Genomic DNA, 57671 nt, shown 5'->3' on the forward strand with positions numbered 1-57671 from the left:
GCAGTGCAACCCAAGCACCGGTAATTGAGGCAGTGCGTGTGCCACCGTCTGCTTGTATGACATCGCAATCAACCGTAACTGTAATCTCACCAAGTGTCCGGAGGTTTACTACGGTTCGCAAGCTTCGACCAATAAGACGCTCAATCTCCATTGAGCGACCTTTCCTCGCAGGCGTTTCGCGCTTTGTCCTCCGTGAGGTAGAAGCGGGAAGCATAGCATATTCCGCCGTCACCCATCCCGCATGAGCACCTTTGCGCCACCGAGGAACATCTTCTTCGATCGTTGCGGCGCACAATACACGGGTATCACCAAATTCAGCCAGGCAGGAACCCAACGCATTTTTCATGACATTGCGTGTAAGCGTAACCGGCCGCATTTCATTTTCTGCACGCCCATCTCGACGCTCTCGCGCACAGCTATCAGCCATGCGAGCCTCCTTTCTTTGGTGCACAGTTAAGCGAGATCAGTTATTTTAGGCGCCAGCTCACTCAGCGTGGCAAGATCTATATGCTCAATAGAATCAAGCGCATGTCCAAAAATAAAACGCCCCGCAACAGCAAACGCCGTAATATCATCCGAGGTTGTAGCAAATCGATACATCGGCTCGCCAGCAGCACCTCTGCTACTCTTGTCCGATGCTGCAAGTTCATCTCTGCGCTCAAGAATTTGTCGCACTTCAGAGGCAGTCTCTTCTGCAGAACTTACTACACGCACACCATCCCCAAGGGCCGCGCGAATCTCTGGGGCTAACAAGGGGAAATGGGTGCAGCCTAAAACAACCGTATCTATCTTGTGATTGCGCAGACTTGCAACATCTTCTGCAACAACTTCGCGTATAGCCTCGGTATCAAAGATTTCTTTATTGCGCATCCAGTCTTCATGCAAATGGTTTCCTGAAGCAAGCTCATGTTCAACTATTTGCACAAAACGCGGGGTAGCCTGCTGCACAACCGTAACACCAGCATCCATAGCATGAATAGCACGTTCATATGAGCCCGATGCAACCGTACCTTCCGTGGCCAATACGCCTACACGCCTTGAACGTGTAGCCTGTACAGCCGCTCGGGCACCAGGGGCAATAACGCCTATAACAGGCATTGGAAGTGTTTTTTGCAACATGGGAAGAGCCGCAGCCGTTGCCGTGTTACACGCAATTACGAGCAGCTTCACATCGCGCGCCGCAAGCCAGGTGCCCACCTCAAAGGCAAACTGACACACTTCTTCTTGTTTACGAGGACCATAGGGACAACGCTTTGTGTCTCCTACATAAAAGATGGGTTCTAAGGGCAATTCTGCAGAAATAGCACGCGCCACCGTAAGGCCACCAAGGCCCGAATCAAACACGCCGATGGGCTTGCTGCTTGACATGACGTTCCCTCCTCGCAGCCCACCGCGATGTTTCGCGGCAAAAAAGCCCGACCGGCAGAACCGGCCGGGCTTTGAAATTCCCTGGTGGGCGATGAGGGATTCGAACCCCCGACCTTGTGCGTGTAAAGCACCTGCGCTAGCCACTGCGCCAATCGCCCAATACGAATTGGTAGTCTAACACAGACTGCCACCAAACCTCAAACCCCATCTTTTTATCATTTGTATAACCTTTGATTACCGGACCCGTCAAAACACTTTGAGGCATAAGTGCTATCTGGTCGCCTATACTTAATCCTATGAATACCATTACTTTAGCCCAGCTCGTAAGCACGCTTGAAGAAGAGAATCTTCTTGTCAAAGCTCCTGCAAACGAAATGCTGGCCACCACCATAGCAGGCGCTGCCTGCGATTCTCGCGTTGTTCGCCCTGGCAACCTCTTTATTTGTAAGGGCGTTGCGTTTCGTTCCAGCTTTTTAGTTGCCGCTCAAAAGGCAGGAGCAGTCGCTTATCTCTGTGATGAAGCTCATGCTCAAGAGTTGCACGACATTCTCCCCGACATGCCTGCGCTTGTCGTAAACGATGTTCGTCGAGCTATGGCGCTTGTTTCTGCAGACGCCTGGGGACACCCCGATCTTCACCTTGATGTTCTTGGCGTAACAGGCACAAAGGGTAAGTCGACTGTTGCATACATGGTGCGCTCGATTCTGGAAGGCAACGACCCCTATTCACGCGCAGCCATCATGGGCTCCATCGAAACGTATGACGGCATTGAGCATGAAGAGAGCCATAACACCACGCCTGAAGCACCCGACCTTTGGCGTCACCTTGCCAATGCTGTAAAGTCCGGTCATAACCCTGTGGTTATGGAGGTTTCGAGCCACGGATTGAAATACGACCGCGTACTCGGCCTTCATCTGGCTATTGGCGGATGGCTCAATATTGGGCGTGATCATATTTCTCCAACAGAGCACCCCAACTTTGAGGATTATCTTGAAAGCAAGCTCAAGATTTTCTCGCTTTCTCGCATTGCTGTCATAAACCTTGGAACAGATTATTTAGGTCGCGTTCTTTCTGCTGCCCGTCAGTGTGAGAAGGTTGTTACCGTAAGTGCTCATGGCCCTATTTCTGCTGGCGTTGCTGCTGATTATTGGGCCTCTGATATAACTCCTTCTTTTGGAAGCATTTCTTTTGTCGCCCACACACCTCGCTGGACGGAGCGCATCACCCTTGGTATGGCAGGCCTTTTCAATGTTGAAAATGCGCTTATCGCCATTGCCTTCGCCGATCTTATTGGCGAATCTTTAGATGCCATCTGCGATGGCCTGGCGCTTGCACGGGTCCCAGGCAGAATGGAGATCTCCCCTGCATCCACGCGCCACGTCATTGGTCTGGTGGATTATGCCCACAATAAGCTTTCCTATCAGCGCTTCTTTGAGTCTGTAACCAAGGAATTTCCCAACAGAAAAATATCGGTTGTTCTGGGAGCACCTGGAGGAAAAGCACAAGAACGTCGTCATGAGCTTCCCGAAGAAGCCGCAAAATGGGCCGACCTTCTCGTCTACACCGAAGAAGATCCCGGCAGAGAGCGCGTTGAGGATATCTGTGCCGAAATGGCAGCCAATACACCGGAAGGGCAGGATTTTCGGGTCATTTGCGACCGTACTGAAGCCATTCGCTATGTAACACAATTGGCGCAGGAATCGCAGGATGATTGGCTTGTCTGCCTTCTGGCAAAAGGCGACGAAACCGATCAACATGTAGGGGAAGAATTTGTCCCCATGGTGCCTGATGGTGATGTTTTTGCCCGCGCCATGCGTGAGTTTGCCCAAGAAACCGAAGAGACCGCGTAGCAAGGAGCCCCCATGGAGTACTGCTCGTTCCCCACCGGCAAGCCCCAAGGAGAAATGGCAGAGCGACTCGCCAAAATCTCTTACGTCATTACCGACCTCGATGGAACGATGCTTACAGGTGCAAAAGCCACCGTCGACTCATCAGGACGTCCCTCAACAGAGCTTATCGAAGTGCTTGTGGAACTCGAACGGGCTGGTATTGAAGTTGTTCCTTGCTCCGGGCGTAATCGCTCGATGATTTTTGAAGACGCCCGTATCTTGGGTCTTCATTCTTGGATCGCTGAAATGGGCGGCCTTATTTGCACAAAATCTGGCAGTCAGCCGGAGTGGACTTACTACACCGGCGATATGCCCTACAACCCGGATTCATGGAAAACGCCGCACGATCTTATCTGCGAGACCGGCGTTATTGACGAAATCCTCGAACACTGGCGTGGTCACATGGAGTGCTACCACGACAACTATATTGGCTTTGAATACCGTGAAGTTACCGTAGCCATGCGCGGAGATGCCGATCCTGCCGATGTACAAGTATTCCTTGATCACAGTGGCCTGCCACTTTATATGGCAGACAACGGCTATGTCAGGCGTATCAATGGCTCAACCACTCTTGAAAATGTGGATATGAAACACCCTCAGGGTATACATACGTATCACATTATGCCGAAGGGACTCACTAAAGGAACGGGCATTCGCCGCTATGCGGAACTGCGCAACATCAGCCCCGATGAAATGATTGCTTGCGGTGACTCTCCCGCCGACTGCGAAATGGCAGACTATGTTGGCAGCTTCCTTTTCATGAGAAACGGCCTCGATCATCCTCTTGCTGAAAAAGAGCTTGCCATACACAACAATATTTGGGTTTCAAATCTTCCATCAACTGATGGATGGTGCGACGCAATGCGCACCTTGCTCGCCGCTCACGAATAGCAAACGGCGAGCAAGAACCTTTTTAAGCGAGACGATCTACGCCATCGCGTGAGACGCGAGCAAAGAAGTGCGGAATGGGCGCTGGCTCTTCTTCACGGAGCTCATAGGCTTCGCGAAGAATACGCTCACCCTCATCAAGGCGAGCTTCATCCGCCGCATAAAGCGTGGCCATAAGATCGCCCTTTTTCAGGTATGCGCCAGTTTTTGCTGCAAGCATAATCCCTGCAGCAGGGTCAATAGCATCTTCTTTCGTTGCTCTGCCAGCACCGAGTGCTACAGAAGCAATGCCAGTCCGCTCGGTATCCATAGTAAATACCCAGCCCGATTCGGTTGCGCGCACCTCTCGGGAGACCTTTGGCTGAGCAAACAATGAGTAATCATCGAGCGCACGAGAGTCGCCACCCTGGGCCTCAACCATCTCATGCAGCTTGACAAACGCTTCACCATTGTCAATTTGGCCACGCGCCAAGTCGCGACATTCTTCGAGCGAGGCTTTTCCCGCAAGGAAGAGCATGTTAGCGGCAAGCTCTATGCACGTCTCTGTGAGATCTTCAGGTGCTACGCCCTTGAGTGTGTCACACGCCTCCATGACTTCAAGCGCATTGCCGATAGCATTTCCAAGCGGACGGCCCATGTCAGTGATAAGTGCAACGGTTGTACGTCCAACCTCTTCGCCGATTTCAACCATGGCCTGCGCCAAGCGAATGGCATCTTCTGGCGTCTTCATAAACGCACCGCTGCCACACTTCACATCAAGCAGGATCTTATCTGCCCCGGCGGCAATCTTTTTACTCATGATGCTCGAGGCAATTAAGGGAATGGAATCGACTGTTGCCGTAACGTCACGCAAGGCATAGAGCTTCTTATCAGCAGGAACAAGATTGCCTGTTTGACCAACAACAGCACAGCCTACGGTGTTAACAATCTCAAAGAAGCGATTGAGATCAATATCGATCGAAAGACCAGGGATAGACTCGAGTTTATCGAGCGTACCGCCCGTGTGGCCTAAACCACGTCCACTCATTTTGGCAACCGGCACACCAAGAGAAGCAACGATGGGCGCCAAGACAAGGGTTGTTTTGTCTCCTACACCACCGGTTGAATGCTTATCTACCTTAATGCCTTTAATACCGGAGAGGTCCATCATGTCTCCGGAATGTGCCATATCCATCGTAAGGCGTGCTGTCTCACGTGCATTCATGCCCTTATAAAAGATGGCCATACAAAGCGCAGCGGCTTGATAGTCAGTCACATCGCCTGAAACATAGCCGTTAACGAAGAAATCAATCTCTTCGTTGGTGAGCTCACCGCCATCGCGCTTTTTCTCGATAACGTCGTACATTCTCATAGGTATACGCCTTCATTCTTTTGCTCATCTAAGCTTTTAAAGAAAACCCGACACAACCGCTTCGGCCGTGCCGGGTTCGGTTAAACGCACATCTAACGTTGTTTAATGGGCAGCTTGTGCCGGAGCAGGCTTGTCCAGATCCTCAGGCCCAAATCCCATTGGCAACAGGTCTCGGAGCAGATAAGGCTTCATCTCATCTTCGCTGCGAGCCAAGATGATACGGAACGAATCTGGATCACAAAACTCGCGCATAACCTGGCGACACACGCCACAAGGGGCGCACCATTCAGAAATGGGCTTGCCTTCTGGACCGCCTACCACAGCAATAGCACGAAAATCCCTCACGCCATCAAATACTGCTTTGAAGAAGGCTGTTCGCTCGGCACAATTGCTCGGCGTATAGGCAGCATTTTCAATATTGCAGCCCTGATAAACCGTGCCATCGCCTGTAAGCAGAGCAGCTCCAACAGCAAAGTGCGAATACGGAACATACGCATGCTCTCGAGCCGCTATTGCAAGCTGTACCAGTTCCTTATCGTCCATACGTCGTCACCCGTTCCTACCTACTGCCTTTTATGTACGGCACACCATCGGCCTTAGGTGCAACAGAACCACCAACAAAGAAGACGAGAACTGCGATGGTCATGACGTATGGCAGCATAGCCAGAATCTGCGATGGAATGGGGAATACGCCACCGCCAAGCATAATGACAAGCGCTTGTGTGAAACCAAACAGCATGCATGCGCCATAGGTTCCATGCGGTGTCCACTTGCCAAAGATTACTGCAGCAAGTGCAATGAAGCCCTGGCCAGCAATGGCGGTTTGCGTGAACTGGGAAATAATTGCCAGCGTCATGGACGCACCACCGAAGCCTGCAAGCACACCTGAAATAACAACGCAGATAAAGCGTGTTGCCGACACATTAATACCCAAGGTATCAGCCGCTGCTGGATGCTCGCCCACGGAACGAATACGCAGGCCCCATTTTGTCTTATACAGCACGAACCACAATACTACGCAGCAGATAAGACCGAGCAGCACTGTTACGTCGATATCAAGATTTCCCAATGCCCCTGGAAGAGAACCGGAGCTGATAAGTTTCGGAAGCTTGGGAACAATCGGAGACATGGCCGCACCATCAAAAAGCATACGACATCCGAACAGAGCGAAGCCAGGAGCAAACAGGTTGATAGCCACACCGGAAACAGTCTGATCACCGACAAGGAGAACAGAAGCAATTGCATGAAGCGTAGCCACTAATCCTCCTGCAACACCAGCGGTAAGCAGGCCTACCCAAGGGTTGCCAGAAAGGAAGCTGCCTGCGACACCAGCAAAGGCGCCGATGGTCATCATGCCTTCAATACCAATGTTGGTAACACCCGAGCGTTCTGAAATAACGCCAGCCATTCCGCCAAATACGAACGGCGTTGAATACATGAGTGTGATGCTGATAAGCATTACAAGACTACCGATCATTGTCTGCCTCCTTTCTGCTTACATCATCCTGAGCGTCTGTAGCATCTTCTTCTCCAGGAGGACTTACTCGCGACGCCTTCGCAGCAGCATCCGCGTCTGCGTTTGTCTTGTCAGCGGAGGTGTCTGCAGATCCTGATTGAGATGAAGTTGCGTCTTCTTCATCTACGGCTACAGCATCTGTTGCTTCTGCCATCTGGGCTTCGCCAATAGTGAGTGTGCGCCTATGTTCAATGCGATCGGCAATAGCTGGAACGATTCCACCCAACGCCATGAAGAACACGATGGTGCCGATCATAATGTCAATGACCTCAGAAGGAGCGCCCAAGGTCTGCTGGACAGTTTGTCCGCCAGAGATGAGGCCAGCAAACAAAAGTGATGCAGGAATACACCCAATAGGAGAGCAGCCCGCAATAAAAGCAACTGAAAGGCCGTTAAAACCATTGTTCTCAAAGGCCGCAAGTGTCGAAATGGCATGAGGCTGCGTACCAGTAATTGAAAGGGCACCAGCAAGACCGCACAGGCCACCAGAGATAGCCATGCAGAGCACAATGTTTTTGCTCACACTAATGCCGGCAAACTGAGCTGCATCACGGTTGAGGCCGACGGCACGAATCTCATAACCAACTTTTGTACGCGTAAGCAACCAAGCAACAACAAAAGCAGCAATCACGGCAATGACAATGCCAAAGTTGACATCTGTTCTTACCAGGAAGTCACGCAACCAAGGAATCTGAGAAAGCGTGCTCAGGCCCTCATCGGAAAGCTTCCATTGCGGCAACACCATGGTATAGCTCGACTCATTTACCATGATTGAGCCCGTGGAGTTCGCGCGATGGAACGTATCGGTTGAAACGATAAAGTTGCAAAAATACAAAGCAATCCAGTTGCACATGATGCTGGTAATTACTTCGTGGATGCCAAAGCGCGCTTTAAGCCAACCAACAAAAGAGCCAAGCAAGACGCCGCCAAGAGCGCCTGCCAAGATTACAAGAGGAATCTGCAAAGGAGCAGGAAAGTTGAGTTGGGAGCCCACCATCATGGCAAATACGGTGCCCACAATGTACTGACCCTCAGCACCAATGTTGAAAAGACCCGCTTTATAGGCAAATGAAATACCAATGCCACACAGCAAAAGAGGGGTTGCCTTAATAATGACATTGGAAATGTAATTCGGACGACCGAGTGCGCCTTGGAAAAGCGCCGCGAAAGCCTCAATGGGGTTAAAGCCCGCCACGCCCAACACAATGGCTGCAACAAAGAAGCCGATGATAATAGCGACGATGGCAGAGGTAATAGGCTTCTTGAGAATCTTAGTAAAGACCGTCATTTGCTACCACCTCCAGCCATAAGGAGACCGATTTGCTGCTCATCAACCTCGCCTTGTTTAAACGAGCCTGCAATAGCTCCGTCATAGATAACTTCAATTCTGTCCGACACGCTCATGACCTCGTCAAGCTCAAGTGAAATGAGCAGAATTGCTGCACCGCGGTCACGCTCGCGCACAAGCGCCTTATGTACGAATTCGATAGCGCCAACGTCCAGGCCGCGTGTTGGTTGGATAGCCACCAGAAGATCCGGCTCACGAGAAACTTCACGAGCAATAATGGCCTTCTGCTGGTTACCGCCGGAGAGTCCACCCGCTTCATGATCTTCGCAATCATCGGGACGGATGTCGTATTCCTTAATAAGCTCACGCGTAAATGCACGCATGGCGTCGTAATCGAGCTTAATGCCTTTACCAAAACGCTCTTCATCGTGCGTATCGAGCACCATGTTCTCAGCCACGGTAAAGGGTAAGACCATACCCCAACGCTGACGGTCAGCAGGAATGGTAGCTACTGAGTGATTCAGAACATTTTTAATTGAAGTGTTCTGAATCTCAGTGCCGTTGATAGAAATTGTGCCTGACTCTACCTTAGTAAGGCCATCAAGCGCATTTGCAAGTTCATCCTGACCATTACCGTCAATACCGGCAATGCCTACAATTTCGCCTGCATGAACTTGCAGAGAAAGACCGCGGACCTTCTCAATGCCTCGGTCATCTTTTACATGCAGATCATCAATTGAAAGTACGAGCTTGCCCGGATGAGCTGGTGCTTTTTCAACAACAAACTCAACATGACGACCAACCATCTTGGAGGCAAGCTCCTCTTCGTTGGTCTCAGAGACATTTACCGTACCCATATATACGCCACGACGAATAATGGTGCACACATCAGCCGATGACATAATCTCCTTGAGCTTGTGCGTAATGATAATGATCGTCTTACCCTTACGTACAAGGTCATGCATGATCTCGATAAGCTTCTCGATCTCCTGCGGTGTAAGCACTGCCGTAGGCTCATCGAGAATAAGTGTTTCAGCTCCGCGGTAGAGAACTTTGAGGATTTCTACGCGCTGCTGCATGCCTACTGAAATATCTTCAATCTTGGCATCGGGATCAACTTCGAGACCATATTCCTCGACGATTTTGGTCACTTCTTCGCGTGCACGTTTGGGATCCAAGATTCCCGCTGCACCACAAACCTCATCGCCAAGAACAATGTTCTCGGTTACGGTGAAATTCTCAACAAGCATAAAGTGCTGGTGGACCATACCGATGCCATGTTTAATTGCCTCGGTTGGATTTGAGATATTCACCTTCTCACCATTGAGGTAGATTTCGCCCTCATCGGCCTGATAAAGGCCATAAAGGACGTTCATGAGCGTACTTTTACCCGCTCCGTTCTCCCCCAAGATGGCATGGATTGTTTGCTTCTTTACATCGAGCTGGACCTTATCAAGAGCTTTGAAAGATCCAAATGTCTTGGTAATCCCGTGCATCTGAACTGCATATTCAGAGCTTACTTCCATGTGCCACCTCCCTCTCACTAGTCTTTAGCAATCGGGGGACCCCTATATAAGGTGTCCCCCGACGCCCGAGCTCAATGCCCAACTTTAAATTGTTAACCGCAGCGAGCGTGACGGGACCGTCGCAGCGGCACTACAGCCGTAAAGCTTACAGGGAGGCTACGTACGTGTTGTACTCTTCCTCATTTGCCGGCGGAACGATGTCGCCATTCTTAATCTGCTCTTCGATCTCCATCGCGGCGTTGTAAATTTCATCACCATACAGAGCGTGATCCTCAGGAATGCCAACGCAGTCCTCAGTAAGGCCAAGTGTGACGTTAGGATCTGCAAGCTCGCCGTTAATAATCTGGTTAGAAACATCAACAACAGCTACGTTGACGCGCTTAAGTGCAGAGGTAATGACATTCTCGGGCGCGAGGTGATTCTGGTCCATATCAACGCCAATAGCATATTTACCAGCCTCGGCAGCAGCCTCAATAACGCCAGTGCCGGTGCCACCTGCTGCATGGAAGACAACGTCGCAGCCATTGGAGAACATGGACTGAGCGATAGCCTTGCCACGGGCAGAGTCGGAGAAGGACTCGGCATACTGGGCCTGAACCTGGACGTTCGTGCCGTTTACGGAGTTGGCATAGGCAACACCGGCCTTGTAGCCATACTCGAACTGGTCGATAACGTCAGAGGAAATGCCGCCAACATAGCCAACATTGCCTGTCTTAGAGAACGAAGCACCGATATAACCAACGATAAACGAAGGCTCCTGAGCACGGAACTGAACGCCTACGATGTTTTCTGCATCAGAGGGATTCGCATTGTCGATAATGGCGAACTTAATATCAGGGTTGGTCTGAGCGCAGGTAGCGATAGCGTCTGCCATTGCAAATCCAACGCCCCAGATAAGAGCGCAGCCATCGTCTACGCAACGATCAAGGTTGGGGGCATAGTCTGCTTCCTGAGTGGACTCAAGATAGCCAACCTCCCAGCCGTTCTCCTCGCCAAGCTGCTGAAGGCCTGCCCAAGCAAGCTGGTTGAAGGACTGGTCGTTTACGCCGCCGGTATCGGTAACCATCTCAATTTTGACGCTATCACCAGAAGCGGAACCCGAGTCTCCGCCACTGCAGCCCGCAAGACCAGCCATCGTTGCGGCGGCAGCAGCAACGCCAGCGCCCTTCACGAACCCGCGACGTGACACGTTCTTGAGATATCCCATAACGCACACTCCTTACTCTTTCCGGCATCCGCGTCGTGCGCGGCCACCCTCCTTGAAGACAGGTCGTCCCGTCCTCTCCACACGAGCCAAAAGCTCGCACCATAAACAACTTCTATTATTATTCACTTATTGTTGCAAGCTCGAGAGCAACTTCCATCATCTGGGTGAACGATGTTTGACGCTCTCCAGCTGGTAGTGACTCACCCACAAGGGGAAGGTCAGAAATGGTAAGCAGGCAGAGTGCTTGCTTGTGAGCCTTCATAGCATTCAGATACAGTGCAGCAGACTCCATTTCCACGGCCAATACGCCCATGTTTGCCCATTTGCGTGAGACCTCAGGATCAGCATAAAACACATCTGATGATAGAATATTTCCGACCTTATAAGGCACGTTAATCTTTTCAGCAGCCTGCGTCGCACGACGCAATAAATCCCAGCTTGCGATAGGTGCAATAGTGCCTGGTAGCTCAAACTGAGCGGCATAGTTAGAATCGGTGCAAGCACCCATACCGATAACTACATCGCGCAGCTCTACATCTTCTGCCAGACCACCAGCCGTACCAATACGAATAATCGCATCCACATCGTAGAAGTTATAAAGCTCATACGAATAAATTGCGATTGAAGGAATGCCCATACCGGAGCCCATTACTGAAACGCGCTCACCATGATAGGTGCCGGTGTAGCCAAACATATTGCGCACCGTATTGAAGCACTCGGCATCCTCAAGGTAATTCTCAGCAATAAATTGAGCGCGCAGAGGATCGCCTGGCATAAGTACCGTTTTTGCAATCTGTCCCTCTGTGGCCGCATTGTGCGGAGTGGGTGTAGTTGCCATAAATTACTCCTCCACTATTTCACGTACATGAGACGTACCAACCCCAAGTGCTGGCGCACCAAGATAGTCCAAAATTGTTTCGGCTACATCAGCAAATGTTGGGCGGGTGCCCAAATTCACTCCCGGACGTACGTGCTGACCATATATGAGCCACGGCACATATTCACGAGAATGATCTGTTGAAGGCGTTACCGGGTCACAACCATGGTCGGCGGTAATCATGAGCAGGTCATTCTCTCGCAATCCAGCGCAAATCTCCGGAAGCTTTGAGTCAAAGTATGAAAGCGCCGTTGCATATCCATCAGGATCATTACGATGGCCATACACCATGTCAAAATCTACGAGATTGGTGAAGCACAGGCCATTAAAATCACGATCAAGCCGCTCAATAGTGCGATCAATGCCTTCGGCGTTTCCGGACGTAAACACAAAGTCAGTAATGCCGCGATGGGCAAAAATATCGTAGATCTTGCCTACGGACAAAACGTCATAGCCCACGTCCAAAAGAACATCGAGCATCGTTGTGCCCGTGGGTTCCAACGAGAAATCGTGTCGACGAGAAGTACGCGTAAAATTACCAGGCTCACCCACAAATGGGCGGGCGATAACGCGTGCTACACCATGTTCACCCGTTAGAATGGAACGAGCAATCTTGCAGTATTCATAAAGCTGTTCAACTGGGACAATATCCTCATGAGCAGCAATCTGGAATACGCTATCTGCTGAGGTATATACAATCAGGTCGCCCGTCTTCATATGTTCTTCGCCATAGTCGCAAATCACATCAGTACCGGAATAAGGCTTATTGCAGAGCACGCCACGATCTGTCTCGCGCTCAAATGCCTCAATAACCTCTGCGGGGAAACCATCTGGATACGTTGGGAACTTGCGTGGCGAAATTACACCCGCCATCTCCCAATGGCCGACGGTTGTATCTTTACCCTTTGAAGCTTCCTGCAGACGTGCATATGCCCCCTTGGGGTCCTTGGCAGGAGTGAGATCCACATCATAGGGACTCTCAAGTGCGCCGTCGATATTGAGCAAGCCAAGCTCTGTCATATGAGGAATAACAAGCTTGCCGCTTGTGGCACAAGCGCAAAGTGTATTGCTTCCCTCGTCACCATAATCTGCAGCATCCGGTTCCGCGCCTATACCAAAGCTATCAAGGACGATGAGAAAAACTCGCTTGGGGTTCCCCATTCATCTCACCTCTTCTTTATTTCGCGGCCATCCGATCCTTCGAACTATCACTTGTCTATTCTAAAGAATTGTTTAGCTCTCTGGAGGGAATATTTCGGGCACTCTAAACGTCCAATCGGTTCATTACCACAAGAGAAAGTAATCCAGTTCTCCGAATGGCACCTCTTATTCCGTGAACGGATACTTTATTTGAAACCTCCGAATTGCATTTTTCTCTTTTTTGCTGAACACCTGTTGGCATAGCTTATTTCCTGGTATTTATTTCAGTTTTAAGAAATTCGAAATTGTGCTTTACAGACCTAATTCAATTTCGTAAAATCAGCGCAAGACATAGACAAACATTTACTTTTCTTAATAAATGTTTGCTACAAACAAATGACTACTTTTCGCAACGGAGGTAAAAATGGTCACGGAGCGCGAGCGCCAAATCCTCGAATGGATTCGCGAAAATCCTTCCATTACCCAAAAAGAGATTGCAGACCGCGCGCAAATCTCTCGCTCTTCCGTTGCTGTTCACATCTCTAATCTCATGCGTAAAGGTGCAATTCTTGGGCGCCAGTACGTGCTCTCAGAAAAGCCATATGCGGTTGTTATCGGTGGCGCCAATATGGACATTGCTGGAAAACCACAGCGGCCTTTGGTGGCGCATGACTCCAACCCCGGAACAGTACGCCTTTCCCCTGGCGGTGCTGGACGCAATATAGCTCACAACATGGCACTGCTTGGCTGCGATGTTCATTTCATCTCAGCCTTCGGAGATGACGGTCATGCACGCGAGCTTCAAGAGAGCTGCCGAGCAGTAGGAATCGATGTCACTGATTCCATTACCATTCCCGGAGAGGCCACGAGTACCTATTTGTTCATCATGGATGAAACTGGTGATATGGAACTCGCTATCTCCGATATGGGCATTTATGACAAACTTGTTCCTCAGCTGCTTGAGCGAAAGCTCGATCTCATCGAACGTGCCGCCATTTGTGTTGTAGACACTAATATCCCTGCCGAAACACTTCGTTGGCTCGCTGAGCACGTTACAACACCTTTGTACTGCGATCCGGTTTCCACCGCCAAAGCACCTAAACTACGCGGCGCTCTAGGGCGTTTTCACACGCTTAAGCCCAATAGACTCGAAGCTGAAGTGCTCTCCGGTATTGCCATTCATGACGAAGAGTCTCTCAGGCTTGCTGCAAACAAATTGCTCGATACCGGGCTTCAGCAAGTATTTATCTCCCTCGATACCCGCGGTCTTCTCTGCGCCGATCATGAGCAGCAAATACTGCTTCCCATCATGCCAAGCAACGTTGTCAATGCAACCGGTGCCGGGGATTCCATGATGGCAGCCATCGCATGGTCTGCCCTCGAAGGAGAAGGTCTGAGGGCACAGGGTCTTGCCGGACTTGCCACCTCTTCTCTTGCTGTGGAATCTGCCGCTACGATCAATACTGAGATAACCGCAGATAAGGTGCGTGAGCGCATTGCCCATGCGCATCAGGATTAATGTTGTCAGCAACAGTCTTTTTTAGTAAAGACTGCAGCATAGTATGTGAGTAAACATGGCCGAGTAACGGCCTGACGGAAGGAGTACCAATGCAGAATCTCAACAAGTTCCTCGACATCTCTCCCGAGGTTCAGCAGGCACTTGACGAAGGTAAGCCAGTCGTCGCACTTGAATCCACCATTATTTCTCACGGCATGCCCTATCCGCAGAATAAGGAGACCGCTCTTAAGGTTGAGCAGATTATCCGCGATAATGGCGCAATTCCTGCCACCATTGCTGTTATTGGTGGACGTTTGCGCGTTGGCCTCTCGCCTGAAGAGATCGACTATCTCGGCAAGAAGGGTCATGACGTAACCAAGGCTTCTCGTCGCGATCTGGCAGTTTTGTGCTCCCGCGGCATGGACGGAGCCACCACTGTTACCACAACGATGATCATTGCTCATATGGCAGGCATTGAAGTCTTCGCTACCGGTGGCATAGGCGGCGTTCATCGCGGCGCCGAAACCACCATGGACATCTCTGCTGACCTCGAAGAGCTTGCTAATACTCCTGTAATGGTCATTTGCGCTGGCGCAAAATCCATTCTCGATCTTGGTCTCACCCTTGAGTTCCTCGAGACGCGCGGCGTACCTGTTCTTGGTTATCAGACCGAAGAGCTCCCTGCCTTCTATACGCGTCACTCGGGCTTCTCGGTAGACTATCGCGTCGACACCCCCGAAGAGCTTGCTCAGATCTTCCACACCAAGCGTGAGATGGGTCTCAAGGGCGGCGTACTCGTTGGCAATCCTATTCCTGAAGAGTATTCGATGGACAAAGCCACCATCGATGCTGCTATCGATCAGGCTATTGCTGAAGCCGAAGAGCAGGGCATCCACGGCAAGGAAACCACGCCATTCTTGCTTGCTAAGGTCTCTGAGCTGACTGGTGGCGATTCTCTCGATTCAAACATCCAGCTCGTCTTTAACAATGTTGCCCTTGGCGCAAAGACTGCTGTCGCACTTCGTGCCATTGAGCAGTAAATGATCGCCTCTTTATAGTTGCTCGTTTCACCGGCTGCGCCCCCTGGTGCGGCCGGTTTTTCTTTAAGCTGCTCTTATCAAACTTGTTGGCATACCATTCGCCGATAAAATATTGCCTTTCATCACAAAGTTGAATTTTTATTATTTTTTCAGGACATATGTCCTCGAAAGTCCACTTTCATCTCCTTAAAATGTGGGCAAATCACGTGTTATGGCATGAGATTTGCCCAAAACGGTGTAGACCTTTCGCATACAAGCGTGGTGCAAGCAATATGCTGGAGGACAGCATGGACGTACTTACCTACATCTCAGCATTGGATCCGCAAGTGCGTGATGCTGTGCTGCCTTGGGTGAGCCGCATTCCTGCTGGTGTTCTTTCACGCGCCCATCTTGTTCGTCTCAACCGCGGGGAAATTCTTGTGCACATGCTCGACAGATGCACTCGTGTTTATCTGCTTTGTTCTGGTCGTGTTCGCACGACGACACACGGAGTTTCCGGCTCCACTTTTGCAATTGACGAGTTTGAGGCTCCGGCTGTCTTTGGGGAGATGGAAGTTCTTTCGGAAAGCCCGCTTTTCCACGGCTCGCTCATTGCATTAACCGACTGCGAGTTCATCTCTGCACGTCGTGATGATTATCTTGCTTGGCTCAAGTCCGATCCCGAGGGACTTCTTGCTCGTTCTCGCTCGGTTGTGAAAAGCCTTTTGCGTCAATCGGGAACTGAGCGCGACCTTATGGGATGGACCGGAGTTAAGCGTCTCATGTTTGTGCTGTGCCAGTATTGTCGGCAGCAGAGCAAAACAGGTGATGTAGTTATTAAGGCATCTCGCAGCGAGCTGGCTGAGAAAGCTAATGTAAGCACTAAGACCGTGTCGCGTTCTTTGGACGAGTTAGAGCAGCGACATATGCTCCATCGTGAGGGGCACAAAATCGTTATCGACCAGGAGGCACGTGCGCGCCTGGATAGCGAAATACAGCACGAGTTCGAAACGGGCCTGTCGCAGGGCAAATAGAAGGAGGAGCTATGAGCGTCGATAAAAGCACTGAAAAAGAGTACTTAGACATTATTACGGCAAGCAATCTCACCTATAAGCAGAAGCTGCTTCATCTTGCCCAAGCTGCTGAGAACAACTGCAATCCCATTAAGACAACCAAAGAGTTCGATAAATTCTTCGCCGCTCGCGGCCTCGATGACATGACCGAGGGCAAGGCTCCTTATCGTCCTCGCTACATCTGCCCCAACTATGGCCTGTTTGCCGAGCAGGGTTCTGAATTCCTTCGTCTCGACAAGCCTGAGACACTTGACGACCTGCTTTGGGGCCTTGCCATGCTATATGACAACGTACCTTCTGTCACCAGCCGTCCTGTCTACTGTGGCCAGCTCGATAAGATCATCGATCCGTTTATTACCGACATGGACGACGACGAGGTGCTTCCTCGCCTCCACCGTTTCCTGAACTACATTGATCGTACCGTAGCTTCTGGCTACTGCCACGCCAACATTGGCCCTGAGGATACCCGCGCCGGACGCCTGCTGCTTCAGGCCATGATTGACACACAGAACGCATGCCCCAACCTCACCATGAAGTATGACCCCAACATCACACCTGATGACTTCATGATTCTCTGCATTGAGGCTGCCATGAAGTGCGCTAACCCCGCCTTCGCAAACCATCCCATGCACGTAAACACCTATCCCGGCGACTACACCGTCGTAAGCTGCTACAACGTTTTGCCACTTGGCGGCGGTGCCTACAGCCTCGATCGTCTCCTGCTCCCTGGCCTTGCTCGCATGTCCTCGAGCGTAGACGACTTTATGAACAACATCCTCCCCTCTGCCACCGCTGAGCTCTGCAACTACATGAATGACCGCATTCGTTTTGAGGTTGAGCAGTCTCACTTCTTCGACTCTTCATTCTTGGTGAAGGAAGGCCTGCTGAGCCGCGACCGCTTTACCGCTATGTTCGGCGTAGCTGGTATGAGCGAGTGCATCAAGGAGCTGCTGCACTTCGGTGATGATCGTGCCTATGGCACCGATCCTGAGGGCAATGAGCTCGCCCAGCAGATTTGCCAGAAGATCTATGACCAGGTCAACGAGTTTGATGCTGTTTACTCAGAAGTTGCTGGCGGCCGCTTCACCCTGCATGCACAGGCCGGCTTTGCCGATCAGGTGGGCATCACACCGGGCGTTCGTATCAAGGTTGGCGACGAGCCTGAGGTCTTCTACGATCACATCCGTCAGTGCGCAAGCATGCACAAGTACTTCAACGCAGGCGTTTCTGACATCTTCCCCGTTGAACCCACCGCTGAGAAGAACCCCGAGGCTATTCTCGACGTCATCAAGGGCGCCTTTGCTATCGATGACAAATACCTCTCCTTCTACTCCTCCGATTCCGACCTCGTTCGCATCACTGGCTTCTTGGTCAAGCGTTCCGAGATGGAGAAGTACGCTCGCGGCGAGGCAGTTCTTGCCGACACCTCTCACGACGGTGAGGGCAACTGGCGCGCCAACGACCTTGCCGACCGTAAGGTTCGCTTGTAAGTCTTATGGCTACGTTTAAGTCCCGTTGCGCCTTGCGCGTAGCGGGGCTTTTCTTTACCTCAATGCAGGGGAGGGCATATGTCTGCGCATGTTCCTGTTAACAATATCATTCCATTTTCCCTGGTAGATGGCCCAGGTGCTCGTACATCCATTTTCGTTCAGGGCTGCAATATTCATTGCGCTTATTGTCACAATCCTGAGACGCAACGCCTCTGCGTGGGATGTGGCACATGCGTAAAAGCGTGCCCCACCAATGCGCTTTCCATTGTTGCTGGCGCCGTTGAATGGGATCCTGATAAGTGCGTTAAGTGCGACACCTGCATTAATGTATGTCCCAATCACTCTTCGCCACGTATCAAATATCTCACGGCAGAGGATGTGTTTGAACAGGTCAGCGGGTACGCGCCATTCATTCGTGGCATTACATGCTCGGGTGGCGAATGCATGCTCTACCCCGATTTTATGTATGAGTTGTTCCAAAAGTGCAAAGCCGCAGGCATTGGCACACTCATTGACTCAAACGGAACAATTGATTTTGCCAACTACACAGATCTGCTCAATGTGGCAGACGGTGTCATGCTTGACGTTAAATCGTGGGATGATGATTGGTTCTGCAAGCTTACGGGAACAGATGGAAAAATGGTTCGAAAGAACCTCGCCTACCTCTCCGAACACAACAAGCTTGAGGAAGTTCGCGTTATCGTTACCGAAGGATGGAACGATCCAGAAGATGCTGTACACGGCATAGCCGATACCCTTGGCGAGCGTGTAAGCTCAACCCGTATTCGTCTCATGCGTTTCCGCGTATTTGGCGTTAAGGGCCCCATGGCAACCGCTCCTTCTCCTTCCGATGAGCGAATGGATGCTATTGAGGCTCTTGCGCACGAACTTGGCTTTGGCAAAGTCGTTGTAAGCTAGCTTATTCTCTTAAGACAAAGCTCAAGGGGTGTTGGATTGTCCAACGCCCCTTTTTTAAAAGCTACAAAAGTACTGATTGTTAGATATCTTCCGATAGATACAAAAACGGCCGAGACTCGAAAGTCTCGGCCGTACATCATACTGTTAATTGCAGCAAGAATTAGAAGTCAACATCCACATCGTTGTAGACGCACTCGAGGAGCTTCTCCATCTCTTCCGGCGTCGGCTGGCGGGGGTTGGAGCCAGTGCAGGCGTCACCAATAGCGTCAACAGCAATGCGGCTCTTCTTCTCCTCGAACTCGGCGTAGTCGATGATGGACTCGTCGGCCTTTACGCCGCCCTTGCCGTAGTTCTTGATGCCCTGCGGAATGTCCAGCTTGTCGTTGAGGTCGCGGATCTCCTGTACGAGTGCAGCAACGAGCTCGTCCTCGGTCTCGCCGGGGAGGTGCAGGATTTCCTTGGCGATGTAGGCATAACGGCTCTTAGCGCGAGCATCCTTGGAGTTGAACTGGATGACCTTGCCAAGGTACATAGCGTTGGCGCAACCATGGATAATGTGGTCGCCGGTGAAGGCAGCGCCGGTCTTGTGTGCCATGGAGTGTACGATGCCGAGCAGGCCAGAGGAGAATGCAATACCAGCGATGCACTGAGCGTCGTGCATGTGCTTGCGTGCCTCTTTGTCGCCCTTGTAGGACTTGGGCAGCCACTCGACGATCTCGCGGATGGCATGCAGTGAATTGGCCTCAGTGTACATAGAAGCAGCGGTGGAAACGTAGGACTCAATGGCGTGAGTCAGGGCGTCCATACCGGTGTGTGCGCACAGCTTAGCAGGCATGGTGTAGGTAAGCTCAGGGTCAACAATTGCCACGTCCGGAGTAATCTGGAAGTCGGCGATCGGGAACTTAATGCCCTTAGCATAATCGGTGATGATCGAGAATGCGGTTACCTCAGTAGCGGTGCCGGAGGTGGAGGAAATGGCGCAGAAGTGAGCCTTGGTGCGGAGCTCAGGCAGGCCAAAGACCTTGCACATATCCTCAAACGTAGTGTCGGGATACTCGTACTTAATCCACATGGCCTTAGCAGCGTCGATAGGGGAGCCACCACCAATAGCAACGATCCAGTCAGGCTCGAACTCAGACATGACGGCTGCGCCCTTCATGACTGTCTCTACAGACGGATCGGACTCAACGCCCTCGATAAGCTTGACTTCGAAACCAGCCTCTTTGAGGTCTGCCTCGAGTTCCTGCAGGAAGCCACCACGACGCATGGAGCCGCCGCCGGTAACGATAACGGCCTTGGAACCCTTGAGGTTCTTCACCTCATGACGAGCGCCCTCGCCAAAATACAGGTCACGCGGGTTAGTAAAACGTCCCATTGTTTCCTCCTTCTGACCGCCTGCATAGGCAATCAAACCTTAAGGGCAAGCTGTTGCCTGCCCAAGTTGACGTTTACACGCATTGCGACACAAACTTCGGAATTGGAATCCCGAAACTATATTGTAATCTTCATTATGACGTTTTTATCCAAAACCTCCAGAGACTTTAGCTACCCCAGAGGCTTCGCCCTATTCCTCATGAGTTGATAAATTCGGCCAACAGTGAAAGTTCCGGCAGGGATGGCATCTGCCAAAATCTGCCAAAAATATCATAAGAAATATGAGATATACAAAGAAAACGCGGGCTTCTACCTGCATAAACATAGAAGCCCGCGGAAATGATGGTGGAGGCGCGGAGGATCGAACTCCGGTCCAAAGCAATCCCCTGGCAAGTGTCTCCAGGCTCAGTTATCGATTAGATCTCGAATGCATTATGCTCGATAACTGGCACGCCGCATTCCAGTTGGTTCAGCCTTAGCACACGGCATACCAACCACGTCCATGTGCGCAGCTCCCTAAAGTGACGTCGCCGCAAGAGCAGGAGCAACTCCCGCATTGACGGCCGCTATTCTAATTAAGCAGCAAGAGCCAGCTGAGGCTCATAAGAGTTATTGTCGTCAATTCAATTTGACGGTACCCCTGTTTAACGTGGCGAGGAGACCACGACCTGCTGCCCACCTCAGAACTACCCTGTCGAAACCAGTCGCCCCCAAAAGGAGGTTTGAAACCACCATACAAATATCAACGTACAAATGAGTTGGCAAACAAACTCCTGTCTGGGTAGTATACCCGCATATATCCATGATTTACAGGTCTTTATTGACATCCATTGCATCATGCGAGATCAAAAAGACCTATTCACAATTAAAGTTCTGTCGCACATCCAACGCTTGGGGCACCAAATGACACAGCCAGATAAGAAGACGCAAGAGATCACATCGGAATCATGGGTTGCCTCAAACGCAACCATCCAAGGAGATGTAACACTTAACTCTCAGGCAAACATTTGGTTTGGCGCAGTTCTAAGAGGTGACGAGGCACCTATCACCATTGGCGCCGGCACCAACGTGCAAGACAATGCCGTCATACATGTTTCGAAGGACTTTCCTGTTGTACTCGGCAAACACGTCACGGTGGGGCACGGCGCCATTTTGCATGGGTGCACCATTGATAACAGCACGCTTATTGGCATGGGTGCCATTGTGCTCGATGGCGCTCACATTGGCAGCAACTGTCTCATTGGTGCTGGCGCCCTGATAACTGAAGGAACAGTTATCCCCGATGGATATGTTGCTTTTGGAAACCCAGCGCGCCTTATCAGGAAATTATCACCAGAAGAAGCGGCTAACAATCTTTCAAACGCTATTCATTACATTGAACTTGCTGCTGCATCTTTGTCTCAATGGCAACAATAAAGCAATGGCAACAATAAAGCCTGCCATTTTTTGAATGGCAGGCTTTTACTACATCCGATTACAGAGCAACAGCGCTCGGTCTTCATGTGTTAAGCGCGAGCTCCGAAACCCTTGAGAACAGTCTTAGTCCTCGACGAGCTCAAACAGCTCAGGGCCAACACCGCAGGTTGGGCAAACATAGTCCTCGGGCAGCTCAGGGGTATCTACCGTTACCTCAAAGCCACAAACGGTGCAACGGAATGTATAGGTCTTCTTCTCGTCGCTCATAAGAACTCCTTCCTTCAGCCTCACGCGAGGCAACACTTCCTCTAGGAACAAATCTGGTTGCTATTTTTCATAGCTCTTGCCTGATGATACCCAGCCAACGTATTTCTATCCCTCAGGAATATAAGAAGATGCCTTGGCGGGTGTCTTTCCCTTAAGAACCGTATGGTAGTAGGTGTAGGTCATGGGCGCATCGTCAGAAAGCACTTCCGCGTCCACCACTTCTCCAACAAAGAGCGTATGTGTGCCAACATCAAGCGTTTGGACAACCTTGCATCCCAACATTGCACACGTACACTCGGTGGTATAAGGATCACCCAGTGATGTATGCTCACACGGAATGCCGCCAAACTTGTCGAAATCAACTGAGGAGCGGAATCCAAAACGGCCGATAAACATCATGTCAGCCTTCTCGCTCACAACAGCAAGAGAAAAGCTCCCAGCTTCACGAACAACAGATTCCGTATGGTTTTCTTTGTTGATAACAACCTGCACTTGCAGAGGCTCTGCCGTCAGTTGCATACCGGTGTTGATGAGACAAGCACCAACATCATCACCGTGTGAAGCAGCTACAACATACAGACCGGATGAAAATTTGAAGAGCGCCTTTGGATCCATAACCTGCCTCCCCTGAACCACCCAATACGTACAGCCTCTCTGTACCACCTAGTAGCGGTTCTTCTCCTTGATAGCACGACGAATCTCGCGATCAACATCTCTGCGAGCCATATCCGCTCGCTTGTCATAGAGCTTCTTACCCCTACAGAGCCCAATAAGCAGCTTGACTCGATTTTGTTCGTTGAAATACAACTCAAGCGGGATGAGCGCCATGCCTTTTGCTCTAAGCTTACCGTCAAGATAGTCAATTTGGCGACGGTGCAACAATAGACGGCGCTTTCTATCCGGATCAACGTTCCAAATATTGCCATGCGAGTATGGATGCAGGTGCACGCCATGAAGCCAACATTGTCCTCCGCGAATTAAGCAGAAGGCATCTGTTATCTGGCACGCACGCTCGCGCAGGCTTCTCACTTCTGTGCCACGAAGCTCAATGCCTGCTTCAAAAGTTTCATCAACAAAGTATTCATGACGTGCCGAACGATTTCGGGCAATAAGCTTACGCTCGCGCTTAGGCATGCGTTTCTGCCTCCTCATCAGTCTCATGAATGAGCTGGATAAGTGCGGATGCCGCTGGCGCACCAATAAGATCGCGTGCTCGAACCGTTAAATCGGTGGCAAGGTTCTTATCACCTGCTTCGGCTGCATCGGAAGCGCACATCAGCAAACAGACAGCAACCTCAGCATTTGCCCCTTCAGGTAAACCCTCTTCTGCCAAAATTTGCTGGGCACGTGCATCGTCAAGCGAATCGGGATCAGCGTCAGTTCCTTTTACGGCATCAAGCTCTGCTTCCAGTTGTTCAGAAGGCATCTCGAGTCGACGTGCACAGCGCAGACATGCAGCTCGAAGCTCCGCTTGTCCTGTCCGCTCATAATGGCGCGCAAAATTGAGGTATGCGCGCACAAGATGCTGTGCATTGCTCGCGCGCTCAAATACTGAAAAACTCAGAGCGAGAAACTCGCGCTCATCACCATTCGTGAGATAAAGATCTGCCAAGTTAAGCCTGTAGGCACACTCCATCGGGTTCCAGCGCACGGCCTGCTTGAGCGCTTCGGTGGCACGAGCATAATCGCCCAGACGCACACAAGCCAAACCTAAATCAGCATAAAGCCTATCCAGAGGTTCCCCCACGTCATACAGCTCGCGAGGGTCATTCTCAACACGTCGATAACAAAGGCGTTCAAAAATTGTTGGGAAACTAAACCACTGCACCTTATCCGTAGTATGACAATTTCTATCGACATACTCTTCAGCATCCTCAGCAAGTGAGGAAAGCAGTTTCTCCGCATCTTCATCTCGCCCTGCTACAAGGAGTCCTTCAGCACGGGTAAGATCATCGGCAAGCCCAGAATATGCTTGGTTTGCAACACCAGTACTCATATATGTCCCTTCTGCGCTCGTTTATCTGCGCATGTGTTTGCCTAGTGTAACCCACCCGGCACCCGACCAGTTGCTCCCCCGACCAGAGTGAGAGTGATTTTGCCGTGCGCGGGATCAGCATCCTCAATGCGTACAGCGACGCGTTGGCCAAGTCGCCACGTATGTCCATCGTGATCATTACGCAACAGCATGCGCTTCTCGTCAAACCTTATGCTGCCATAGGACATCAAGCGTATGGGCACAAGACCTTCGGCAAGCGTCTCTTCAAGCTCAACAAAGAGCCCGAATTTCTCAACACCTGAAATAACGCCTCCGCATACCTCTCCTATACGATCCAAATAAAAGCGCGCCAATTTTGCTCGCTGAGAAGCGCGTGCAGCGCTATCAGCTCTTCGCTCAAGTTCAGAGCAGGAGCGGCATAACTGCGGTAGATCTTTCTTTTTACCCTTTATGCCGACGCTTTTATCAACTCCCAGCAACGCTTTTATGCTGCGATGGATAACGAGGTCCGGATAACGCCTAATGGGCGAAGTGAAGTGACAATAGGCACGAGCTCCAAGCGCATAGTGACCCTCGTTATGAGGAGCATACACAGCCCGTGACTGGGCTCGCAAAAGCACCGATGTAACCAAACGCTCAGAAGAGGTATCTCGCACACGTTCGAGCACCGTCTGCACGACATACGGATCTCCAGCAGCGATAAGCTCCGATTCCTCGGAGTTTACAAGCTCAAGCTCATGCAGAATCACAAGAGCGCTCTCGAGCCTTTCTGCTATAGGAGGCTCATGAACGCGATACGCACTTGATATATCAGCCTGAGCCAACCGTTGAGCCACACACTCATTTGCGACAAGCATGGCCTCTTCAACAAGTGAAGTTGCATTTGTACGTTCGCGAATACGAACTCCTTGTGGCTCACCTTTTTTATCGAGCACAACTTTTGCTTCCGCGGTTTCAAAGTCAATCGAACCACGACGCTTGCGAATAATCCTGCGCTTCTCAGCAATTTTATCGAGCGTCATAAGCGCTTGGGCAATTTTTTCGCGATGAGTCGCATCACAGGTCAGATCTGACGATGTGCTCTTACCTTCGAGCAGCTTCTCTACTGAATCGTAATCCAAGCGTGCTTGTGAGCGAATCGCTGAAGGTGTTATTTCAAACGACTGCACTTCTCCGTCTAAGGAGAGGTCTATCAGCACACTCATGCAGAGCCGGTCTTCATTTGGGCGCAATGAACAAATATCATTGCTCAAACGCTCTGGCAGCATAGGTAAAACACGATCGGCTAGATAGACAGAACAACCTCTTGCCCGTGCCTCAATATCCAATGAGGAATCCTGTGGAACATACTGCGAAACATCGGCGATATGTACTCCAAGCGTATAGCCCTGATCAGTTATGTCCACAGACAACGCATCGTCAAAATCACGTGCATCCACAGGGTCTATGGTAAAGCAGCAGCCCTTTCGCAAATCGCGACGATACGGTTGGGCGGCAAGAACACCATCAACATCAAGGGTAAGTGCGTCCGTCTCTTTCAAAACACGCTCAGGAAAAGCGCAGGGTAAATTGTAAGACGCTATAACACTTTCAATATCAATATCTATTTCGTCGGATGCGCCAACACGCCGATCAAGTGTTACAACACCTGCTTCACGCCGCGTTGGATACGTCAAAATTCGCGCAACTACAAGATCTCCCTCTTTGATTCCCAAACGATCTGCGCTCTTATCATCGGGCAATACAAAGAAATCGCGTCGGATGCGTTCATCTAACGGGACAACAACACCAAGTGGAGATGCCACACCATAGGTACCCAAAAATGATTCACAGGCACGAGCCATTACCGACTGAACGTATGCACGCGGCTCTTGTGGCTGAGAGTAACTTGCATGACGAGAAAGCGTTACCCGCACCAGGTCGCCATCCATACCCTCACGGATGCCGCCGCGTGCAACATGGAATGTCCCCTCTTGTGTCTCCACGGTCGCCACGCCAGGGCGCACGATATGTAGAGTTCCCTCAAGGACAAGCGCACGTGACCGACGCTGTGATCCATATGCGCGTGAACGAGAATGTCTTTTTCTGCCCATGCGAGGTCCTCCAAAGATAAGAGGCGGCGCACCTTATGGCTGCACCGCCTCAGAAACTCAAATCCTGTACAAGGTATTAAACCTTGAGGTAGCGCCTCATTGCAATGAATGAACCGAAGGCACCAATGACAACGCCTGCCAAAATAAGCGCCGCATAGATATGCAAAAGCGAGCTCGTATCAACCGTAAGGGTAAGGAACGAGAGACTCTCTTCAAATCTTGGCAACACAAACGAGCAAAGCAGCTGTAAAGCACCAATGGAGAGCAGTGCGCCAAACAAAGCTTCAAGAACACCTTCGGTAAGGAAGGGCCCGCGAATGAAGCTATTTGATGCACCTACCAAACGTTCGATGGCAATCTCACGGCGACGAGCCGTAATGGCCAAGCGAATGGTGTTATTGATAAAGACAAATGCCACAAAGACCAGGAGTGCTACCAACACGATTGCAACAATACGGATATAGGCTGTCACGCTAAAGAGACGCTCAACGGTGCCTTGTCCGTAGAGGACTGAAGCAGACGCATCTTCGTCGTCAGCAACTGCCTGGAAGTCTGAATCAGCAATCAGCTTATCGGCGACGGCTGCCACTTCACGGGAGTCGTCGAGCTGAATAACGAGAGATGCGGGCACAGGATTGACGCCATCAAGTGCCGCAACAGCAGCCTCGGCATTGCGGTTTGACATTGTCTCGCGATACTCCTGAAGAGCCTCATCCTTGCTCTTATAGGTAACCGACTGAACGTTGTCCCACCCAGAAATCTTATCCTGAAGAGCCTCTACCGCACTCTGATCGGCATCATCGGAAAGAAATGCCTGAATAGTTACTTGGTCCTCCACACTTCCAACCATGTTGTTAAGCATGATCGAACCAATAGCAAACAAACCAATAATAAAGAGTGAAAGGAAAATGGTAACTACAGCACCCAAGGCCGTAGAGAGATTCCTCCGAAAGTGATGGCCTGCTTCACGCAGTGAATAACCCAAATTAGATGCCATAGTAGCCGTAACCTCCCCTCTCCTGATCGCGTACTACATGACCAGCCTCAAGAGCAATAACGCGCTTGCGCATAGAGTCAACCATTTCACGATCATGCGTAGCCATAAGAACTGTAGTGCCCGCACGATTAATACGCTCGAGCAGCTTCATGATGCCGAGCGAAATTGCCGGGTCAAGGTTTCCGGTCGGCTCGTCGCAAACAAGCAGTGGCGGACGATTGACCATAGCGCGGGCAACAGATACACGCTGCTGCTCGCCACCTGAGAGCTGATCGGGGTAGTTATCCATCTTCTCGCCTAAACCGACCAAACGAAGCACCTCAGGAACCTGAGCACGAATAACCGAACGCGGTTTGCCAATGCATTCGAGAGCAAACGATACATTTTCGTAGGTGGTCTTATCGGGGAGCAATTTAAAGTCCTGGAACACGCAGCCAATCTGGCGCCTCAAGAACGGCACCTTACGATTGCGCATATTCGTAAGGTCCTGGCCTGCAACGATAACTTGGCCATGAGTAGCCTTAAGCTCGCGTGTAAGCAGGCGAAGGAAGGTAGATTTTCCGGAGCCTGAATGCCCGACGAGGAAGACAAATTCACCCGGATAAATATCCAGGGTTACATCCTCAAGAGCAGGCTTATTAGGCTGCGCGGGATAGATTTTCGTTACATTTCTGAGTGAAATAACCGGATTTGATGAGCGGGGGAGCTCAGCTGAAGCAGCGTCCTGGAGAGGTGAAAATACGCTTGTAAAGCCCTCTTCACTCTCAACGATTTCTTCGGATTCTGATTCGACCTGCTCGTACTGAGCATCAAGAGCGGTTTGCTCGTCATAAACGAAGGGATCGGGAACCGACTGCTCGATGGCAGCAGGATCTGGGATATTTTGGATCGGAGCCACATTGTCAGGCTGTGCTGCTGGCTCTGCCGGATCCGGAATATTGGCCCATTCCCCTCGTTGCTCATCGTTGGCGAAATGATTTGCCACAAGAGCTCCTTTGTTGCGTTTATAGTACGGATACAATATGGATTCTAGCAAAGCATAGATGCTCTGCTCAGCGCAAGATCATCCTTCGCTAAAACAACGCCTCTCCGCAAAAATACGAAGAGGCGTTCACATTTCTTCTTACACAGGACAACTCGTGCCCAAGTTCACAGGACGGCTATTACTTAGCGCCGGTAACCTTTGCCCAGTCGGCAGCAAATCCCTCGAGACCCTTGTCGGTCAGAGGATGATGTACGCACTTCTTAAGAGCAGCAAACGGCACGGTTGCGATGTCGGCGCCCATGAGTGCAGCCTGGGTTACATGGTTAGGCGTGCGGACAGAAGCGGTGATAATCTCCGGGCCGCCCTCCTGCTCCCAGTAGCCATAGTCGTAGTTCTTTACGCACTCAACAACTGTTTGAAGCTGAGCAATGCCATCATCTCCGATGTCATCAAAACGACCAACAAACGGGGAGATGTAACGAGCACCTGCACGAGCGGCAAGAAGTGCCTGAGGAGCGGAGAATACGAGCGTCATGTTAACGCGAATGCCCTCTGCAGCAAGCGTGTGTGTTGCAGGAAGAGAAGCCTCGCAAATAGGAAGCTTTACCACGATATTGGGGGCAAGAGCGGCCAGACGACGGCCTTCTGCAATCATGTCCTCTGTGGTCTCAGCCGTTGACTCGGCAGAAACAGGCAGCCCTTCGCAAATCTCACAGATTTTGACCATGTGCGGCTCAAAATCAGCAAGGTTGCCACCCGTCTTGGAATACAGAGTCGGGTTGGTTGTAACGCCAGAGAGAATACCCCAGCTCGCCGCCTCCTTGATCTCATCAAGGTCTGCGGTATCGATGAAGAACTTCATGCCACTCCCCTTTGTCGTTTTGTTTACGCGAACAAAAGTACCTACTGGTATCTATACGTTAACTATACGCTGAAATCAAATAGAAATTTTAAGAGGTTGCACGCAAACTCAATAAACGGCAAACAACTTCACTGTTCGCCTAACTTACCAAAGCCCTGACCAAATGCTTCATGGACCTCTGAAATCACAACCAGCGCATCTGGATCCACTCTACCTGCAATATCTTTAAGTTGACCAAGTTCCGAACGTGTGAGAACAACAAGGAGAACAGGACGACTGTTACCCGACCAAACACCACGTGCTTGAAGCTCCGTGCAACCACGTCCCATCTCATACATAACTAGCTCAGCTATACGTTCGTGACGGCTTGAAATAACATATGCCATGCGCTCGGTGCTCGGACCATCCACCACCGCATCCAATACTTTAGAGCTCACAAACATGCAGATCATGGCATACAAAGCATTAGAGATTGAGAATACGGGAATCGAAAGAGCAATGACGGCGCCATCTACAACCGCTGCTGCCATGCCTACGCTTATAGCACCACCACGCGCCATAAGTTGGGCCACGATATCCGTTCCGCCCGTATTGCCACCGGTGCGAAAAACCATACCCAATCCAACGCCTGTGATTACACCGCCCCAAATGGCATAGAGCAACATGTCATCGCCCGTGAATACCGGCAGAACTGGAGCGAGAGCATCGACAAAAACATTAGAGAAGAAAATTCCTGCGAGGGTATATGCGAGGTAGCGTCGACTCCCTGTTTTTATCACTGGAATAAGCAGAAGTGCATTGGCAACAAGGCCTTGTAAGCCGATTGGGATGACAATCCCCATGCGCAGACCGACCGCATGAATAATGGTGGCAAGGCCTGTTATTCCGCCGGCAGCAAGCCCATTGGGTACCTGAAAACAGTCAACACCAACTGCAAAAAGCATAGATCCAATTGCAATTAATATTGCGTCGCGAACCTCCGTTACACCAATGGAATGAGCTTTCACGGCACCCGCCTCTCGCAACTACAAAGTCTCGGAACCTCTTACTGGGAGTTATCAGATGCGCGACTCCCAACTGCCCAACGATGATATGCGATAACAAACTGATCGAGATCACCGTCTTCAATCACGCCATCAACATCGCTTGTCTCGACACCAGTGCGCAGATCTTTAACCATTTGATAAGGGTATAAGACGTAGCTTCGTATTTGATTGCCAAAACCAATGTCGTGCTTGGGTCCACGAAGTTCATCTATTTCTGCTGCACGCCGTTCGAGCTCCATCTCATACAAACGGCTGCGTAGAATTTTCATTGCATAGGCTTTGTTTTGCAACTGACTACGCTCGTTTTGGCAAGTAACCACCGTACCGGTCGGCAGGTGTGTAATGCGCACAGCGGAGTCGGTGGTATTAACACCTTGCCCGCCATGACCAGAGGCATGATACACATCAATGCGCAGATCATTGGGATCGATATCTACTTCAACATCGTCAGGAAGGAGCGGAAGCACCTCTACACCCGCAAAGGTAGTCTGGCGACGTTTTTTCTCATCTGTTGGAGAAATACGCACCAGGCGATGTACACCATGCTCAGAGCGCAGCATGCCGTAGGCATTCATGCCTGATACCGTAAACGTAGCGCGATCAATACCGATAACCTCCGCAGGAGGAGCATCGTTAACCGTTACGTTCCAACCACGACGCTCGCAGTAGCGCAAATACATATGGAAGAGCATGTCACACCAGTCTTGTGCCTCAAGACCACCTTGACCTGGTGTAACTGTGACAATCGCATCGCCATGATCGAGCTCATCGGTAAACCAGCTTGCCACCTCAAGTTCTGATAAATCGTGGTCTAAGCGATCAGCCAGACTCTCTGCCTCTGCGAGAAGCTCATCGTCTGCCATCTCTTCACTTAATTGAAGGGCTGCTTCTGCGTCCTCAAGCGTAGCAGCAGCCTCATCAACATCGCGTACGCAGGATCGCATCTGTGCAAGTCGCTCCATAGTGGCACGAGCGGCTTCCGCATCATTCCAAAAATCAGCCTGCGCGCTCTGAGATTCCAGTTCAGCCACTTGTGAGCGGTTTTCTTCAATATGAAGATAGCTAGAAACTTCCTGCAGGCGACCTCGTAAAGCTTGAAGTCGCTCGTCCATCGTCTGCACTGCCATACCTATCTATTCCTGCCGTGGCAATTCTTAAATTTCTTTCCACTTCCACATGGGCATGGATCGTTACGTCCTACCCCTACATATGGGTCGGGATCGTCTGCTTTGCGATAGGTACGTGGCTTTCCAGCAGAAGGAGTTGGAGTCTTACCGGCACTTTCTACTGCTTTGGAAGCCGCTTGTTTCGCTCGAGGAGCGCTGACGCGACGCAGCGTTGAGGCGCCTTGATCCCCATCCACATCTGCCGGACCTGAATATGTCGCCTTAGAGAAGCCCTCATCCCCGGCAGGCTGCTCAGGAGCTATGGCAATTTCGATACGCAGGATAGTACGCAGGAAATCCTCATACATCGTGCTTACAAGCTCGCTAAAAGCTTGGTAGGCTTCGCTCTTATACTCAACGAGCGGATCACGCTGGCCAAAACCTCTGAGACCAATACCAGTCTTGAGATAATCCATCTCCTGCAGATAGCTCATCCAACGGGTATCGATAACACGCAGCATGACTTGCGTAGAGAGTGTTGCCATGATCTCATTGCCAAGACGAGCAGCCTTATCCTCATAGCAACTAAATACAAAGTCATCTACAAGATCGACCAGCTCATCGTGGTCGAGATTCTCATCAATTTCTGGAATGTCCTCACGGCCAGTGAGTTCATGCAGCCACTTCTCAAGACCCTTGTAATCCCAGTCTTCTGGCGAAGCTTCTGCAGGGCAGAAGTTAGCTACCTCACGCGCGACAGTATCGGAAGTGACGTCCGACACATGCTCGGTTAAGTCCTTGCCATCCAGAATCTTATTGCGCTCTTCGTAGATAACCTGACGCTGCTTATTCATAACGTCGTCGTAGTCCAAGACATTCTTACGCATTGAGAAGTTGATTTCCTCAACCTTGCGCTGCGCACTCTCAACTGCCTTGGAAACACGCTTTGATTGAATAGGTTCGTCAGGCGGCATGCCAGCGCGTTCCATCCATTCGGCGATATGATCCATTCGCTCACCGCCGAACAGACGCATAAGATCGTCTTCAAGCGACAGATAGAACTGCGTTTCGCCGGGATCTCCTTGACGGCCCGAACGACCACGCAGCTGGTTATCGATACGGCGACTCTCATGACGTTCGGTACCAATAACGCAAAGACCACCAGCGGCTATAACATGTTCACGTTCAACTTCACAGGTCTTGCGTGCTTCTTCAAGTGCCTGATTGAGCTGTTCTTCAGTAGCCTCTTCTGGATCGATACCCTCTGCACGCAGTAAGTCCTGCGCCAAGAAGTCTGGATTGCCTCCGAGCAAAATATCGGTACCACGGCCAGCCATGTTCGTGGCGATAGTAACCGCTCCCTCTCGGCCCGCCTGTGCGACAATAGCCGCCTCACGCTCATGGAACTTTGCATTCAGCACGCTATGACGGATACCGCGTTTGTCCAGAATTCGCGAGAGTCGCTCGGAATTCTCAATCGAAACAGTACCAACCAGGCAAGGTTGACCTTTAGCATGACGGCGCGCGACATCATCTGCAACCGCCTCAAACTTGTAAGGAATTGATCGATAGACCAGATCGACATGATCCTCACGAATTACTGGCTTATTAGGAGGAATTGCCTGAACTGGCAAGTTATAAATCTCTCTAAATTCCGCGTCTTCGGTCATAGCCGTACCGGTCATACCAGCAAGCTTGTCATACAGACGGAAGTAGTTTTGAAGCGTGATAGTAGCTAAAGTTTGATTTTCCTCACGTACAAGTACGCCCTCTTTAGCCTCAATTGCCTGATGCAAGCCTTCTGAGTAACGGCGACCTTCCATGATACGACCGGTAAACTCATCAACAATCTTTACTTCACCATCGACAACAACATATTGCTGATCGCGATGGAACATATATTGTGCTTTTAATGCCTGCTGCAAATGGTTTACCAGCTGACCAGACATATCGGCATAAATGTCATCAATACCGAGATTTCGCTCGATTTTGCGCAAACCTTCATCAGTGGCCGTAATGGTATGTTTGGCCTCATCCATCTCATAATCTCGGTCAAGCACCAAGCCACGCACAGCCCGAGCAAAGTCTTTATAGGTGCTCGCGGACTTTGTACCTGCGCCTGAAATAATGAGCGGGGTTCGAGCCTCATCGATAAGAATGGAGTCGACCTCATCCACTATTGCATAGTGATGGCCACGCTGAACACGAAGGTTAGCACGCGTCACCATGTTGTCACGCAGGTAGTCAAAGCCAAACTCTGAGTTTGTTCCGTAGGTAACGTCGGCAGCATAAGCCGTGCGCTTCTCTGCTGGCCTCATGCCGTTCTGAATGAGGCCAACCTTCATCCCCATAAAGCGATAGATTTGGCCCATCCACTCACTGTCGCGCTTGGCAAGATAATCGTTCACCGTGACGATATGAACGCCTTTGCCATCAAGGGCATTGAGATAACCTGCGAGGGTCGAAACCAATGTCTTACCTTCGCCTGTTTTCATTTCGGCGATCATGCCCCGATGAAGAGCAATACCGCCGATAATTTGCACGTCAAAGTGGCGCATGCCTGTTGTGCGCGCTGATGCTTCACGCACAGCCGCAAATGCTTCAGGCAGCAGATCATCCAAGCTCTCTCCGTTAGCCAGTCGCTCACGGAAAAGCTCTGTTTGACCCGAAAGCTCCTCATCGCTCATAGCCTCAAAGGTAGGGCCGAGGTCATTGACATGCTGTGTTATCTGTTCAAATTCCCTGAGCTCCTTATCTGAACCAACCGAAAGAAGCCTTGAGAAAAATCCTGCCATAGTAATCCTCTAGTCGCATCCATAGGCCGTATCCCTATATGGCCCAGTGCCGTGCAACCTCTTACTCTAACGATTGCAACGCCGCGCGCACAGTCCACCGTAAGCCATCATGATAATTGCGCAGTTCTCACATCATTTACGTACCCTTTATGGCATAAAAGCTAATCTTTCCTTTTCAGCATTATGAACGATTTGGATGCTTCAGGTGCTCCTCCGTTGCGTTGCTAAGCGGACCTCTTCCGATGTGGTTTTACCATTGATTCGGCTTCTTTCATAAGGTGTCGCATGCTGCTTGAAGGTGGCAGACCAGTTACTTCTATCAAACCTTGTGCATAGCGCTCGTATTCACGATGTGCTTCAACGGTTCTTCCCTGCGCAAATAATGCTTTTAATTCAGCTTCTATCACGTCTTCACGCAGACTATCGGCATGATGCGCATTTCGGGCAAACCACTCTGCTCGGGTTGGAGAACCCTGTCGCAAAGAAGCCTCTGCTCCTTCCACCATCACATCAACAAATCTTCTGCGTTCCTCTTCTCTTCTTGCCTGCATAATGCCCGTTGCATCGCCCATGGCCACGAGATCCCCTGCGTAAAGCTCTCGCACGTTTAAACATTTTTGGATAGTGATGGCATCATTCTCAACATGAGAAAGGGCATGATCGCATGACTTTTCAAATTCATCTATATCGCACGTTACGTTAGCCATATTGAGCCAAAGCCTGCCATCAGAACCCTCTATATATCCACCTGGCGCTGAGGATTGGCCCAATGCTTTTCTTAACGCACCAAGCGTTACATAGAGGCGGTCTCTCCCAACAAGATAATCGCAGTTAGGCCATAGTGCTGACACAGCCTCTGCCCTTGTCATTGCATGTCCTTCAACCACAGCAAGTAAGGCCAACAAGACCTTTGCACCTTTGCGCTTCCATGCCGATTCTGGAATAGGCGTATCACCCTTGAGAATCTCAAAACCTCCCAACATATTGATGCGAAGAAGCGGCATGCCACCAGAACCAGACGCCCTCACGTGCGTCTCCCGCTGTTTGAGGCCGGATGGTTTTGTCTCTTTGTGTCCGGAATTTCTATTCTTATCTTCCTTCGTGTGCGCTGGCGCATTGTGGTCTATGAGAGCTGCCCTCCATCTCGTTGGAAGCGCATGAATAAGGGTCTCTGATACCATCCCTTCCATCTGTAATAAAGCCTTGAGCACAAAGACCCATTCAAGAGGTAACCGAACTGTGCGCAGCCGAGAAGCGCTGTGTGCAAGATCTTCTGCATTGCTTCTCACTAACGCCGATAAAACCCATTCAATCGGACCTATCTCCTTGTCATGCCATGACACATCTTCTGTTATGTCAGCAATTGGTCCCTTTATTTCATTGCCGAGGTTTATTTCGATTACCGAGGCAATCAATGCTGCCTGTCTCCAAAGAAAGCGAGCGTTAGCCTTCTGAGCAAGTTCTGCTGCCTTTTGACAGCGCACAAACGCACGCACCTTGGCTCCATCAGTAATATCAGCTACAGCACAGGCTATTAGCAGTGCAGAAGCGAGGACGTTTTGGCCAGTGCGCTCAAACACAGCAATAGCCCTCTCGACATCCGTCGTATCTGTTGAATCCCTTTGAACAAGACAGAGCGCCTGATGTATAAGAGTGCGTGTCTCCAATACCTTTTGTAAGAGCGTTCCCTCATTTATATGAATGGGGTTAGAAAACGAACAAAGCCCTTTTTCTTGCTCACCGACAAGAGTTTGAACTGCCAAAAAGTCAGACTCCAACATCATGTAGTAGATTGGCAACTCACGCGACTGTTTTTCTTCATATCGAATATCTGCTATCGCTTGCAATGCAATCTGCAATGCGTACTCATACTTGCCCTGAAAGAGGCTTGCGATGATAGTCGCGTGCTCAGCAAATATTTTGCTTATTGGATCCTTGGCATTATTTTGCGAATACTCCTCCAGGTTTTGTAGAACGGAGTAGCTCTGGGTATTCAGTTCTCTCGTTACAATTTTTGACGCAACTGCCATACGAACTTGTTGAACAAGAACCTGCTCTTCCTCTTCATTTGCAGCTGGAAGAGATCTCTCAATTTTCGCCAGAGTATTCCAATCGTTTTCAGCCCATGCAAGTGCTGCTTCAGCAGCATAGCGCCCTATCACCGCGGATCTAGGTGAACGTACTTCGTGCATTGCTAATGCTTTCTTTATAAGGCTCGTTTCTCCCACGCCCACAAGGTCAAAAGGAGCCGAGAAAGCAAGGGTTCTAATTACAGCATTTCCGCCCAGTCTTCTGGCTATAAGTGTTGCTCGGGTATAGTCCCCTTTTCTGGATAAGTGCATGACAGCATTTGCGACAACATTGAAACGGCCTTCTGCGGTTTTAGTTAGCACGGAAACACAGCTGTTTAAACTTTCAGGCGTAGCTGGATACACACATTTAAAAGTATTTGTATCAAAGCTCATATTAAAGAGAGGAGCATTATCAATATGGATTCCAGAAAACCCGTTCTCTAAACCGCCAACCACCTCAACTGCATCGTCAATTGTTCCGCTTCCAAGCAATATCATCGCAAGTCTGAGCCGAAGATCATCATCCGATAACGACGGCCGTAAAGACTCCGCAATTAAAGAACGAGTATACGCGGCAAAGCTCGATATATTTGTAATATGAGATGGCTTGAGTGTTTTTAAGCTCTCTGGATGACTTTTCAATACTTCGATAACGGTAGAAACTAGATCACTTATCCCCTGTGTAGATGAAAATATCTCCTCAGAACTGCAAGGACAATCCTCAGGAAGCAACCCCTCTATATCATGAAGAGAAAATCTCAGAGCACTGTTTCCTAGAATGACAGCATCAGGCAAATATGTGAGGATGCGAGAACATTCAGGACGAATAACAAGCGCACATGAAACCCCATCACTCAGAGCGGTTGCAAGTTCTGAAACAAAATTCTTCGCTTCTTTATCGCTCGTAACACAAGGGCAGTCCAAAGCTATAAGGCGAGATTCCTTTGGTGATTTTATTGCACTTAAAACATGCTTATGCAAACCTGCAATCACTTCATCATAAGTAAGAGTATGAAAGTTTCCAAAGCTCACATACGCACCGCGAGAGCGCCACAGAGACGCAACCAAACGGAGAACAGCATCCGCACCCATACCTGGCTCACTCACAATAACAAGAGCTTTTCCAATGGAATGAACCGAGAAGAAATCGGAAATCAAGTTAACCAATCGCTCTGGTATGAAAGCTGATGACTCGTACTTTAGGCCCTTGTCAGATAAAGGTCGAAAAGAATAGTTTGAACTGTCATTGTGTCTAACAGATTCAACAGCAGCATCAAGGTCCATATATAACCTCCCCATATGAACTGGATACACACTGAAGGTGATACCTTCATCCTGGGGTTATTACTACTGTAAAAAGTTAGAAAGTTCAATCTATTTGTTAGGTTTTAGGGATCATATGTGAACTATTAGACCAATTATAAATACAGCTTATATCCCTAACTAGGATAGATGCAGCTAAAGCATCGCAGTTACAAGCAAGCACAAATACATAAGTAATTGTTAGAAAACAGCATGAAAAGCTGATAAGATGCAGCCGAAAATAGAGCAGAAAGAAAAGACGAACCTCTCCCTCACGCCCTCTCTCTATACAAAAACACCCTCGATGTCGAGGGTGTTCATATTTTCGAATGTCGCTTGCGGGTCGGCGGCGCCCTGCTCTCCCACGATCTAAACCGCAGTACCATCGGCGCGGGGTGGCTTAACTTCCGGGTTCGGTATGGGACCGGGTGTACCCCACCCGCCAAAACCGCCGACCCGCAAGGGACATTCGGCATATGCTGTTTTAAACCGCACCCTGAGGGCCGCACAGCGCGTAGCTAAGAGGTTCTTGAGAAGAAAGCTTAAGAGAAGAGCTCGGCCGATTAGTACCGCTCGGCTGAGGCAGTTGCCTACCTTACACCTGCAGCCTATCAAACTCGTAGTCTACGAGTGGCCTTACCAAAAGGAGAACTCATCTTGGGACTGGCTTCCCGCTTAGATGCCTTCAGCGGTTATCCAGACCGGACGCAGCTACCGGGCAATGCTGTTGGTCAACAACCCGTACACCGGAGGTCCGTCCACCCCGGTCCTCTCGTACTAGGGGCAGCCTCCCGCAATTCTCCTACGCCCACGGAGGATAGGGACCGAACTGTCTCACGACGTTCTGAACCCAGCTCGCGTACCGCTTTAAATGGCGAACAGCCATACCCTTGGGACGTGCTCCAGCCCCAGGATGCGATGAGCCGACATCGAGGTGCCAAACCTTCCCGTCGATGTGGACTCTTGGGGAAGATCAGCCTGTTATCCCCGGAGTACCTTTTATCCGTTGAGCGACGGCCGTTCCACGCCGGGCCGCCGGATCACTAGAGCCTGGTTTCCCATCTGCTCGACCTGTACGTCTCGCAGTCAAGCCTGCTTGTGCTCTTGCACTCAAAGGGACGGTTGCCGACCGTCCTGAGCAGACCTTACGCGCGCCTCCGTTACTCTTTAGGAGGCGACCGCCCCAGTCAAACTACCCACCAGACACGGTCCCCACGCCCGATTAGGGCCGCGGGTTAGGATGCCAAGGCGCCGAGGGTGGTATTCCAAGGGCGACTCCGCAGGGGCTGGCGCCCCTGCATCACAGTCTCCCACCTATCCTCTACACGACGCCCCAGCAGCCAATGTCTAGCTGCAGTAAAGGTTCACGGGGTCTTTCCGTCCTTCCGCGGGTAAGTCGCATCTTCACGACTAGTGCAATTTCACCGGGTCCATGGTTGAGACAGTGTCCAAATCGTTGCGCCTTTCGTGCAGGTCGGAACTTACCCGACAAGGAATTTCGCTACCTTAGGACCGTTATAGTTACGGCCGCCGTTTACCGGGGCTTAGGTTCGCTGCTTCTCCCAAAGGATAACAACTCCCCGTGACCTTCCGGCACCGGGCAGGCGTCAGACCCTATGCGTCGCCTTACGGCTTAGCAGAGTCCTGTGTTTTTGATAAACAGTCGTTTGGACCTCTTCACTGCGGCCAGACCTAGCTCGGGGGGCACGCCCCTCCACCAAGCCCGGCTCCCCTTCTCCCGAAGTTACGGGGTAATTTTGCCGAGTTCCTTAACCATGGTTTTCCCGATCGCCTTGGTATGTTCTACCCATCCACCTGTGTCGGTTTGCGGTACGGGCTCCTAGAGACTGCCTAGAGACTTTTCTTGGGAGCATGGGCTTACCGACTTCGCTTAAGTGCTTCGTCCAGCGCCTCAGCCGTCACGTGGAGCGCATTTCACAACTCCACAGCCTACGCGCCATCACGGGGACGTCCAGAACCCCGCTCGGCTACCCTCCTCCGTTATCCCTTCGGTCATAGCGTCTCGTCGGAGGTGCAGGAATGTCTACCTGCTGTGCATCGACTACGCCTTCCGGCCTCGCCTTAGCTCCCGACTGACCCTGGGGGGATTAGCCTCGCCCAGGAAACCTTGGATTTACGGCGGAGATGTTTCTCACATCTCTCTCGTTACTCATGCCAGCATTCTCACTTCCGGCCGGTCCACGCAGGGTCACCCCATACGCTTCACTCCAGACGGAAAGCTCCCCTACCAATGGATATTGCTATCCATTCCGCCGCTTCGGCGCCATGTTTAGCCCCGTGTATTGTCGGCGCATGTCCACTCGACCAGTGAGCTATTACGCACTCTTTAAATGGGTGGCTGCTTCTAAGCCAACATCCTGGTTGTCTGAGCAGACGCACATCCTTTGCCACTTAACATGGACTTAGGGGCCTTAGCGGGCGGTCTGGGCTGTTTCCCTTTCGAACACACGGCTTAGCCCACATGTTCTGACTCCCGGGGTAAAGACCTACGGCATTCGGAGTTCGGTTGGAGTTGGTAGGCGGTGAGGCCCCCGCGTCCATCCGGTGCTCTACCTCCGCAGGTAAGTTGCCCGGGGCTAGCCCTAAAGCTATTTCGGGGAGAACGAGATATCTCCGGGTTTGATTGGCCTTTCACCCCTATCCACAGGTCATCCCCCCAGTTTTCAACCTAGGTGGGTTCGGCCCTCCACGGGGTCTTACCCCCGCTTCAGCCTGCCCATGGATAGCTCACCCGGCTTCGCGTCCACGGCCCGCGACTAAAACGCCCAGTTAGGACTCGCTGTCGCTACGGCTCGCTTCGTGGCTTAACCTCGCCACGGACCGTGACTCGCTGGCTCATTCTACAAAAGGCACGCCGTCACACCTTAGAAGGTGCTCCGACTGCTTGTAGGCGCACGGTTTCAGGTACTATTTCACTCCCCTCCCGGGGTGCTTTTCACCTTTCCCTCACGGTACTTGTTCGCTATCGGTCACTGGGTAGTACTTAGGCTTGGAGGGTGGTCCCCCCTGATTCCCACCGGGTTTCACGTGTCCGGCGGTACTCGGGTACCTGCTGACATTGTTTGACAGTTCGCATACGGGGCTGTAACCCTGTTTCGCCGGCCTTCCCATACCGTTCTGCTCCTGTGAAACAATGCGCGATAGCAGGCCCCACAACCCCGGCAGCGCTTACGCTACTACCGGTTTGGCCTCATCCCCTTTCGCTCGCCACTACTCGGGGAGTCTCGGTTGATTTCTCTTCCTCCGGGTACTTAGATGTTTCAGTTCCCCGGGTTACCTTTCTCTGGCTTATGTGTTCGGCCAGAGAATCACAGGAAATGAATCCTGTGGGGTTTACCCATTCGGAGACCCTCGGATCAAAAGGTATGTGCCCCTCCCCGAGGATTATCGCAGCTTGTCACGTCCTTCATCGGCTCCCAGTGCCAAGGCATCCACCGTGCGCCCTTATCATCTTCTCTTACAAGATCTGATGATCTTGGGTATACACACTATTGTTTTGTTGATTTATCAACAAATAGATGCGATCTTCGCAGAGAAATAATTCTCTTAACTATCACGCTATGCGGCTCTCAAGGTGCGCGAGGGCGAACCCTCGGGACCGAACACTGCTTCCGAAAAATTGATTAAAGACATCGACAATACTGGATCTGATGTTTCTAAAGATGCTCTCTAGAAAGGAGGTGATCCAGCCGCACCTTCCGGTACGGCTACCTTGTTACGACTTCACCCCCCTTACCCTCCACACCTTCGGCGCCTCCCTCCCTTGCGGGTTGGGCCGGCGACTTCGGGTGCAGACGACTCGGGTGGTGTGACGGGCGGTGTGTACAAGGCCCGGGAACACATTCACCGCGGCGTGCTGATCCGCGATTACTAGCAACTCCGACTTCGTGGGGGCGGGTTGCAGCCCCCAGTCCGAACTGGGACCGGCTTTAAGGGATTCGCTTACCATCGCTGGTTCGCAGCCCGTTGTGCCGGCCATTGTAGCACGTGTGCAGCCCAGGGCATAAGGGGCATGATGACTTGACGTCGTCCCCACCTTCCTCCGGCTTGACGCCGGCGGTCCCGTACGGGTGCCCACCCGAAGTGCTGGCAACATACGGCAGGGGTTGCGCTCGTTGCGGGACTTAACCCAACATCTCACGACACGAGCTGACGACAGCCATGCACCACCTGTGTGCGCTCCTCTCGGCCACCGGGTCTCCCCGGCTTCACGCACATGTCAAGCCCTGGTAAGGTTCTTCGCGTTGCTTCGAATTAAGCCACATGCTCCGCTGCTTGTGCGGGCCCCCGTCAATTCCTTTGAGTTTTAGCCTTGCGGCCGTACTCCCCAGGCGGGACGCTTAATGCGTTAGCTGCGGCACGGAGGGATCGTCCCCCCCATACCTAGCGTCCATCGTTTACGGCTGGGACTACCAGGGTATCTAATCCTGTTCGCTCCCCCAGCTTTCGCTCCTCAGCGTCAGTGATGGCCCAGAAAGCCGCCTTCGCCACCGGTGTTCTTCCCGATATCTGCGCATTCCACCGCTACACCGGGAATTCCGCTTTCCCCTACCACACTCAAGTCCACCGGTATCGGGGGCGGACCGGGGTTGAGCCCCGGGATTTGACCTCCGACCTAATGGACCGCCTACGAGCGCTTTACGCCCAATGAATCCGGATAACGCTCGCCCCCTACGTATTACCGCGGCTGCTGGCACGTAGTTAGCCGGGGCTTCTTCTGCAGGTACCGTCACTTTCGCCTCGTCCCTGCTGAAAGCGGTTTACGACCCGAAGGCCTTCATCCCGCACGCGGCGTCGCTGCGTCAGGCTTTCGCCCATTGCGCAAGATTCCCCACTGCTGCCTCCCGTAGGAGTCTGGGCCGTGTCTCAGTCCCAATCTGGCCGGTCGGTCTCTCAACCCGGCTACCCATCGTCGCCTTGGTAGGCCGTTACCCCACCAACAAGCTAACAGGCCGCGGGCCCATCCCTCGCCGTCTGGGCTTTGCCGTACAACCCATGCGGGAAGTACGGATTATCAGGTATTACCCCCGGTTTCCCGAGGCTATCCCTGAGCGAGGGGCAGGTTGCCCACGTGTTACTCAGCCGTTCGCCACTTTATACACACCCGAAAGTGCTTTAATCGTTCGACTTGCATGTGTTAGGCGCGCCGCCAGCGTTCATCCTGAGCCAGGATCGAACTCTCCGTTCAAAATACCGTTCTTACAAGAACGGAATAAAAAACGTTTTAAAATAAGTTAATCGTCAGGCTCCAGCTTATACGCTGTCGATTCTTCGGATTCAAAAGAAATAAGACAGGGTAAAAACCCTTCTTATCTGCTTGAACTCTTAGCTGTCTTTAACAACTTCTCAGTTACAGTATCCGGTTCTCAAGGTTCGCGGCCGTCGGGCTTGCCCCGCGGCGCGAGAAATGACTATACGCACGCCAAGCCTCGGCTGCAAGTGAGATCGAGGATTTAGCGCTTGTCTACACATTTCCTACATAATTGGACTGTCTTTGAAGGCCTGCTTTGTAGCCTTGATTTCTCTCTTTTCTGCCTTTTACCTGCTCGTTCTCCCCAATTTCTGATTTTGAGCCTTTTTACAAAAACGTCCGCCTTCTCAGACGGACGTTTAGTCATTTCTATCTGTCTCTTTGTGCGATCTCGCAACCAGCTTTGAGTAATGCATCTTTTTCGGCTGCGGTTTGCGCTTCTGCATAGATGCGAACCAATGGTTCTGAACGAGAAGGACGAATCAAGAGCCACGAATCATCTTCAAACTGAAGACGCAATCCATCGGCATGACTCACGGCAACAGGCGTCATATCGCACACCGTTGCAGGATTGAGTCCTGGCAACAAGTTCCTGAATGCTTGCACCTGAGCTGCATCAAGACGCATATCGTGCTGACCATACTCGAGATGTCCCAGATCTTCATCCAGCTCCTCCACAAGCTCATGTGTAGTCAGCTGACGTTCTGCAAGAAGTTCAACAAGCATGAGTGCTACATAGATACCATCACGCTCAAGCATGTGAGCAGGAACGGCAATGCCTCCACCCTCTCCTACTGCCATGATGCCATCGTGACGGGCCATCTCACGGTATGTTCTGACAAATCCAACAGGCACCGCGCTGACGTGGCAGTCAAAGCGCGCTGCTTGACGACGAATATAGGAAGAGCCATTGAGCTGTATTGCTACACGGCCAGGACCCTGCTTTGCCACAAGACGTTCGAGTACAAGCGGGGCCATGCGATGGGGTGTTACGAAATGGCCGTATTCATCAATGAGACCCAGGCGGTCTGCATCTCCGTCGAGAACAAAACCTGCTACTGATTCTGTTTCTACAACTGCACGCTCGCAATCATCGAGCCAAGGCTCAACGGGGCGTGGATGTATGCCAGCGAAATCTTCGCGCTTCTCGCCGTGAATCTCCGCTGCCTCAACACCCATGCTGCGCAACAGGTTAACCAGAATGCCGCAACCCGTACCATACATAGGATCTACAACCACTTTGAGCTGTGCACGTTCGATGAGATCGGCATCAACTCGAGCTGCAAGATCTGCAACATACGGATCGATTAAATTGATGTCTTCAAAATCGCCAGGCTCTAGCGTGCATTCACTTGGAATGCGATCCTCAACTTCTTCGAGAAATTCGTCTGTCTCGATAAGACCTAAACCAGATCGAATACAAAGGCCTTGATAATCGGCAGGTGCTCCACTGGCGCCGATCATAAGGGCGCCACAGATATCATCAGAACTCGAGGCTGACCAACCAAGCACCGGCAAAGGACAAGGCTCTGTACTAAGAGACACGCGAAGACCACATGCTGAAAGGATGCCTGCAGCAACTTCAGCATGATGGCGTGCCTGAGCACGTGTGTCGTAGCCCACAAGCACATGCCCATAGGGAACCGTTTCCGACCAGACAGTGCCAAGCCCCTCAGCTATGCGGGCAACATTGACGTCGTTGAAGTCCTCATCGAGACGGGCGCGCCACCCCTCGGCATCGAAATGGATGCTGACCATGGAACTCTCGCCCCCACACGCTTCCTAGAGCGACGCGGGGCCAAGAGCCTCGCGAAAAGCTTCTTTAGTATCAGAACGGGTTAATGCCATGCGAGCATTTGTTGCTGCCCACGCGGCAGGTGTGCCCGTATCGCACCCCTCAGCCGGATTAACAACCAAGGCATACATTTCTTCTTCTGCCAGAAGGCGCTGCATTGCATCGGTGAGCTGAATTTCGTTACCAGCCCCTGGCTTCTGATCAGCAAGCAATTCCATAACGCGAGGAGACAAAAGATAGCGTCCCACAATAAAGAGATGGGAAGGAGCTTCTTCGGGAGCGGGCTTTTCGACAAGACCGCTTACACGCCACACGGCACCTTCGCTCTCCTCGCCTGTAGAGTCTTCGTTGAGAGAACCGATGCACTCGCCAGCAATAATGCCGTAACGGCTCACCTGATCTGGCGGAACAGGTGCTACAGCAATAACCGAAGCGCCATTATGTGCGCGTGAAACCTCTGCCATGCGCACGTTCATCTGGCAGTCAGGAACAAAGTAGTCGCCCAAAAGTACGAAGAAGGGGTCGCCATCCATCTTTTCAGCTGCGCAATGCACGGCATGGCCTAAGCCAAGCGGCTCATCCTGATATACAAACGATACAGGCAGCTCTGATGCTGCATGCACCAGGTCTGCTTCAGCTTCCTTACCGCGGTTCCGAAGCATACCTTCAAATGCTGCATCCTCAGAAAAATACGCTTCAATTTGTGGCTTCTCGTGAGAGTTTACAATGATGCACTCATCAACGCCTTCTGGCGTAAGGGCCTCTTCCACCACATACTGAATAACCGGCTTCTCCAAAACAGGGAGCAGCTCTTTTGGCATGCTCTTAGTTGCAGGAAGAAAGCGGGTGCCCAAACCGGCGGCTGGTATTATCGCCTTCATGATGGTGTAAATCCTTTCGTGAAGCCGAAGCATAACGTGATTTGAAGCTTCGGCAGCCAATGCGAGTGTTCTTTGTAAAAACTCTAGCCCAAGCCAAGCAGTATGACCCTGCCTTCACAGTATCCCAAGAGACCTAAGGTCTGAGTGGATGTATGGCGTAAGCCGAACGGCATACTTGATCAGTCTTCCTCAATGGATAAGCCTTGGCGCTCAAGATAGTCTGCCCAACGGCGCATTGTCTCTCGGGAGAGAGCATGCTCCATAAGGCAAGCCTCTTTATCGGCAGTCTCAGCATCTACCCCAAGATCGACTTCGAGAAACGCTCTGAGCATGCGATGGCAGCGCCAAACCTCACTTCCAAGCTCACGGCCCTTGTCAGTAAGACGTACGCGACCATAGCGGTCTTGCTCTACCATACCCACTTCTTTGAGTGCGGTCATAGCCTTATTGACGCTGGCTTTCGAAACCTTCAGCTGCTCAGCAACATCAACCGAACGCACCCCCTCGCCTTCGGGTGTCTTCAGCGAAATCCGATAGACCGACTCAAGGTAGTCTTCATTGGCCATGGTAAGACCATGAGCGGCAGTGAGTTCATTTCGTGGCATCGTAAAGACTCCTTTAGTCACGCAAACTATTCGCTATCGAGAAGGTCTTCATCAGGTACCGTCAAACGCTCTATAGAAGCTCCGAGTGACTTGAGCTTCTCAACAAACCCCTCATAGCCTCTATCAATATGATGAATATCACTGATAGTGGTGTGCCCATCGGCAACGAGACCCGCCATTGCAAGTGCAGCGCCACCGCGCAAGTCGGGAGCTTTTACCTGGGCTCCAGAGAGCTGAGGAACACCATGCACGATTGCATGATGCCCCTCGATGGTAATATCAGCACCCATCCTGTCGAGCTCACTTGCAAACATAAAGCGATTCTCAAAGACATTCTCGGTGACAATGCAGGAGCCGTCAGCTACCGATAAAAGACACATTGCTTGTGCCTGAACATCGGTAGGAAATCCTGGATAAGGCAGTGTCTGAATATCCACCGGACGAAGCGGGCCCTTACGAGATGCTGTAGCCTCGTGGGCCCCTCGTTCGATCTCAATGCCCATGAGCTCAAACTTCTTCAACACAAGCCCAAGATGAATAGGCTCAAAGCCGCGAACGCGAACAGGACCACCTGTCAAACCACCAATTGCAAGGAACGTTGCAGCCTCAATGCGATCGCCAACAACGCTATGGGTTACCGGATGCAGCTCTGGAACACCCTCGATCTCGATGAGTGGACTTCCAGCACCGCGCACATGGGCACCCATTTCGTTGAGCAGGTTAGCAAGGTCGACAATTTCTGGTTCACGGGCAGCATTGTCGATCACCGTGGTGCCCTTGGCATGTACCGATGCCATCATCAGGTTCTCGGTTGCACCCACGCTCGCAAAATCCAGCGTAACAACTGTACCCGTTATGCCATTTGGCGCGCTGGCATAGATATAGCCATGTTTGAACTCAAATTGAACCCCAAGGGCTTCGAGCCCCAGAATATGTAGGTCAATCTTTCGAGCACCAATTTGGCACCCACCAGGCATTGCCACAACCGCGCGACCAAAACGAGCAAGCAAAGGCCCCAGCACTGCTGTAGAGGCGCGCATTTTAGCAACAAGTTCGTACGGCGTTTCCCAGCGATCAACCGATGATGTATCAATGCGCAGCTCATGCTTATTTACAACTTCAATAGTTGCCCCTAGACGCTTGAGAACCTTACCCATGGTATGAACGTCTGAGATATTTGGGACATTTGTAAGTGTTGTTGTGCCGGAAGCCATGAGCGTTGCCGCCATGAGTTTAAGTGCAGAATTTTTAGCACCTTCGACCGTCACTTCTCCCGAGATGGGATGTCCACCTTCGATGCGTATAACGTCCATGATGCCTCCTTCCCTTCCCTCTCATTATAGAAAAGGCGCCCGCGACAGCTCGCGGGCGCTTCATATGAGGTTTGAACCCCCACAAACTATTAAGGAAGATTCGAACTAGCTCCGAGCGCTCGCTTCTTTTTCAAGCAGATCGCACCAAGCAATCTTTTCTTCAAAATAGGCACGCCCATGATCCCCTTCGGGCAATGCGTCGCGTTTCTCTTCTGCTTGTCTGCGAGTTTCTCGAACAGCCTCTAAATCTATGTCAGAGATCTCGCGCGCATGAGCAGCGAGTACGATGACCATATCGTTTGCCACCTCAGCATAGCCGCCCATGGTAACAATATGGAGTTGACGCTCCCCTGAAGATGCATCCGGCACGTTAATGCGCGTAATACCATTGCCAAGCGCACACACCTCTGCTGCATGCCCCGGATATACTCCTAGCTCGCCAGAGACAGCTGACAACACAATGCTGGTTGCCTCACCCTCATAGAGCAAGCGATCGGGGCGCACAATTTGACATGTAAGCATAGCCATGTCTTACTTCTTCTCTTCCGATTCGGCGCTCTTGCCTGATTCAGACTGCTCCGAACGCATCTTTTGGGCACGCTCACGAACATCGTCGATAGTTCCAGCGTAGCGGAATGCCTGTTCAGGCAAATCGTCAACTTCACCATCGACAATGGCGGCAAACGAGCGAACCGTATCATCAATCTTGATATACACGCCCGGGTTACCGGTAAAGCGCTCAGCAACGTGGAAAGACTGAGAGAGGAATTGCTGCAGCTTACGAGCACGCGAAACCGTCAGGCGCTGCTCCTCGGAAAGCTCGTCCACGCCGAGAATAGCGATGATGTCCTGGAGGTCGGAATACTCCTGAAGGATCTCTTGTACACGCATAGCAACACGATAGTGCTCTGCGCCTACGATATCCGGATCCAGAGCATCGGATGACGACTCCAGAGGGTCGATAGCGGGATACAGACCGAGACTTGCAATGTTACGAGAGAGAACCGTCGTGGCGTCCAGGTGCGTAAATGTGGTAGCCGGCGCAGGGTCGGTAAGGTCGTCCGCTGGGACATAGACCGCCTGAACCGATGTAATCGATCCTTCCTTAGTGGAAGTAATACGCTCCTGCAAATCACCCATCTCAGTGGCCAACGTGGGCTGATAGCCTACAGCCGAAGGCATACGGCCAAGCAGTGCTGAAACCTCGGAGCCAGCCTGTGAGAAGCGGAAGATATTGTCGATAAACAGCAATACATCCTGACCTTGATCACGGAAATACTCAGCTGTTGTAAGGCCTGCAAGACCAACACGCAGACGTGCTCCAGGCGGCTCATTCATCTGGCCATAGACCAAACAGGTTTTTTCAATAACGCCAGACTCACTCATTTCGAGATACAGATCGGTGCCCTCACGCGTACGCTCGCCAACGCCTGTGAAGACTGATGTGCCGTTATGCTCCTGCGCAAGGTTGTTGATAAGCTCCTGGATAAGAACGGTTTTACCAACGCCTGCGCCACCAAATAGACCCGTTTTACCACCGCGAATATAGGGCTCAAGCAAGTCGATTGCCTTGATGCCAGTCTCAAAAATTTCTGTTGTGGTAGACAGATCTGAGAATGCCGGTGCAGGACGGTGAATGGGGTAGCTCTCCATACCTTCGGGCATGGGCTTACCGTCTACCGGCTTGCCCAACACATTCCAAACACGGCCAAGGGTTTCAGGCCCAACCGGCATCATCATGGGCTGACCAGTATCGTAGGCCTTAATTCCGCGGCGCAGACCATCAGTGGAAGCCATGGCTACTGTACGAACAACGTCGCCTGGCAGCTGACTTTCCACCTCAAGGATGTTATCCACATGACCGATAGGCGTATCAGCACTTACGGTAAGAGCGGAATAAATGGGTGGGACGTGCTTATCAAAACGCACGTCAACAACAGGGCCGACAATGCGCACGATAGTGCCCCAACCAACACTTTTGTGCTGGTAAGGCGCACGACCCTGTTTGCGCCCTGCGCTCTTCTCAGCAACTTCTCTAGTCGCATCGATGGTTGTCATTGGCTGTCCTCCAATGCGGATGCTCCGCCGATAATCTCGTTGAGCTCTGTGGTGATCGAGCCCTGGCGGCTGCGGTTATACGTTCTATTGAGCGTGGTAAGTGCCGCGTTAGCGTTATCAGTTGCCGCATTCATTGCGCGACGACGAGCGCCATGCTCTGCAGCTGCCGAATCGAGCAACGCATGATAAATAACAGTTGTTACGTAGGCCGGCATAAGACGCCCCAACACCTCGGATGGAGATGGATCAAATGAAACGACCAGGCCATACGTATGACCATAGTCACTTTCATCAGTGCCAACCACATTTAGGCTCTCGTGAGTTCTTGGAGCGTTGGGCATCGTGAGTGAATCTTGCTGCACGGGCAACAACTGCTCACACACTATTTGCTGCTGCACACGATTTTGCGCATGATTATAGTGCAGCACTACACGGGCAAAAGAACCCGATGTATAGCCATCCATAGCATAGGATGCGATTTGCGCAGCCTGTTCGTCAGTTGGCTTATCGGAGATGCCCTCATAATGCAAAACCGGCGTAATGCCGCGAGCAAGGAAATACTCTGTAGGCTTTGCACCGCAGGTAATAACCTCAGCCTTCTTGCCCTGCGCCTGAAGCTCTTTGATGCGCTTCTCCGCGGCACGCTGTACGGTTACGTTAAAACCGCCGGCAAGGCCACGATCGGAGGCAATGACGATAAGAAGCTCACCGGTACTGTTGGCATGATCAACAAGAAGCGGGTGATCCACATCGCCATGTACAGCATCTACGACGTTTGCAAGCATGCGGGTAATTGCATCCTTGTAGGGCGCAGCTGATGAGGCGCGTTCGAGCGCCTCACCAACCTTGGCTGTAGAGATCATCTCCATCGTGCGCGTTATCTGACGCGTACTTGAAATGGAGTCTATGCGGCGTTTGAGTTCCCTAAGGTTCGACATAGGTCCCGCCTACTCCGCATTCCCGTCTTCGTGAGCCTGAGCATACCTGTGCTTATACACCTCAATTGCATGACGAAGCTCTTGCTCTAGACCATCATCAACAGATGATGTACGCAAACGCTGGCGCAGCGGACCACGAGAAGACTTGAGATAGTCCACCAGCCCATTGCGGAACTCAATTACCTGTTCGACAGGAATATCGTCCATATAGCCATGGCTGCCTGCGTAGATAACGGCAATCTGGTCTGCAACATCAAGAGCAGAATAGCGAGGCTGACGAAGCAGCTCTGTCATGCGGGCACCACGCTCCAGCTGCGACCTGGTTGCATCATCAAGATCGCTGCCGAACTGCGAGAAGCTCTGGAGCTCTCGGTAGCTCGCCAGATCAAGACGGAGGTTACCCGCAACCTGCTTCATGCCCTTTACCTGAGCGGCACCGCCTACACGTGACACGGAGATGCCAACATCAACTGCAGGACGCTGGCCTTGGAAGAACAGGTCGCTTTGGAGATAAATCTGCCCGTCCGTAATTGAGATGACATTCGTAGGAATGTAGGCAGAGACGTCGCCGTCCTGCGTCTCAATAATCGGAAGTGCTGTAAGAGAGCCACTGCCAAGCTCTTCGTTAAGCTTGCATGCGCGCTCGAGCAAACGGGAGTGCAGATAGAAGATGTCTCCCGGATATGCCTCGCGTCCGGGCGGACGATGCAGTGTAAGCGACATCTGACGATAAGCAACAGCCTGCTTAGACAGGTCGTCGTATACGCACAAAACGTGACCGCCAGGATTATCTTTATTTGCAGGCTTGCCGTCAGCGCCGGTGTACATAAAGTACTCGCCAATCGCAGCACCTGACATGGGAGCAATGTATTGCATAGGAGCTGATGCAGAGGCTGGTGCAGCAACAATGACGGTATGGTCGAGTGCACCATGCACTTCAAGCGTATGGCGAACAGCCGCCACGGTTGAAGCCTTCTGGCCAATCGCAACATAGACGCAGATCATATCGGTGTTGCGCTGGTTGATAATAGCGTCTACTGCAATAGCGGTTTTACCGGTCTTGCGGTCGCCAATGATAAGCTCACGCTGGCCGCGACCAATAGGAATCATTGCATCGATGGCCATAAGACCCGTATGCACCGGCTCGTTAACAGGAGCACGGTCAATGATGCCGGGGGCCTTAAATTCAATGGGGCGACGTGCCTCTGTCTCCAGAGGCCCCTTGCCGTCAATAGGACGACCGAGCGGGTCGACAACGCGACCAAGCATGGCACGACCCACAGGAATATCCATAACACGGCCCGTAGTACGGCACTCATCGTCCTCTTGAATGGACTCTACGTCATCAAAAAGTACGGCGCGAACTTCATCTTCATCGAGGTTTTGTGCCAGGCCGTAGACGCTCTTACCGGATGTAGAGCTAATAAACTCGAGAAGCTCGCCAGACATGGCGCCTCTCAAGCCAGAAACAACAGCAATACCATCGCCAACTTCTGTAACAACAGAGGCTTCCTGCTCACTCACCGTTGCATTAATTGCATCGAGACGAGCGCGAAGCGAGGCCATGATCTCGGCTGAACTGATCTTTTCTGTCATTAACCCTCACTTCCATCACGGACCGAGGATAGCGATTTACGAATGCCAGAAAGCTGAGCTCGTACAGAAGCATCGTGACGTTTGCCGCGTGCCTCTACAATAACGCCACCCAAAATCTCGGGATCAACACGCTCGACAAGATAGACGGGTGATTTGAGATGATCCTCTGCCCAGCTGCGAACCTTATTCCGCAGCTCATCATCCATAGGCACCGCCGTAGTAACCGTAACCGATACCGTAGGATCTTCAGTGTCGAGCATATCTTTATAAATCTGAGCTACTTCACCAATGAGGTTCATGTCCCCATGTTCATGCATTACTGCAAGTGTCTCTAAAACCTCTGGAGAAAACTTCACAGCATGGTTCCATTGCACCAGATCTACGTTTGCGCGATCTTCAAGACGCGCAGCCTCGATGAGCGCACGAGCGTATGCTTCGGCCTTCTCCTGGCATTTACGCTTGCTTGTCATCTGGGCCGTCCACTTCTGCCAGATAATGCTCAGCAAGCTTGCGCTGCTCGCTCTCGCTGAGATCGTTACCGATAATCTTACCTGCAATCTCAACCGAAAGGTCAATCACAGAATCGGAGAGCTCAATTTCAGCTCTACGACGCTCTGAAGCAAGGGCATCATGTGCTTTTGTCACAATAGCCGTAGCATCATTCTGGGCTTTAGCCACAATGCGGGAGCGCTCCTGCTCACCATCGCGACGAGCCTGAGAAACAATTTCATCAGCCCGACGACGCGCATCGAGAAGTTCGTTCTCGCACTCCTGATACTTCTCTTCTGCTGCCTTACGCTCTTGCTCAGCCGCCTCTATATCCCCGCGAATCTTTGCTTCGCGATTCTCAAGCACACCAATAATTTGAGGCCAAGCAAACTTAGCAAGAACGAACCAGATGATAAGAAACGCAATAAGAGCGGGAAGAAACTCTGTTGGCTTCGGGATAAGAATATCGGGGCCAACTTCGCCTTCGGCAAGCGCTGTTACAGGGGAAAGCACCATCACAGCAGATGCAATGCATCCTGCGTGGCACAGCTGTCCCAACGCTGTCTTAACTCTGTCCATACATGCCTCCAACACGGATAAACTTCGTCTTTCCTACGCAATGAGGCTGACGACGAAGCCAATGAGCGCCAGTGCCTCTACGAAGGCCGACGCAAGAATGAAGACTGTGAACAGACGGCCCTGAACCTCAGGCTGACGTGCCATGGAAGAGGTTGCGCCGTATGCCGCCAAACCAATGCCAAGGCCGGCGCCAATAACACCAAGACCGTAACCGATGACTCCCACGATTCCTCCTTTGTCGTTCGCCACCAACGGCGATAAAACTCATTTCTATGCTCACGAAGCGGAATGCCTCGCAGACAACAACGTAAAGATTACTCGTCCTCAACGAGCTGAATGTACACTGCCGACAGCAGCGTAAAGACATAGGCTTGAATTACACCAACCATTATCTCTACCAGGTAGATAATGATAAGAATGACCAGCCAAAATACCGAAACGCCAACCTCGGCAACAGCAATAGTAGAAAACTCATTCAAAATCGGCTCAAAGAACAGCGATGAGAGTACTGCGAAGGTTCCCATTACCACGTGGCCGGCAAACATATTGCAGAAAAGACGAACTGCAAGGGTTACCAGACGAATAAAGGTTGAAAACAGCTCAATAACCCATACCAGTGCTGCCATGGGGCCAGAAACGCCTTTAGGAGCAAGACTCTTGAGATACCCTATGGGGCCGAGTCGACGAACACCTACGGCGATGAAATACACAAAAGAACAAATAGCAAGAGCGGCCGTTACGCCAATTGTGCCGGTGCCTGGACGACAGCCAGGAATAATACCGACAATGCCATTAAGAAGAATGAAGAAAAACAGCGATGCGAGGAATGGAAAATGACGCTTCCATGACTCACCAAGAATGCCACGGCATACATCGTCGCGCACAAATTCAATAACGTACTCGCACGCATTAACAAAGATGCCCTCTGGTACCAGACTCTTGGCTTGCCGCGCTTTAAACGCAAAAATCAAAACAAGCAGCAAGACAATCGCTACAGCCATCCAAAATATATACGCTGTAACACCGGCTGAAGAATCGCCTGCGACCATGTGAGTCATGAACCCATCGAGGAGCTTGCTCATCTCCTCAGGAAGTTTATCCAGCGGATTCACTCTCTGTCCTTTCCAACATCCGGCCTATTTGCCGGTTTCCCTGTCCGAGGTCCGTACAACATCTCAAAGGACAAGATTTTTGTTCTTTTGTATTACCGTCAGGGTAGTCTAGCACCAACGTCCATCGGATGGAACAGGCTCTGAGCTGCGAAAACACTAATCTGTCATATGGAAGTTGGTTAATTTTTGTCCATTTTGCGCCATGTTAGAAATGCTGTGACGATTATTGTCGTCAACAACGTGAGCGTTGCAGCAACGCCATAAGTAAGTGTTGCAGCCGGTTTAAGCCAATGGATAATGAATATGGCGCCCTGAAGCGTAAGAACGCCTAACAGTGAGCATATAAGCCCAACTGCAACATGCGGTGCATGTCGCTGTGACACGCACCGCAAGAGCAAAACTGTTGGAAGAGCCGCAACGAGCCCTGATATGATCCCGGCAAATACGGCCCAAGCTGTCAAAACTAAATCACTTTGTTCCGAAAATACGGTCGCCAGCATCACCCAAACCAGGAAGGATATAGGCATGCTCATTGAGCTGACGATCGACAGCGCAGGTGTAGATATGCACGTCGGGATCAGCTTCAAGTACCGCTGAGATTCCTTCAGGAACCGCAACGAGAACGAGGCAGCGAATATCACTCACACCACGCGAACGAAGTGTTGCTACTGCATCGGCAAGCGATCCTCCTGTGGCAAGCATTGGATCTACAACCAAGCAGGTTCGTTCAGATACATCCGCCGGCAGCTTGCAAAGATAATCAACGGGTTTATGAGTCTCAGGATCGCGATACATGCCCAGGTGTCCCACACGAGCAGAAGGAACGAGCTCCAGCAGAGCATCTACCATACCCAAGCCAGCACGCAGGATAGGAACGATTGCAAGTTTCTTGCCAGCAATCTGCTTACAGGTAGCAACCTCGAGAGGTGTTTGAACCTCAACATCCTCAAGGGGAAGATCGCGGGTGGCCTCATATCCCTCAAAAAGGGCGAGTTCCCGAACAAGCTCGCGGAACTGTTTAGTTCCGGTTGATACATCCCTCAGAATGGAAAGCTTATGCTGCACCAAAGGATGATCGACAACCGTAACCCTGCTTTTATCGTACTCGTATGCCAACGTGCCCTCCTATCTCAGCTGAGCCATTGCCCAACACGTATACGTATTACCAGTGTTTATCCCAGCTCCGGATAAAGTGGATGTGGCTCGAGCAACTGAGCCACCTCTGCTCGTGCCGAAGCACGAACCGACTCATCATTTGGAGCTGCAACAACTTCGCCGATAATCTCTCCCACACGCTCGCATTCAGCTGCATTAAATCCGCGCGTAGTAATTGCAGCGGAACCAACTCGAATACCGCTTGTGACAAAAGGAGAGCGCTTTTCACCAGGAATGGTGTTCTTGTTTACCGTAATGCCAACCTCATCAAGAGCCTGTTCAGCATCTTTTCCGGTTACATCTCCGGCGGCGGTCAAATCAACAAGCAGGAGATGGTTATCGGTACCGCCGGTTACCAGGCGCAGACCACGGGACTCCATACCGCGTCCAAGTGCGCGAGCATTTTCAACCACGCCATCGATGTAGTCATGGAAAGCCGGTTGCAAAGCCTCTCCAAAAGCCACTGCTTTACCAGCAATAACATGCTCGAGTGGACCGCCTTGCGTGCCCGGAAAAACCGCCGAATTTATCTTTTTCGAAAGATCGGGATCGTTTGTAAGAATAAGGCCACCGCGTGTACCACGGAGTGTCTTATGAGTGGTGGTAGTTACCACATCTGCAACCCCTACCGGCGTGGGATGAGCACCCGTTGCAACAAGACCGGCAATATGGGCCATATCAACCAAAAGGTATGCCCCGTTGTCATGGGCAATCTGAGCAAAACGCTCAAAGTCAATAATACGCGGATAAGCACTGGCACCTGCAATGATGACTTTAGGCTTGTATTGCTCTGCCTTGGCAGCTACATCGTTAAAGTCAATGCGCTCTGTTTCTGGATCAAGGCCGTATGAAACGATGTTATACAGCTTGCCTGAGAAGTTTGCCGGCGAACCATGCGTAAGATGACCGCCGTTATCGAGCGACATGCCCATAACAACATCGCCCGGCTTAGCCAGTGCGGCAAGCGCTGCATAATTTGCCTGAGCTCCAGAATGGGGCTGCACGTTTGCATATCCTGCACCAAACAAGCGCTTGGCGCGCTCACGTGCCAAGTTTTCTACGACATCTACTGCCCAGCAACCACCGTAATAACGCTTGCCCGGCAATCCTTCGGCATACTTATTTGTGAGCGGTGAACCAACTGCCTCCATCACTGCAAGCGATACGAAGTTCTCAGAGGCAATAAGCTCAATGGAAGAGCGCTGACGCTTAAGCTCATTACTAATGGCATCAGCAATCTCAGGATCGGCAGCTGCGAGGTATTCGAAGTTCATATACGTCCCCTATTCAGCGTCAACACCAGCAAATGCCGGATCGTCTTCGCGCATAATCTTCTCGACACGTCCAGCATGGCGGCCGCCGCCAAATGCCGTATTCAAGAACTCATCAACAATCTGCTCGTTTACCTCAAGATCAGTAAAGCGTCCCGAAATGCACAGAACATTGCCATCGTTATGCTCGCGGAACAGGTGAGCAAAATTCGGCGTCTCGATAACAGCAGCACGAATTCCAGGTACCTTATCGGCAGTAAGAGCCATGCCGATACCGGTGCCGCAGATGAGCACGCCCCTATCGGCCTGTCCTTCCGCCACCATACGAGCTACACGATCGGCGTAGTCTGGATAATCGCAGCGATCATCAGTTTCAGGACCAAGATCTGTTACCTCATGCCCAAGACCTTGAATGTAGTCAATCATGGGCCCCTTCTGGATAAAACCAGCATGATCAGAGGCAATTGCAATGCGCATGAGCACTCCTCTCCATAGGAATTTAACCCCACAGACGCGAGGTGTTCGGATTAGCGTACCGCATCAAGGATGATAATTGCAGCCTCTAATGAATTGTTACATTAAGGTTCGACGAACTGCCTCATGCCAACCTGCAAGAAGTTGCTCTCTTGTCGTTTGCTCCATACCAGGCACATATATCGCTGAATGCGCTGTGATGGTTTGGAGCTCTTCTCGGTCTGCCCAGAAACCCGTAGCCAAACCCGCAAGATAGGCGGCGCCCAACGCTGTTGTTTCGGAAAGTTCTGCACGAACAACTTCAATATCAAGCAAATCAGCCTGGAATTGCATGATGAATTCGTTTCTCGCAGCGCCTCCGTCTGCACTGAGCGAAGGAATGCTATGCCCTGAATCCGCCTCCATAGCCTTAAGTACGTCATAGCTTTGATACGCAAGCGACTCACAGGCAGCACGAACGAGACGCGCTCTATTTGTGGCACGCGTAATGCCACACACAACGCCACGAGCATCGGAATTCCACCAAGGAGCACCCAATCCTGTAAACGCTGGAACAAGATAGCAACCATCAGTGTTTGGTACAGAGCGAGCAATGTCAGATGTCTCCGCAGCTGTCTCTACAAGCCCCAATTCATCTCGGATCCACTGTATGGTTGACCCTGCCTGAAAGACCGATCCTTCAAGCGCATAATCAACCTCTGTGCCGTCGGCAATACCAACAGTTGTGACCAGCCCATTTTGTGAAAAGATTGGCTCTGTCCCGACATTCATAAG

The 57671-nt window shown here is 51.3% G+C and carries 47 protein-coding genes, 1 tRNA gene, 3 rRNA genes and 1 other RNA gene (2 of these 52 only partly in view); 8 read left to right on the forward strand and 44 right to left on the reverse strand.

Annotation, left to right across the window (positions count from 1 at the left end; all coding sequences use genetic code 11):
- From rph to ACQY6Y_RS02615, 3 genes are all read right to left on the reverse strand, one after another.
- Positions 1–427, reverse strand: the 5' portion of a protein-coding gene (rph, locus tag ACQY6Y_RS02605; protein ID WP_428378753.1) for a ribonuclease PH. Its footprint begins 311 nt before the window's first position; the window shows 427 of its 738 coding nt (coding positions 1–427); the start codon lies at positions 425–427; the stop codon falls past the left edge of the window.
- Positions 428–453: 26 nt separating this feature from the next.
- Positions 454–1368 (reverse strand): glutamate racemase, encoded by a 915-nt coding sequence (gene murI, locus ACQY6Y_RS02610; protein ID WP_428378754.1) that lies wholly within the window; start codon positions 1366–1368, stop codon positions 454–456.
- Positions 1369–1450: 82 nt separating this feature from the next.
- Positions 1451–1526 (reverse strand) — tRNA-Val (locus ACQY6Y_RS02615).
- A gap of 138 nt (positions 1527–1664) precedes the next feature.
- Here ACQY6Y_RS02615 and ACQY6Y_RS02620 point away from each other — a divergent pair.
- Entirely contained in the window at positions 1665–3218 is a 1554-nt protein-coding gene (locus ACQY6Y_RS02620) for a Mur ligase family protein (RefSeq protein WP_428378755.1), read from the forward strand.
- A 12-nt stretch (positions 3219–3230) separates the two neighbouring features.
- Positions 3231–4148, forward strand: a complete 918-nt coding sequence (locus tag ACQY6Y_RS02625) for an HAD family hydrolase (protein ID WP_428378757.1) — start codon at positions 3231–3233, stop codon at positions 4146–4148.
- Positions 4149–4170: 22 nt separating this feature from the next.
- Here the strand turns inward: ACQY6Y_RS02625 and ACQY6Y_RS02630 are convergent, their stop codons facing one another.
- The 8 genes from ACQY6Y_RS02630 to ACQY6Y_RS02665 form a co-directional block, all read right to left on the reverse strand.
- The gene (locus ACQY6Y_RS02630; protein WP_428378758.1) at positions 4171–5496 is read right to left on the reverse strand and encodes a pyrimidine-nucleoside phosphorylase; all 1326 of its coding nucleotides are present in this window, start codon (positions 5494–5496) and stop codon (positions 4171–4173) included.
- A 102-nt stretch (positions 5497–5598) separates the two neighbouring features.
- On the reverse strand, positions 5599–6039 hold the full coding sequence (locus ACQY6Y_RS02635; protein WP_428378760.1) for a cytidine deaminase: 441 nt from the start codon (positions 6037–6039) through the stop codon (positions 5599–5601).
- A gap of 16 nt (positions 6040–6055) precedes the next feature.
- Complete coding sequence (locus tag ACQY6Y_RS02640; protein WP_428378761.1) at positions 6056–6973, reverse strand: ABC transporter permease; 918 nt, start codon at positions 6971–6973, stop codon at positions 6056–6058.
- Positions 6963–8300: an ABC transporter permease gene (locus ACQY6Y_RS02645; RefSeq protein WP_428378762.1), complete on the reverse strand. Its 1338-nt coding sequence runs from the start codon at positions 8298–8300 to the stop codon at positions 6963–6965. The genes ACQY6Y_RS02640 and ACQY6Y_RS02645 overlap by 11 nt, the downstream gene beginning before the upstream one ends.
- On the reverse strand, positions 8297–9826 hold the full coding sequence (locus tag ACQY6Y_RS02650; protein WP_428378763.1) for an ABC transporter ATP-binding protein: 1530 nt from the start codon (positions 9824–9826) through the stop codon (positions 8297–8299). The genes ACQY6Y_RS02645 and ACQY6Y_RS02650 overlap by 4 nt, the downstream gene beginning before the upstream one ends.
- A 145-nt stretch (positions 9827–9971) precedes the next feature.
- Positions 9972–11033 carry a BMP family lipoprotein gene (locus ACQY6Y_RS02655; RefSeq protein ID WP_428378764.1) on the reverse strand — a complete coding sequence of 354 codons (1062 nt, stop codon included), beginning with the start codon at positions 11031–11033 and terminating at the stop codon, positions 9972–9974.
- 118 nt (positions 11034–11151) lie between these two features.
- The gene (deoD, locus tag ACQY6Y_RS02660) at positions 11152–11871 is read right to left on the reverse strand and encodes a purine-nucleoside phosphorylase (protein ID WP_428378765.1); all 720 of its coding nucleotides are present in this window, start codon (positions 11869–11871) and stop codon (positions 11152–11154) included.
- A gap of 3 nt (positions 11872–11874) precedes the next feature.
- On the reverse strand, positions 11875–13071 hold the full coding sequence (locus tag ACQY6Y_RS02665; RefSeq protein WP_428378766.1) for a phosphopentomutase: 1197 nt from the start codon (positions 13069–13071) through the stop codon (positions 11875–11877).
- 403 nt (positions 13072–13474) lie between these two features.
- Here ACQY6Y_RS02665 and ACQY6Y_RS02670 point away from each other — a divergent pair, with 403 nt between their 5' ends.
- From ACQY6Y_RS02670 to ACQY6Y_RS02690, 5 genes are all read left to right on the forward strand, one after another.
- On the forward strand, positions 13475–14569 hold the full coding sequence (locus ACQY6Y_RS02670) for a PfkB family carbohydrate kinase (RefSeq protein WP_428378767.1): 1095 nt from the start codon (positions 13475–13477) through the stop codon (positions 14567–14569).
- Between the two features lie 89 nt (positions 14570–14658).
- Complete coding sequence (locus ACQY6Y_RS02675) at positions 14659–15588, forward strand: pseudouridine-5'-phosphate glycosidase (protein ID WP_428378768.1); 930 nt, start codon at positions 14659–14661, stop codon at positions 15586–15588.
- Between the two features lie 287 nt (positions 15589–15875).
- Positions 15876–16601 carry a Crp/Fnr family transcriptional regulator gene (locus ACQY6Y_RS02680; protein WP_428378769.1) on the forward strand — a complete coding sequence of 242 codons (726 nt, stop codon included), beginning with the start codon at positions 15876–15878 and terminating at the stop codon, positions 16599–16601.
- Positions 16602–16612: 11 nt separating this feature from the next.
- Positions 16613–18130, forward strand: a complete 1518-nt coding sequence (locus tag ACQY6Y_RS02685) for a YjjI family glycine radical enzyme (RefSeq protein WP_428378770.1) — start codon at positions 16613–16615, stop codon at positions 18128–18130.
- 78 nt (positions 18131–18208) lie between these two features.
- Positions 18209–19048, forward strand: a complete 840-nt coding sequence (locus ACQY6Y_RS02690; protein WP_428378771.1) for a YjjW family glycine radical enzyme activase — start codon at positions 18209–18211, stop codon at positions 19046–19048.
- A gap of 160 nt (positions 19049–19208) precedes the next feature.
- On the opposite strand, the gene ACQY6Y_RS02695 is transcribed toward ACQY6Y_RS02690, so the two are convergent.
- Entirely contained in the window at positions 19209–20423 is a 1215-nt protein-coding gene (locus tag ACQY6Y_RS02695) for an iron-containing alcohol dehydrogenase (RefSeq protein WP_428378772.1), read from the reverse strand.
- A 342-nt stretch (positions 20424–20765) separates the two neighbouring features.
- Positions 20766–21134: a transfer-messenger RNA gene (ssrA, locus tag ACQY6Y_RS02700) on the reverse strand.
- Between the two features lie 191 nt (positions 21135–21325).
- Between ssrA and ACQY6Y_RS02705 the strand changes: the two genes are divergently transcribed.
- Positions 21326–21838: a gamma carbonic anhydrase family protein gene (locus ACQY6Y_RS02705; RefSeq protein ID WP_428378773.1), complete on the forward strand. Its 513-nt coding sequence runs from the start codon at positions 21326–21328 to the stop codon at positions 21836–21838.
- 123 nt (positions 21839–21961) lie between these two features.
- Here ACQY6Y_RS02705 and ACQY6Y_RS02710 read toward each other — a convergent pair whose 3' ends face one another.
- From ACQY6Y_RS02710 to glpK, 31 genes are all read right to left on the reverse strand, one after another.
- Positions 21962–22105 (reverse strand): rubredoxin-like domain-containing protein, encoded by a 144-nt coding sequence (locus ACQY6Y_RS02710; protein WP_428378774.1) that lies wholly within the window; start codon positions 22103–22105, stop codon positions 21962–21964.
- Between the two features lie 105 nt (positions 22106–22210).
- On the reverse strand, positions 22211–22720 hold the full coding sequence (locus ACQY6Y_RS02715; RefSeq protein WP_428378776.1) for a flavin reductase family protein: 510 nt from the start codon (positions 22718–22720) through the stop codon (positions 22211–22213).
- A gap of 48 nt (positions 22721–22768) precedes the next feature.
- Positions 22769–23239 (reverse strand): SsrA-binding protein SmpB, encoded by a 471-nt coding sequence (gene smpB / locus ACQY6Y_RS02720; protein ID WP_428378777.1) that lies wholly within the window; start codon positions 23237–23239, stop codon positions 22769–22771.
- Positions 23232–24101 carry a hypothetical protein gene (locus ACQY6Y_RS02725; protein WP_428378778.1) on the reverse strand — a complete coding sequence of 290 codons (870 nt, stop codon included), beginning with the start codon at positions 24099–24101 and terminating at the stop codon, positions 23232–23234. The genes smpB and ACQY6Y_RS02725 overlap by 8 nt, the downstream gene beginning before the upstream one ends.
- Positions 24102–24142: 41 nt before the next feature.
- Positions 24143–26194: a ribonuclease R gene (gene rnr / locus ACQY6Y_RS02730; RefSeq protein ID WP_428378779.1), complete on the reverse strand. Its 2052-nt coding sequence runs from the start codon at positions 26192–26194 to the stop codon at positions 24143–24145.
- Between the two features lie 76 nt (positions 26195–26270).
- Complete coding sequence (gene ftsX, locus ACQY6Y_RS02735) at positions 26271–27191, reverse strand: permease-like cell division protein FtsX (protein ID WP_428378780.1); 921 nt, start codon at positions 27189–27191, stop codon at positions 26271–26273.
- Positions 27181–28176: a cell division ATP-binding protein FtsE gene (gene ftsE / locus ACQY6Y_RS02740; protein ID WP_428378781.1), complete on the reverse strand. Its 996-nt coding sequence runs from the start codon at positions 28174–28176 to the stop codon at positions 27181–27183. The genes ftsX and ftsE overlap by 11 nt, the downstream gene beginning before the upstream one ends.
- 178 nt (positions 28177–28354) lie before the next feature.
- Positions 28355–29038, reverse strand: a complete 684-nt coding sequence (locus ACQY6Y_RS02745; RefSeq protein WP_428378782.1) for a transaldolase family protein — start codon at positions 29036–29038, stop codon at positions 28355–28357.
- A gap of 128 nt (positions 29039–29166) precedes the next feature.
- A complete protein-coding gene (locus ACQY6Y_RS02750; protein ID WP_428378783.1) occupies positions 29167–30045 on the reverse strand; it encodes a YitT family protein in 879 nt (292 codons plus the stop codon).
- Between the two features lie 38 nt (positions 30046–30083).
- The gene (gene prfB / locus ACQY6Y_RS02755; protein ID WP_428378785.1) at positions 30084–31211 is read right to left on the reverse strand and encodes a peptide chain release factor 2; all 1128 of its coding nucleotides are present in this window, start codon (positions 31209–31211) and stop codon (positions 30084–30086) included.
- A gap of 2 nt (positions 31212–31213) precedes the next feature.
- Positions 31214–33985, reverse strand: a complete 2772-nt coding sequence (secA, locus tag ACQY6Y_RS02760; RefSeq protein WP_428378786.1) for a preprotein translocase subunit SecA — start codon at positions 33983–33985, stop codon at positions 31214–31216.
- Positions 33986–34209: 224 nt separating this feature from the next.
- Positions 34210–37341, reverse strand: coding sequence for an AfsR/SARP family transcriptional regulator (locus tag ACQY6Y_RS02765; RefSeq protein WP_428378787.1), 3132 nt, complete (start codon positions 37339–37341; stop codon positions 34210–34212).
- Between the two features lie 359 nt (positions 37342–37700).
- Positions 37701–37815, reverse strand: a 5S ribosomal RNA gene (rrf, locus tag ACQY6Y_RS02770).
- 87 nt (positions 37816–37902) lie between these two features.
- A 23S ribosomal RNA gene (locus tag ACQY6Y_RS02775) occupies positions 37903–40838 on the reverse strand.
- 215 nt (positions 40839–41053) lie between these two features.
- Positions 41054–42568, reverse strand: a 16S ribosomal RNA gene (locus ACQY6Y_RS02780).
- Together the 16S, 23S and 5S rRNA genes form the textbook arrangement of a ribosomal RNA operon.
- Positions 42569–43000: 432 nt before the next feature.
- Complete coding sequence (locus ACQY6Y_RS02785; protein WP_428378788.1) at positions 43001–44389, reverse strand: phosphoglucomutase; 1389 nt, start codon at positions 44387–44389, stop codon at positions 43001–43003.
- A gap of 24 nt (positions 44390–44413) precedes the next feature.
- Entirely contained in the window at positions 44414–45307 is an 894-nt protein-coding gene (locus tag ACQY6Y_RS02790) for a UTP--glucose-1-phosphate uridylyltransferase (RefSeq protein WP_428378789.1), read from the reverse strand.
- Between the two features lie 179 nt (positions 45308–45486).
- Positions 45487–45912, reverse strand: coding sequence for a metal-dependent transcriptional regulator (locus tag ACQY6Y_RS02795; protein ID WP_428378790.1), 426 nt, complete (start codon positions 45910–45912; stop codon positions 45487–45489).
- 26 nt (positions 45913–45938) lie between these two features.
- Positions 45939–47225, reverse strand: coding sequence for a UDP-N-acetylglucosamine 1-carboxyvinyltransferase (gene murA, locus ACQY6Y_RS02800; RefSeq protein ID WP_428378791.1), 1287 nt, complete (start codon positions 47223–47225; stop codon positions 45939–45941).
- Positions 47226–47330: 105 nt separating this feature from the next.
- The gene (gene atpC / locus ACQY6Y_RS02805) at positions 47331–47753 is read right to left on the reverse strand and encodes an ATP synthase F1 subunit epsilon (RefSeq protein WP_428378792.1); all 423 of its coding nucleotides are present in this window, start codon (positions 47751–47753) and stop codon (positions 47331–47333) included.
- Positions 47754–47756: 3 nt separating this feature from the next.
- Positions 47757–49283: a F0F1 ATP synthase subunit beta gene (gene atpD / locus ACQY6Y_RS02810; RefSeq protein WP_428378793.1), complete on the reverse strand. Its 1527-nt coding sequence runs from the start codon at positions 49281–49283 to the stop codon at positions 47757–47759.
- Entirely contained in the window at positions 49280–50221 is a 942-nt protein-coding gene (gene atpG / locus ACQY6Y_RS02815) for an ATP synthase F1 subunit gamma (protein WP_428378794.1), read from the reverse strand. Before atpG ends, atpD begins: the two co-directional genes overlap by 4 nt.
- Before the next feature lie 9 nt (positions 50222–50230).
- Positions 50231–51817, reverse strand: coding sequence for a F0F1 ATP synthase subunit alpha (gene atpA / locus ACQY6Y_RS02820; RefSeq protein WP_428378795.1), 1587 nt, complete (start codon positions 51815–51817; stop codon positions 50231–50233).
- Positions 51817–52287: a F0F1 ATP synthase subunit delta gene (locus tag ACQY6Y_RS02825; RefSeq protein WP_428378796.1), complete on the reverse strand. Its 471-nt coding sequence runs from the start codon at positions 52285–52287 to the stop codon at positions 51817–51819. The genes atpA and ACQY6Y_RS02825 overlap by 1 nt, the downstream gene beginning before the upstream one ends.
- Positions 52271–52885, reverse strand: coding sequence for a F0F1 ATP synthase subunit B (atpF, locus tag ACQY6Y_RS02830; RefSeq protein WP_428378797.1), 615 nt, complete (start codon positions 52883–52885; stop codon positions 52271–52273). The genes ACQY6Y_RS02825 and atpF overlap by 17 nt, the downstream gene beginning before the upstream one ends.
- A gap of 33 nt (positions 52886–52918) precedes the next feature.
- Positions 52919–53110, reverse strand: a complete 192-nt coding sequence (atpE, locus tag ACQY6Y_RS02835; protein WP_428378798.1) for an ATP synthase F0 subunit C — start codon at positions 53108–53110, stop codon at positions 52919–52921.
- Positions 53111–53199: 89 nt separating this feature from the next.
- Positions 53200–53997 carry a F0F1 ATP synthase subunit A gene (gene atpB / locus ACQY6Y_RS02840; RefSeq protein ID WP_428378799.1) on the reverse strand — a complete coding sequence of 266 codons (798 nt, stop codon included), beginning with the start codon at positions 53995–53997 and terminating at the stop codon, positions 53200–53202.
- A gap of 468 nt (positions 53998–54465) precedes the next feature.
- Positions 54466–55113 (reverse strand): uracil phosphoribosyltransferase, encoded by a 648-nt coding sequence (gene upp, locus ACQY6Y_RS02845; protein WP_428378800.1) that lies wholly within the window; start codon positions 55111–55113, stop codon positions 54466–54468.
- 56 nt (positions 55114–55169) lie between these two features.
- Positions 55170–56426 carry a serine hydroxymethyltransferase gene (glyA, locus tag ACQY6Y_RS02850; RefSeq protein ID WP_428378801.1) on the reverse strand — a complete coding sequence of 419 codons (1257 nt, stop codon included), beginning with the start codon at positions 56424–56426 and terminating at the stop codon, positions 55170–55172.
- A gap of 9 nt (positions 56427–56435) precedes the next feature.
- Positions 56436–56900: a ribose 5-phosphate isomerase B gene (gene rpiB, locus ACQY6Y_RS02855; protein WP_428378802.1), complete on the reverse strand. Its 465-nt coding sequence runs from the start codon at positions 56898–56900 to the stop codon at positions 56436–56438.
- A 96-nt stretch (positions 56901–56996) separates the two neighbouring features.
- Positions 56997–57671: the 3' portion of a glycerol kinase GlpK gene (gene glpK, locus ACQY6Y_RS02860; RefSeq protein WP_428379940.1), read on the reverse strand. It continues 846 nt past the right edge of the window; the window shows 675 of its 1521 coding nt (coding positions 847–1521); the start codon falls outside the window, past its right edge; its stop codon occupies positions 56997–56999.

It is taken from the genome of Olsenella sp. Marseille-QA0557 (genome assembly GCF_965119725.1).
Taxonomy (GTDB): Bacteria; Actinomycetota; Coriobacteriia; order Coriobacteriales; family Atopobiaceae; genus Coprovicinus; species Coprovicinus avistercoris.

What these genes read in the sequence shown, in the direction of transcription:
- murI (WP_428378754.1), bottom strand. Translation starts at nt 1,368, where the DNA reads ATGTCAAGCAGCAAGCCCATCGGCGTGTTTGATTCGGGCCTTGGTGGC.
- ACQY6Y_RS02620 (WP_428378755.1), top strand. Translation starts at nt 1,665, where the DNA reads ATGAATACCATTACTTTAGCCCAGCTCGTAAGCACGCTTGAAGAAGAG.
- ACQY6Y_RS02625 (WP_428378757.1), top strand. Translation starts at nt 3,231, where the DNA reads ATGGAGTACTGCTCGTTCCCCACCGGCAAGCCCCAAGGAGAAATGGCA.
- ACQY6Y_RS02630 (WP_428378758.1), bottom strand. Translation starts at nt 5,496, where the DNA reads ATGAGAATGTACGACGTTATCGAGAAAAAGCGCGATGGCGGTGAGCTC.
- ACQY6Y_RS02635 (WP_428378760.1), bottom strand. Translation starts at nt 6,039, where the DNA reads ATGGACGATAAGGAACTGGTACAGCTTGCAATAGCGGCTCGAGAGCAT.
- ACQY6Y_RS02640 (WP_428378761.1), bottom strand. Translation starts at nt 6,973, where the DNA reads ATGATCGGTAGTCTTGTAATGCTTATCAGCATCACACTCATGTATTCA.
- ACQY6Y_RS02645 (WP_428378762.1), bottom strand. Translation starts at nt 8,300, where the DNA reads ATGACGGTCTTTACTAAGATTCTCAAGAAGCCTATTACCTCTGCCATC.
- ACQY6Y_RS02650 (WP_428378763.1), bottom strand. Translation starts at nt 9,826, where the DNA reads ATGGAAGTAAGCTCTGAATATGCAGTTCAGATGCACGGGATTACCAAG.
- ACQY6Y_RS02655 (WP_428378764.1), bottom strand. Translation starts at nt 11,033, where the DNA reads ATGGGATATCTCAAGAACGTGTCACGTCGCGGGTTCGTGAAGGGCGCT.
- deoD (WP_428378765.1), bottom strand. Translation starts at nt 11,871, where the DNA reads ATGGCAACTACACCCACTCCGCACAATGCGGCCACAGAGGGACAGATT.
- ACQY6Y_RS02665 (WP_428378766.1), bottom strand. Translation starts at nt 13,071, where the DNA reads ATGGGGAACCCCAAGCGAGTTTTTCTCATCGTCCTTGATAGCTTTGGT.
- ACQY6Y_RS02670 (WP_428378767.1), top strand. Translation starts at nt 13,475, where the DNA reads ATGGTCACGGAGCGCGAGCGCCAAATCCTCGAATGGATTCGCGAAAAT.
- ACQY6Y_RS02675 (WP_428378768.1), top strand. Translation starts at nt 14,659, where the DNA reads ATGCAGAATCTCAACAAGTTCCTCGACATCTCTCCCGAGGTTCAGCAG.
- ACQY6Y_RS02680 (WP_428378769.1), top strand. Translation starts at nt 15,876, where the DNA reads ATGGACGTACTTACCTACATCTCAGCATTGGATCCGCAAGTGCGTGAT.
- ACQY6Y_RS02685 (WP_428378770.1), top strand. Translation starts at nt 16,613, where the DNA reads ATGAGCGTCGATAAAAGCACTGAAAAAGAGTACTTAGACATTATTACG.
- ACQY6Y_RS02690 (WP_428378771.1), top strand. Translation starts at nt 18,209, where the DNA reads ATGTCTGCGCATGTTCCTGTTAACAATATCATTCCATTTTCCCTGGTA.
- ACQY6Y_RS02695 (WP_428378772.1), bottom strand. Translation starts at nt 20,423, where the DNA reads ATGGGACGTTTTACTAACCCGCGTGACCTGTATTTTGGCGAGGGCGCT.
- ACQY6Y_RS02705 (WP_428378773.1), top strand. Translation starts at nt 21,326, where the DNA reads ATGACACAGCCAGATAAGAAGACGCAAGAGATCACATCGGAATCATGG.
- ACQY6Y_RS02710 (WP_428378774.1), bottom strand. Translation starts at nt 22,105, where the DNA reads ATGAGCGACGAGAAGAAGACCTATACATTCCGTTGCACCGTTTGTGGC.
- ACQY6Y_RS02715 (WP_428378776.1), bottom strand. Translation starts at nt 22,720, where the DNA reads ATGGATCCAAAGGCGCTCTTCAAATTTTCATCCGGTCTGTATGTTGTA.
- smpB (WP_428378777.1), bottom strand. Translation starts at nt 23,239, where the DNA reads ATGCCTAAGCGCGAGCGTAAGCTTATTGCCCGAAATCGTTCGGCACGT.
- ACQY6Y_RS02725 (WP_428378778.1), bottom strand. Translation starts at nt 24,101, where the DNA reads ATGAGTACTGGTGTTGCAAACCAAGCATATTCTGGGCTTGCCGATGAT.
- rnr (WP_428378779.1), bottom strand. Translation starts at nt 26,194, where the DNA reads ATGGGCAGAAAAAGACATTCTCGTTCACGCGCATATGGATCACAGCGT.
- ftsX (WP_428378780.1), bottom strand. Translation starts at nt 27,191, where the DNA reads ATGGCATCTAATTTGGGTTATTCACTGCGTGAAGCAGGCCATCACTTT.
- ACQY6Y_RS02745 (WP_428378782.1), bottom strand. Translation starts at nt 29,038, where the DNA reads ATGAAGTTCTTCATCGATACCGCAGACCTTGATGAGATCAAGGAGGCG.
- prfB (WP_428378785.1), bottom strand. Translation starts at nt 31,211, where the DNA reads ATGGCAGTGCAGACGATGGACGAGCGACTTCAAGCTTTACGAGGTCGC.
- secA (WP_428378786.1), bottom strand. Translation starts at nt 33,985, where the DNA reads ATGGCAGGATTTTTCTCAAGGCTTCTTTCGGTTGGTTCAGATAAGGAG.
- ACQY6Y_RS02765 (WP_428378787.1), bottom strand. Translation starts at nt 37,341, where the DNA reads ATGGACCTTGATGCTGCTGTTGAATCTGTTAGACACAATGACAGTTCA.
- ACQY6Y_RS02785 (WP_428378788.1), bottom strand. Translation starts at nt 44,389, where the DNA reads ATGGTCAGCATCCATTTCGATGCCGAGGGGTGGCGCGCCCGTCTCGAT.
- ACQY6Y_RS02790 (WP_428378789.1), bottom strand. Translation starts at nt 45,307, where the DNA reads ATGAAGGCGATAATACCAGCCGCCGGTTTGGGCACCCGCTTTCTTCCT.
- ACQY6Y_RS02795 (WP_428378790.1), bottom strand. Translation starts at nt 45,912, where the DNA reads ATGCCACGAAATGAACTCACTGCCGCTCATGGTCTTACCATGGCCAAT.
- murA (WP_428378791.1), bottom strand. Translation starts at nt 47,225, where the DNA reads ATGGACGTTATACGCATCGAAGGTGGACATCCCATCTCGGGAGAAGTG.
- atpC (WP_428378792.1), bottom strand. Translation starts at nt 47,753, where the DNA reads ATGGCTATGCTTACATGTCAAATTGTGCGCCCCGATCGCTTGCTCTAT.
- atpD (WP_428378793.1), bottom strand. Translation starts at nt 49,283, where the DNA reads ATGACAACCATCGATGCGACTAGAGAAGTTGCTGAGAAGAGCGCAGGG.
- atpG (WP_428378794.1), bottom strand. Translation starts at nt 50,221, where the DNA reads ATGTCGAACCTTAGGGAACTCAAACGCCGCATAGACTCCATTTCAAGT.
- atpA (WP_428378795.1), bottom strand. Translation starts at nt 51,817, where the DNA reads ATGACAGAAAAGATCAGTTCAGCCGAGATCATGGCCTCGCTTCGCGCT.
- ACQY6Y_RS02825 (WP_428378796.1), bottom strand. Translation starts at nt 52,287, where the DNA reads ATGACAAGCAAGCGTAAATGCCAGGAGAAGGCCGAAGCATACGCTCGT.
- atpF (WP_428378797.1), bottom strand. Translation starts at nt 52,885, where the DNA reads ATGGACAGAGTTAAGACAGCGTTGGGACAGCTGTGCCACGCAGGATGC.
- glyA (WP_428378801.1), bottom strand. Translation starts at nt 56,426, where the DNA reads ATGAACTTCGAATACCTCGCAGCTGCCGATCCTGAGATTGCTGATGCC.
- rpiB (WP_428378802.1), bottom strand. Translation starts at nt 56,900, where the DNA reads ATGCGCATTGCAATTGCCTCTGATCATGCTGGTTTTATCCAGAAGGGG.